This is a genomic window from Rhodococcus sp. LW-XY12, from assembly GCF_019317345.1.
GTDB lineage: Bacteria > Actinomycetota > Actinomycetes > Mycobacteriales > Mycobacteriaceae > Rhodococcus > Rhodococcus pyridinivorans.
The window spans coordinates 1,259,630-1,316,070 of record NZ_CP079225.1; the positions used below are offsets into that span (position 1 = coordinate 1,259,630).

At 68.2% G+C, this 56,441-nt stretch carries 53 protein-coding genes and 1 pseudogene (2 of these 54 running past the window's edge); 23 read left to right on the forward strand and 31 right to left on the reverse strand.

What is annotated here, in order from left to right; all coding sequences use genetic code 11:
* The 5 genes in view from KXC42_RS05960 to KXC42_RS05980 are tightly spaced (at most 51 nt apart) and all read right to left on the reverse strand, a layout consistent with a single transcriptional unit that may run on beyond the window.
* Nucleotides 1-941: the 5' portion of an ABC transporter ATP-binding protein gene (locus KXC42_RS05960; RefSeq protein WP_016693896.1), read on the reverse strand. Its footprint begins 139 nt before the window's first position; only the first 941 of its 1,080 coding nucleotides appear in the window; its start codon is at nt 939-941; its stop codon lies beyond the left edge, outside the window.
* A 33-nt stretch (nt 942-974) separates the two neighbouring features.
* A complete protein-coding gene (locus tag KXC42_RS05965) occupies nt 975-1,865 on the reverse strand; it encodes a carbohydrate ABC transporter permease (protein WP_006550641.1) in 891 nt (296 codons plus the stop codon).
* Complete coding sequence (locus KXC42_RS05970; protein WP_006550640.1) at nt 1,862-2,827, reverse strand: carbohydrate ABC transporter permease; 966 nt, start codon at nt 2,825-2,827, stop codon at nt 1,862-1,864. Before KXC42_RS05970 ends, KXC42_RS05965 begins: the two co-directional genes overlap by 4 nt.
* Nucleotides 2,824-4,134: a sugar ABC transporter substrate-binding protein gene (locus tag KXC42_RS05975; RefSeq protein WP_174556297.1), complete on the reverse strand. Its 1,311-nt coding sequence runs from the start codon at nt 4,132-4,134 to the stop codon at nt 2,824-2,826. The genes KXC42_RS05970 and KXC42_RS05975 overlap by 4 nt, the downstream gene beginning before the upstream one ends.
* Before the next feature lie 51 nt (nt 4,135-4,185).
* Entirely contained in the window at nt 4,186-5,253 is a 1,068-nt protein-coding gene (locus KXC42_RS05980; RefSeq protein ID WP_006550638.1) for a sugar-binding transcriptional regulator, read from the reverse strand.
* A gap of 128 nt (nt 5,254-5,381) precedes the next feature.
* On the opposite strand from KXC42_RS05980, the gene KXC42_RS05985 reads away from it, so the two are divergent.
* Genes KXC42_RS05985 through KXC42_RS06000 form a run of 4 tightly spaced genes read left to right on the forward strand, consistent with a single transcriptional unit; the run spans nt 5,382 to nt 10,200 of the window.
* Nucleotides 5,382-6,401: an NAD(P)-dependent alcohol dehydrogenase gene (locus KXC42_RS05985; protein ID WP_219130439.1), complete on the forward strand. Its 1,020-nt coding sequence runs from the start codon at nt 5,382-5,384 to the stop codon at nt 6,399-6,401.
* Nucleotides 6,402-6,407: 6 nt separating this feature from the next.
* The gene (locus KXC42_RS05990) at nt 6,408-7,880 is read left to right on the forward strand and encodes a mannitol dehydrogenase family protein (RefSeq protein WP_006550636.1); all 1,473 of its coding nucleotides are present in this window, start codon (nt 6,408-6,410) and stop codon (nt 7,878-7,880) included.
* Nucleotides 7,877-8,809 carry a carbohydrate kinase gene (locus KXC42_RS05995; protein WP_064060665.1) on the forward strand — a complete coding sequence of 311 codons (933 nt, stop codon included), beginning with the start codon at nt 7,877-7,879 and terminating at the stop codon, nt 8,807-8,809. Before KXC42_RS05990 ends, KXC42_RS05995 begins: the two co-directional genes overlap by 4 nt.
* The gene (locus tag KXC42_RS06000; RefSeq protein WP_024103316.1) at nt 8,806-10,200 is read left to right on the forward strand and encodes a xylulokinase; all 1,395 of its coding nucleotides are present in this window, start codon (nt 8,806-8,808) and stop codon (nt 10,198-10,200) included. The genes KXC42_RS05995 and KXC42_RS06000 overlap by 4 nt, the downstream gene beginning before the upstream one ends.
* 10 nt (nt 10,201-10,210) lie before the next feature.
* On the opposite strand, the gene KXC42_RS06005 is transcribed toward KXC42_RS06000, so the two are convergent.
* From KXC42_RS06005 to KXC42_RS06030, 6 genes are all read right to left on the reverse strand, one after another.
* Nucleotides 10,211-10,879 (reverse strand): pentapeptide repeat-containing protein, encoded by a 669-nt coding sequence (locus tag KXC42_RS06005; protein WP_039586358.1) that lies wholly within the window; start codon nt 10,877-10,879, stop codon nt 10,211-10,213.
* A 111-nt stretch (nt 10,880-10,990) separates the two neighbouring features.
* Nucleotides 10,991-11,542, reverse strand: a complete 552-nt coding sequence (locus KXC42_RS06010; RefSeq protein ID WP_219130024.1) for a CGNR zinc finger domain-containing protein — start codon at nt 11,540-11,542, stop codon at nt 10,991-10,993.
* A 275-nt stretch (nt 11,543-11,817) separates the two neighbouring features.
* Nucleotides 11,818-12,336 carry a polynucleotide kinase gene (locus KXC42_RS06015; RefSeq protein ID WP_219130025.1) on the reverse strand — a complete coding sequence of 173 codons (519 nt, stop codon included), beginning with the start codon at nt 12,334-12,336 and terminating at the stop codon, nt 11,818-11,820.
* Nucleotides 12,337-12,361: 25 nt separating this feature from the next.
* Nucleotides 12,362-13,804 carry an NAD(P)/FAD-dependent oxidoreductase gene (locus KXC42_RS06020; RefSeq protein ID WP_257606040.1) on the reverse strand — a complete coding sequence of 481 codons (1,443 nt, stop codon included), beginning with the start codon at nt 13,802-13,804 and terminating at the stop codon, nt 12,362-12,364.
* Between the two features lie 67 nt (nt 13,805-13,871).
* On the reverse strand, nt 13,872-15,941 hold the full coding sequence (locus tag KXC42_RS06025) for an ATP-binding protein (protein WP_219130027.1): 2,070 nt from the start codon (nt 15,939-15,941) through the stop codon (nt 13,872-13,874).
* 32 nt (nt 15,942-15,973) lie between these two features.
* On the reverse strand, nt 15,974-16,846 hold the full coding sequence (locus tag KXC42_RS06030; protein ID WP_219130028.1) for an SDR family NAD(P)-dependent oxidoreductase: 873 nt from the start codon (nt 16,844-16,846) through the stop codon (nt 15,974-15,976).
* Nucleotides 16,847-16,986: 140 nt separating this feature from the next.
* On the opposite strand from KXC42_RS06030, the gene KXC42_RS06035 reads away from it, so the two are divergent.
* Together KXC42_RS06035 and KXC42_RS06040 are read left to right on the forward strand one after the other, a co-directional pair.
* On the forward strand, nt 16,987-17,475 hold the full coding sequence (locus tag KXC42_RS06035; RefSeq protein WP_193903343.1) for a VOC family protein: 489 nt from the start codon (nt 16,987-16,989) through the stop codon (nt 17,473-17,475).
* Between the two features lie 33 nt (nt 17,476-17,508).
* Nucleotides 17,509-18,834, forward strand: coding sequence for an MFS transporter (locus KXC42_RS06040; RefSeq protein ID WP_064852914.1), 1,326 nt, complete (start codon nt 17,509-17,511; stop codon nt 18,832-18,834).
* A gap of 25 nt (nt 18,835-18,859) precedes the next feature.
* Here KXC42_RS06040 and KXC42_RS06045 read toward each other — a convergent pair whose 3' ends face one another.
* Nucleotides 18,860-20,386, reverse strand: coding sequence for an acyl--CoA ligase family protein (locus tag KXC42_RS06045; protein ID WP_006550623.1), 1,527 nt, complete (start codon nt 20,384-20,386; stop codon nt 18,860-18,862).
* Between the two features lie 684 nt (nt 20,387-21,070).
* Here KXC42_RS06045 and KXC42_RS06050 point away from each other — a divergent pair.
* The 3 genes from KXC42_RS06050 to KXC42_RS06060 all read left to right on the forward strand — a co-directional run bounded on the left by KXC42_RS06050 (nt 21,071) and on the right by KXC42_RS06060 (nt 22,700).
* Nucleotides 21,071-21,424 carry a hypothetical protein gene (locus tag KXC42_RS06050; protein WP_006550622.1) on the forward strand — a complete coding sequence of 118 codons (354 nt, stop codon included), beginning with the start codon at nt 21,071-21,073 and terminating at the stop codon, nt 21,422-21,424.
* Between the two features lie 77 nt (nt 21,425-21,501).
* Nucleotides 21,502-22,110 carry a ClpP family protease gene (locus KXC42_RS06055; protein WP_006550621.1) on the forward strand — a complete coding sequence of 203 codons (609 nt, stop codon included), beginning with the start codon at nt 21,502-21,504 and terminating at the stop codon, nt 22,108-22,110.
* Nucleotides 22,107-22,700 carry an ATP-dependent Clp protease proteolytic subunit gene (locus KXC42_RS06060; protein ID WP_006550620.1) on the forward strand — a complete coding sequence of 198 codons (594 nt, stop codon included), beginning with the start codon at nt 22,107-22,109 and terminating at the stop codon, nt 22,698-22,700. The genes KXC42_RS06055 and KXC42_RS06060 overlap by 4 nt, the downstream gene beginning before the upstream one ends.
* A gap of 44 nt (nt 22,701-22,744) precedes the next feature.
* Here KXC42_RS06060 and KXC42_RS06065 read toward each other — a convergent pair whose 3' ends face one another.
* Nucleotides 22,745-23,146, reverse strand: a complete 402-nt coding sequence (locus KXC42_RS06065) for a helix-turn-helix domain-containing protein (RefSeq protein ID WP_219130029.1) — start codon at nt 23,144-23,146, stop codon at nt 22,745-22,747.
* Between the two features lie 166 nt (nt 23,147-23,312).
* Here KXC42_RS06065 and KXC42_RS06070 point away from each other — a divergent pair, with 166 nt between their 5' ends.
* The 6 genes from KXC42_RS06070 (at nt 23,313) to KXC42_RS06095 (ending at nt 30,193) form a co-directional block, all read left to right on the forward strand.
* A complete protein-coding gene (locus tag KXC42_RS06070) occupies nt 23,313-24,587 on the forward strand; it encodes an aldolase (RefSeq protein ID WP_219130030.1) in 1,275 nt (424 codons plus the stop codon).
* Nucleotides 24,584-25,936, forward strand: a complete 1,353-nt coding sequence (allB, locus tag KXC42_RS06075) for an allantoinase AllB (protein ID WP_064852911.1) — start codon at nt 24,584-24,586, stop codon at nt 25,934-25,936. Before KXC42_RS06070 ends, allB begins: the two co-directional genes overlap by 4 nt.
* Nucleotides 25,933-26,901, forward strand: coding sequence for an allantoicase (alc, locus tag KXC42_RS06080; RefSeq protein WP_219130031.1), 969 nt, complete (start codon nt 25,933-25,935; stop codon nt 26,899-26,901). The genes allB and alc overlap by 4 nt, the downstream gene beginning before the upstream one ends.
* A gap of 127 nt (nt 26,902-27,028) precedes the next feature.
* Nucleotides 27,029-28,423 (forward strand): uracil-xanthine permease family protein, encoded by a 1,395-nt coding sequence (locus KXC42_RS06085; RefSeq protein ID WP_006550615.1) that lies wholly within the window; start codon nt 27,029-27,031, stop codon nt 28,421-28,423.
* On the forward strand, nt 28,404-29,459 hold the full coding sequence (locus KXC42_RS06090) for an isopenicillin N synthase family oxygenase (RefSeq protein ID WP_006550614.1): 1,056 nt from the start codon (nt 28,404-28,406) through the stop codon (nt 29,457-29,459). Before KXC42_RS06085 ends, KXC42_RS06090 begins: the two co-directional genes overlap by 20 nt.
* Entirely contained in the window at nt 29,456-30,193 is a 738-nt protein-coding gene (locus KXC42_RS06095; RefSeq protein WP_006550613.1) for an alpha/beta fold hydrolase, read from the forward strand. Before KXC42_RS06090 ends, KXC42_RS06095 begins: the two co-directional genes overlap by 4 nt.
* Nucleotides 30,194-30,306: 113 nt before the next feature.
* On the opposite strand, the gene KXC42_RS06100 is transcribed toward KXC42_RS06095, so the two are convergent.
* From KXC42_RS06100 to KXC42_RS06115, 4 genes are all read right to left on the reverse strand, one after another.
* Nucleotides 30,307-31,329 (reverse strand): BMP family protein, encoded by a 1,023-nt coding sequence (locus KXC42_RS06100; RefSeq protein ID WP_228044946.1) that lies wholly within the window; start codon nt 31,327-31,329, stop codon nt 30,307-30,309.
* 70 nt (nt 31,330-31,399) lie between these two features.
* Entirely contained in the window at nt 31,400-32,362 is a 963-nt protein-coding gene (locus KXC42_RS06105) for an ABC transporter permease (protein ID WP_219130032.1), read from the reverse strand.
* A complete protein-coding gene (locus KXC42_RS06110; RefSeq protein WP_006550610.1) occupies nt 32,359-33,432 on the reverse strand; it encodes an ABC transporter permease in 1,074 nt (357 codons plus the stop codon). The genes KXC42_RS06105 and KXC42_RS06110 overlap by 4 nt, the downstream gene beginning before the upstream one ends.
* Nucleotides 33,429-35,000 (reverse strand): ABC transporter ATP-binding protein, encoded by a 1,572-nt coding sequence (locus KXC42_RS06115; RefSeq protein WP_071934563.1) that lies wholly within the window; start codon nt 34,998-35,000, stop codon nt 33,429-33,431. The genes KXC42_RS06110 and KXC42_RS06115 overlap by 4 nt, the downstream gene beginning before the upstream one ends.
* A gap of 328 nt (nt 35,001-35,328) precedes the next feature.
* Between KXC42_RS06115 and KXC42_RS06120 the strand changes: the two genes are divergently transcribed.
* The gene (locus KXC42_RS06120) at nt 35,329-36,321 is read left to right on the forward strand and encodes an isopenicillin N synthase family oxygenase (protein ID WP_006550608.1); all 993 of its coding nucleotides are present in this window, start codon (nt 35,329-35,331) and stop codon (nt 36,319-36,321) included.
* A 94-nt stretch (nt 36,322-36,415) separates the two neighbouring features.
* On the opposite strand, the pseudogene KXC42_RS06125 reads toward KXC42_RS06120, so the two are convergent.
* The 4 genes and pseudogenes from KXC42_RS06125 to KXC42_RS06140 all read right to left on the reverse strand — a co-directional run.
* A pseudogene (locus KXC42_RS06125) lies at nt 36,416-36,547 on the reverse strand (GMC oxidoreductase); the annotation flags it as partial.
* A gap of 143 nt (nt 36,548-36,690) precedes the next feature.
* On the reverse strand, nt 36,691-39,387 hold the full coding sequence (locus KXC42_RS06130) for a molybdopterin-dependent oxidoreductase (RefSeq protein ID WP_219130033.1): 2,697 nt from the start codon (nt 39,385-39,387) through the stop codon (nt 36,691-36,693).
* Complete coding sequence (locus KXC42_RS06135; protein WP_050993395.1) at nt 39,384-40,226, reverse strand: xanthine dehydrogenase family protein subunit M; 843 nt, start codon at nt 40,224-40,226, stop codon at nt 39,384-39,386. Before KXC42_RS06135 ends, KXC42_RS06130 begins: the two co-directional genes overlap by 4 nt.
* Nucleotides 40,227-40,231: 5 nt before the next feature.
* Complete coding sequence (locus KXC42_RS06140) at nt 40,232-41,605, reverse strand: 8-oxoguanine deaminase (protein WP_033097281.1); 1,374 nt, start codon at nt 41,603-41,605, stop codon at nt 40,232-40,234.
* A 141-nt stretch (nt 41,606-41,746) separates the two neighbouring features.
* On the opposite strand from KXC42_RS06140, the gene KXC42_RS06145 reads away from it, so the two are divergent.
* The gene (locus KXC42_RS06145) at nt 41,747-43,210 is read left to right on the forward strand and encodes a PucR family transcriptional regulator (protein WP_257235724.1); all 1,464 of its coding nucleotides are present in this window, start codon (nt 41,747-41,749) and stop codon (nt 43,208-43,210) included.
* A gap of 30 nt (nt 43,211-43,240) precedes the next feature.
* Here the strand turns inward: KXC42_RS06145 and pucL are convergent, their stop codons facing one another.
* From pucL to uraD, 3 genes are read right to left on the reverse strand one after another with little or no spacing between them, the layout of a single operon-like run.
* On the reverse strand, nt 43,241-44,161 hold the full coding sequence (pucL, locus tag KXC42_RS06150; protein WP_219130034.1) for a factor-independent urate hydroxylase: 921 nt from the start codon (nt 44,159-44,161) through the stop codon (nt 43,241-43,243).
* Between the two features lie 5 nt (nt 44,162-44,166).
* Nucleotides 44,167-44,490, reverse strand: coding sequence for a hydroxyisourate hydrolase (uraH, locus tag KXC42_RS06155; RefSeq protein ID WP_219130035.1), 324 nt, complete (start codon nt 44,488-44,490; stop codon nt 44,167-44,169).
* Entirely contained in the window at nt 44,487-44,993 is a 507-nt protein-coding gene (uraD, locus tag KXC42_RS06160; protein WP_006550602.1) for a 2-oxo-4-hydroxy-4-carboxy-5-ureidoimidazoline decarboxylase, read from the reverse strand. Before uraD ends, uraH begins: the two co-directional genes overlap by 4 nt.
* Before the next feature lie 221 nt (nt 44,994-45,214).
* Between uraD and KXC42_RS06165 the strand changes: the two genes are divergently transcribed.
* Nucleotides 45,215-45,607 carry a hypothetical protein gene (locus KXC42_RS06165; protein ID WP_006550601.1) on the forward strand — a complete coding sequence of 131 codons (393 nt, stop codon included), beginning with the start codon at nt 45,215-45,217 and terminating at the stop codon, nt 45,605-45,607.
* A 147-nt stretch (nt 45,608-45,754) separates the two neighbouring features.
* On the opposite strand, the gene KXC42_RS06170 is transcribed toward KXC42_RS06165, so the two are convergent.
* Entirely contained in the window at nt 45,755-47,452 is a 1,698-nt protein-coding gene (locus tag KXC42_RS06170; RefSeq protein WP_019288028.1) for a fumarate hydratase, read from the reverse strand.
* Nucleotides 47,453-47,733: 281 nt separating this feature from the next.
* Here KXC42_RS06170 and KXC42_RS06175 point away from each other — a divergent pair, with 281 nt between their 5' ends.
* Together KXC42_RS06175 and KXC42_RS06180 are read left to right on the forward strand one after the other, a co-directional pair.
* Nucleotides 47,734-48,483, forward strand: a complete 750-nt coding sequence (locus KXC42_RS06175) for a CPBP family intramembrane glutamic endopeptidase (protein ID WP_228045102.1) — start codon at nt 47,734-47,736, stop codon at nt 48,481-48,483.
* Complete coding sequence (locus KXC42_RS06180) at nt 48,483-49,007, forward strand: 2'-5' RNA ligase family protein (protein WP_039586329.1); 525 nt, start codon at nt 48,483-48,485, stop codon at nt 49,005-49,007. Before KXC42_RS06175 ends, KXC42_RS06180 begins: the two co-directional genes overlap by 1 nt.
* A 7-nt stretch (nt 49,008-49,014) precedes the next feature.
* Here KXC42_RS06180 and KXC42_RS06185 read toward each other — a convergent pair whose 3' ends face one another.
* Both KXC42_RS06185 and KXC42_RS06190 read right to left on the reverse strand, forming a co-directional pair.
* Entirely contained in the window at nt 49,015-49,230 is a 216-nt protein-coding gene (locus tag KXC42_RS06185; protein ID WP_026061451.1) for a hypothetical protein, read from the reverse strand.
* A gap of 85 nt (nt 49,231-49,315) precedes the next feature.
* Nucleotides 49,316-50,095 (reverse strand): helix-turn-helix domain-containing protein, encoded by a 780-nt coding sequence (locus tag KXC42_RS06190; protein ID WP_219130036.1) that lies wholly within the window; start codon nt 50,093-50,095, stop codon nt 49,316-49,318.
* A gap of 87 nt (nt 50,096-50,182) precedes the next feature.
* Between KXC42_RS06190 and KXC42_RS06195 the strand changes: the two genes are divergently transcribed.
* Nucleotides 50,183-50,524, forward strand: a complete 342-nt coding sequence (locus KXC42_RS06195; RefSeq protein ID WP_006550595.1) for a DUF1330 domain-containing protein — start codon at nt 50,183-50,185, stop codon at nt 50,522-50,524.
* Between the two features lies 1 nt (nt 50,525).
* Here KXC42_RS06195 and mug read toward each other — a convergent pair whose 3' ends face one another.
* Together mug and KXC42_RS06205 are read right to left on the reverse strand one after the other, a co-directional pair.
* On the reverse strand, nt 50,526-51,092 hold the full coding sequence (gene mug, locus KXC42_RS06200) for a G/U mismatch-specific DNA glycosylase (protein ID WP_019288033.1): 567 nt from the start codon (nt 51,090-51,092) through the stop codon (nt 50,526-50,528).
* 25 nt (nt 51,093-51,117) lie between these two features.
* Entirely contained in the window at nt 51,118-52,503 is a 1,386-nt protein-coding gene (locus KXC42_RS06205; RefSeq protein WP_064060637.1) for a carotenoid oxygenase family protein, read from the reverse strand.
* Nucleotides 52,504-52,678: 175 nt separating this feature from the next.
* On the opposite strand from KXC42_RS06205, the gene KXC42_RS06210 reads away from it, so the two are divergent.
* Nucleotides 52,679-53,617, forward strand: a complete 939-nt coding sequence (locus tag KXC42_RS06210) for a winged helix-turn-helix domain-containing protein (protein ID WP_006550592.1) — start codon at nt 52,679-52,681, stop codon at nt 53,615-53,617.
* A gap of 126 nt (nt 53,618-53,743) precedes the next feature.
* Complete coding sequence (locus KXC42_RS06215) at nt 53,744-54,502, forward strand: DUF1906 domain-containing protein (RefSeq protein ID WP_219130037.1); 759 nt, start codon at nt 53,744-53,746, stop codon at nt 54,500-54,502.
* On the opposite strand, the gene KXC42_RS06220 is transcribed toward KXC42_RS06215, so the two are convergent.
* Together KXC42_RS06220 and KXC42_RS06225 are read right to left on the reverse strand one after the other, a co-directional pair.
* Entirely contained in the window at nt 54,499-55,941 is a 1,443-nt protein-coding gene (locus KXC42_RS06220; protein WP_219130038.1) for an MFS transporter, read from the reverse strand. The two genes, KXC42_RS06215 and KXC42_RS06220, sit on opposite strands and share 4 nt — an antisense overlap.
* 158 nt (nt 55,942-56,099) lie before the next feature.
* Nucleotides 56,100-56,441, reverse strand: partial view of a hypothetical protein gene (locus KXC42_RS06225; RefSeq protein ID WP_019288039.1) — the 3' portion only. Its footprint extends 42 nt past the window's final position; the window shows 342 of its 384 coding nt (coding positions 43-384); its start codon lies beyond the right edge, outside the window; its stop codon occupies nt 56,100-56,102.

Below are 56,441 nucleotides of genomic sequence, written 5' to 3' on the forward strand. Positions count from 1 at the left end.
ACCCGCGTGTACAGGTACGACTCGCTGCCGAGTTCCTCGACGAGTTCGACGACGGCTTCGACGCCCTCGTCGGCGATCTCGAAGTCCTCCGGCCGGATCCCGGCGGTGACCTCCTCGATGCCTGCGGAGTGCAGTCGCGCGATGCGGTCGCGTTCGACGGGGATGACGGTGCTGCCCACGACGACTCCGTCGTCGACGACCTTCGCGCGGAGCAGGTTCATCGACGGTGAGCCGATGAAACCGGCGACGAACGCGTTGGCGGGACGGTCGTAGAGTTCGGTGGGGCTGGAGAACTGCTGCAGCACTCCGTTCTTCAGGACGGCGACGCGATCGCCCATCGTCATCGCCTCGACCTGGTCGTGGGTGACGTAGACGGTGGTGGTGCCGAGACGGCGTTGCAGCGCCGCGATCTCGGTGCGAGTCTGCACGCGCAGCTTCGCATCGAGGTTCGACAACGGCTCGTCCATGCAGAACACCTGTGGCTCGCGCACGATCGCGCGTCCCATCGCGACGCGCTGGCGCTGACCACCGGACAGCTTGGCGGGCTTGCGGTCGAGGAACTGAGTCAGGTCCAGGATCTTCGCCGCTTCCTCGACCTTGCGGCGACGCTCGTCCGCGCTCACACCGCGCATCTTCAGAGCGAAGCCCATGTTCTCGGCGACCGTCTTGTTCGGGTACAGCGCGTAGTTCTGGAAGACCATCGCGATGTCGCGGTCCTTCGACGGCACACCGGTCATGTCCTTGCCGCCGATGGAGATCGACCCCTCGTCGATGTCCTCGAGCCCGGCGAGCATGCGCAGCGCGGTGCTCTTGCCGGATCCGGACGGTCCGACGAGGACCACGAACTCACCGTCCTCGATGTCGAGGTTCAGCGAATCGACCGCGAAGGTGTCGGAGTTCTCGTAGATGCACGAGGCGTTGCGGTAGGTGATGTCGGCCATGATGGAAGTCCTTGCTGGTAAAAGGAATCGGGTCTACTTGATGGCGCCGAACGACAGGCCGCGCACGAGCTTGTTCTGGGCGAGCCAGCCCGCGAGCACGACGGGCAGCGCCGCCATCGTCGCGGCGGCGGACAGCCGGGCCCAGTACAGGCCCTCACCGGTGATGAAGCCGACGAGGAAGACGGGAATTGTCTGCGCCTGAACAGCGGTCAGGTTGACGGCGAAGAAGAACTCGTTCCACGAGAAGATCACGCAGATCAGGGCGGTCGCAGCGATGCCGGGGGAGACGAGCGGCAGGATCAGCTCGCGCACCGCCGTCCACAGGCTCGCGCCGTCCATGCTCGCCGCCTCGAGCAGCTCGCCCGGGACCTCGAGGAAGAACGACCGCATCATCCACACCGCGATGGGCAGGTTCATCGCCGTGTACAGGATGATCAGGGCCCAGATGTTGTCGAGCAGGCCGACGTTCGCGACGATCACGTAGAGCGGGATGATCGCCGCGACGATGGGCAGCATCTTCGTGCTGATGAAGAAGAACAGCACGTCCTTGGTCTTCTTCACCGGCCGCAGCGACAGCGCGAAGGCCGCCGGCACGCCGAGCAGCAGGACCAGCACCGTCGAGACGATCGTGGCGAAGGCCGAGTTGAGCAGGGCCGTGCCCACTCCGGTCTCGAACACCGCCCGGAACTGGTCGAGGGTGGGGGTGAAGAAGAACTTCGGTGGGTCGGAGTAGGCGTCGGCCTCCTGCTTGAAGGCGGTGAGCACCATCCAGAAGACCGGGAAGAAGAATCCGATGGCGGCGATCCACGCGACCACACCCCAGGGATTGAACTTGCGGTTCTTGCGCTTCCGGGCCGTGCGCATGACACGGCCGGTGGGTGCCGTGGTGTCCGAAGCCTGCGGCTGCGTGGCCGTGGTGCTCATGCCGCTTCCTCCTTGCCGGTGAACGATGTGAAGATCAGGCGCAGCGCGAAGGTGGCGATGACGATCGTGCCGATGACGACCACGACACCCATTGCCGCGGCCTGGCCGATGTCGAAGCCGAGGAACGCGCGCTGGTAGATGTAGAACGGCAGGTTGGAGCTGGCCGTGCCGGGTCCGCCCTGGGTCATCATGTAGATCGCGTCGAACGTGTTCACCAGGTAGATCGCGCCGAGAACGGTGCCGAGTTCGATGAACCGGCGCAGATGCGGCAGCGTCAGTTCGCGGAACAGTGCGAAGGCTCCGGCGCCGTCGACGCGGCCGGCCTCGAGGATGTCGCGGGGCATCGACTGCAGGCCGGCGAGGATGAGCAGCATCATGAACGGCGTCCACTGCCACACCAGCGCGACCATCACGGCCGGGAGCGGGAACCGGCTGATCCAGTCCACCTCTCCCAATCCGAAGGGGGAGAGAACGAAGTTGACGATGCCGAAAACGGGATCGAACATCGACGTCTTCCAGATCAGTGCACTGGCGACCGGGGTGACGAGGAACGGCGTAATGAGCAGGGTCCGTGCGATACCGCGGCCGAGGAACGCCCGGTCGAGCAGGAGCGCAAGAAGCAGCCCGAGTATCACGGAGATCAGGACCGTGCCGACGATGAGGATCACCGTGTTCAGGGTGACCTGCCAGAACTGGCTGTCCTGGAAGACATCGACGTAGTTCTGGAGTCCGACGAACCGGCGGGAGCCGGGGCTGACGAGGTTCCAGGACTGGGTCGAGTAGTACAGCGTGAACAGGAACGGGATCTGTGTGACAACGATCGTGAAGATCAGGGCCGGGAGCAGGGGGCCGCGCCGGCGCCATCCCTCGGCGCGGGAGATCTGCTCCTCCTTCGCTTCCCGTACGGCGCGGATGCGCTCGTCGGCGTCCGGTGCGGGACGCTGCGCTGCAGGTGCGGTCATGACGTCTTCTCCCGGTAGGTCGCGCCGACGGCCTCGGCGTACTTCTGTGCCTGGTCGAGGGCGTCCTCGACGCTCTGCCGTCCGGCGATGGCGGCGCTGATCTGCTGGCTGACCCGGGTGCCGAGATCCTGGAACTCGGGGATGGCCACGAACTGGATGCCCGTGTACGGGACGGGGTCGACCGTGGGGTTCTGCTGGTCGGCTCCCTCGATGGATTCGAGGGTGATCGGGCCGTAGGCCGCGGCGGCCTCGGCGTATTCGGGGATCTCGTAGGTCGACAGTCGGCTGCCCGGCGGCACCCGCTCCCAGCCGAGTTGCTCGCCGACGGTGCGCAGGTACTGCTGGTCGGTCATCCACGAGATGAACTTCCAGGCGTCCTCGGTGTGTTCGCTGCTCGCGGGGATGCCGAGCGACCAGGTGTAGAGCCAGCCCGAGGGGTCCTTCTCCTGGACGGGCGCGGCCGCGTAGCCGATCTTCCCGACGACGTTGCTCGACGCGGGATCCTCGAGGGTCGAGACGGCGGAGGTGGAGTCGTACCACATGGCGACCCGGCCCTGCGCGAGTTGCGTGGCGCACTCGCTGAATCCGCTCGTCGCGGCACCGGGCTGACCGTACTCGCGGACGAGGTCGACATAGAACTGCACCGCTTCGCGTACCTCGGGACTGTTCAGCTGTGCGTTCCAGTTCTCGTCGAACCACCGTCCGCCGAAGGTGTTGATGACGGTGTCGAGCGGTGCGAGCAGCTCACCCCAGCCGGGCTTGCCGCGCAGGCAGATGCCGTTGATGTCGGGGCTGTCGAGTTGCGCTGCGGCCTCGGCGACCTCGGTCCAGGTCGGCGGGTCGGACAGCGTGATGCCGGCCTGTTCGAACAGGTCCTTGCGATACATGAGGAACGACGATTCGCCGTAGAAGGGCACCGAGTACAGATCGCCCTCGTACGAGAGTGCTTCGCGCAGCGAGGGAATGATGTCGTCGGCGTCGTAGCCGTCGGTCTGCTCGATGTACGGTGACAGATTCGTGAGCCAGCCGTACTCCGCCCACTGGGGAGTCTCGTAGTTGCTGATCATCACGACGTCGAACTCGCCACCGCCCATCGCCGTGGACGCGGTGATCTTGGCGCGGGCCTGGTTCTCGGAGAGGGTGACGAACTTCAGGTCGATCTCCGGGTTCTCGGCCTCGAACTGCGACGCGAGTTGCTGTGCGTCCTGCATCTGGGAGTTCGACACCATCGCGATGGTGACGGTGCGGCCGGACGTACCGATTGATCCTGCACCGGCACAACCGGTCAGTGCGACGCTCAGGGCCACGGCTCCTGCCGCGGCCGCGCGGATGGATCTTCTTGCTGTAGGCACGATGGTCTACCTCATTTCGGTGGTGCCTCGTCCTTCGGGGTGCCGTTCTCGAGGGCGTTGGTCGGGATGGTCGAGCAGGTACTGGGCGCACGCGATGTCGCAGACGAGCATGTTCGCGAGACCGCCTCGGAGAGCACCGAGTACAGCGCGGTGCTTGGACTGTCCGCCGGTGACGAGAATCGTGGCGGGGCAGTCGCGGACGTCGTCGAGAGGTACCGACATGGTGCGGCTTTCGAGTTCGCCGTGCACGGCGGTGCCGTCGGCACGGAAGAACCGGCCGCCGATCTCACCGACCGCACCGAGGCCGTCGAGTTCGTGGAGCATCGTGGTGTCGAGGAAGCTGCCCTCGAACAGGGTGGTCGAGGTCGACACGGCGCCCACACCGAAGATCATCGCCTCCGCGCGGCGCCCGACCTCGAGCGTGCGGGAGATCAACGAGTCGGCGCGCATCGACGCGACCGTGGACGGATCGGCGTACAGCGGTGTGGGAAGCCGGAGCGGTTGCGCCCGAAGCTGTTCGGCGCAGCGGCCGAGGACGAACTCGGTGCCGGTCTGGTAGGCGCTCGTGGAGAGGGAGCCGTCGAGTTGGACGATCGTGGCGCAACTGGCGACACCCGACGGGATGGCCTGTGCCACGGCGACGGTCTCCGGACCCCACGTGAATCCGAGGGTGTCGGAGGGGCGGAGACGGCGGGTGAGCAGGCCGGCGGCGGCGCGCCCGAGGGCGGTGAAGCTTGCGGAGTCCTCGATCGGACCCGCGTCGTCGACCCGGCGCCCGACCACCACGGCCTCGACGAGTCCGTAGCGCTCCTCGAGTGCCCGTTCGGTCTCGGCGTGCAGGTCGTCGCGCCAGGCGGGTGGCACGGTGACCTCGATGCGCACCAGGCCCTGGGCGCGAGCGCGCGCGACGAGCCGGCCGGCGGTGGGACGGGAGACGCCGAGACGCTGCGCCACCTCGGCCTGCGTGAGTCCGTCGAGGTAGTAGAGCGTCGCGGCCCGCACGGCGAGACGGAGATCATCGGTGGCTACCGGGCTCTCCGTGTCGGGGATGTTGGTGGGGCCGGGGGCGGTCACGAGCTCTCCTTGGTGTGAGCAGTATTCGGACGCTTCGTGAGCATCTGCTCAGGGGTGCGTGCATCTGCTCAGTACGTTAGCATCACAGTGTGACCCACACAACAGTTCGCCCGCCGCTCCCGGACACGATGCGTGCCGCCGTACTTCTCGAACCGGGCCGCATCGAGATGCAGGAAAGGCCACTACCTGCACCGGAGCCCGGCGACGTCCTCGTCCGGGTGACCACCGTAGGGGTGTGCGGTTCGGACGCGCACTACTACCGCGAAGGACGTATCGGCGAGTTCGTCGTGACCGATCCGATCGTGCTCGGCCACGAGGCGTCCGGGGTCGTGGTCGCGGTCGGGGACGGTGTTCCGCAGAGCCGGATCGGCGAGCGGGTCTCGATCGAACCGCAACGCCCCGACCCGCTCACCGAGGAGACGCGCCGCGGCGACTACAACCTGTGCCCGCACATGCGCTTCTACGCCACACCGCCCGTCGACGGCGCGCTGTGCGAGTACGTCACCATCGGGGCGGCCTTCGCGCATCCCGTTCCGGACACCGTGTCCGACGATGCCGCCGCCCTGTGCGAGCCGCTGTCGGTCGGTATCGCGGCCGTCCGGAAGGCCCGTGTCACCGCCGGCTCACGAGTCCTCGTCACCGGTGCCGGGCCCGTCGGCATCGTCGTCGCACAGGTCGCGCGCGCCTTCGGTGCGGTCGAGGTCGTCGTCACCGACCTCGACGAGCGACGACGCGAGACCGCACTGTCGTTCGGGGCGAGCGCTGCGCTCGATCCCCGCGTCGACGACCCGTCGGCCCTGCGTGTGGACGCCTACGTCGACGCGTCCGGCGCCCCCTCCGCCGTCGATTCGGGCATCCGCGCGGTCCGTCCCGGCGGCACCGTCGTCCTCGTCGGATCCGGCGCCGAGACGATGACCCTGCCGGTGCAGTGGGTCCAGAACCGCGAACTGGTCCTGACCGGCGTGTTCCGTTACGCGAACACGTGGCCGACCGCGCTCGCGCTCCTCGGGGCGGGACGGGTCGATCTCGACTCGATGGTCACCGCCCGGTTCCCCCTCGACAAGACCGCCGACGCACTCGAATCCGATCGGACACCCGGAAACATCAAGGCCGTCGTGGACGTGACCGATCCGGCGGGAAAGGACTGAAGATCCATGCACGTGAACGAGCAGACGCTTCCCGAGTTGGGTGTGCCCGTCCCGACCTACCGTCGGGACGACGTCTCCGTCGGCATCGTGCACTTCGGTGTGGGCGGATTCCACCGCGCGCACCAGGCGATGTACGTAGACCGGCTCCTCGAACAGGGGAAGGCGAAGGAATGGGGTATCTGCGGCGTCGGGGTGCTCCCCGGTGATCGCCGTATGCAGGAGGCGCTCGCCGTCCAGGACCACCTGTACACGCTGGTGCTCACCCACCCCGACGGCACCTGGGAGCCGCGGGTGATCGGCTCCATCGTCGACTATCGTTACGCCCCAGACGATCCCGAGGCGGTCATCGAGCTCCTCGCGGCCCCGACCACCCGGATCATCTCGCTGACCGTCACCGAGGGCGGTTACAACATCCGTCACGACACCGGTGAGTTCGACGTCGACGATCCGGCCGTGCAACACGATCTGCGGTCCGGCGAACCCCCGGCCACCGTCTTCGGTCTCGTCACCGAGGCTCTCGCCCGGCGCCGGGAGCGGGGGCTGCGCGCTCCGACGGTGATGTCGTGCGACAACATCGAGGGCAACGGAACCGTCGCGCGTCGCGTCTTCACCGAATACGCGCGCCTTCTGAATCCCGATCTCGCAGAATGGATCACCGAGCACGTCCGTTTCCCCAACTCGATGGTCGACCGGATCACCCCGGTGACCACCGACGAGGTGGTCTCGGCGCTCTCCGAACGCTTCGACGTGCAGGACCGCTGGCCGGTCGCCGCCGAACCCTTCACCTCCTGGGTGCTCGAGGAGGACTTCGCCGACGGACGACCGCCCTTCGAGGATGCGGGAGTCCAGATCGTCGACGACGTCGCTCCCTACGAGCTGATGAAGTTGCGTCTGCTCAACGCCGGTCACCAGGGACTCTGCTATTTCGCGTATCTCATGGGATACCGCCTCGTCCACGAGGCCGCGCAGGATCCGCTCCTCGCCGGATTCGTCCGTGCGTACATGGACACCGAAGCGACACCGACCCTGAAACCGGTGCCGGGCATCGATCTCGACGAGTACAAGACCACCCTGATCGAGAGGTTCGCGAACCCCGAGATCCGGGACACGATCGCACGCCTGTGCGCCGAGTCGTCCGATCGCATTCCGAAGTGGCTGGTGCCCGTGATCCGGGAGAACCTTGCCGCCAATGGGCACGTGCGGTTGTCCGCGGCGATCGTCGCTTCGTGGGCGCGCTACGCCGAAGGTATCGACGAACAGGGACAACCGATCGAGGTGGTCGACCGGCTCGCCGACACGCTCGTCCCGATCGCGCGAGGACAACTCACGCATCCCACCGCCTTCATCGAGAACGCCGAGGTCTTCGGCGATCTCGCGCAGAACCACCGTTTCGTCGACGCCTACACCTGGGCGCTCAACGCCCTGCACAGCGACGGCGCACGCGCCACCCTGAAGGAACTTCCGGGGGAGCCGGAATGAACGGCCACGCCCTCGTCGTCGGAGAAGCCCTCGTCGACATCGTCCACCGCGGCGGCGCCGAACCCGTCGAGCACGTGGGCGGGAGTCCGCTCAACGTCGCGCTCGGTCTGGGCCGGCTCGGCCGGCCCGTGCAGTTCACGACACGCGTCGGCACCGACGCCCGCGGACGGCGGATCGTCGATCACCTCGCGGCCTCCGGGGTGTCGCTGACGCCGGGGAGCGCAGCAGCCGAGCGCACGGCAACCGCGCAGGCGGAGATCGACGAGAAGGGTTCCGCGACATACGAATTCGACATCGTCTGGGATCCTGTCGAGCCGCCGCCGTCGGTGGACGCCGTGCTCGTGCACACCGGGTCCATCGCGACGGTGCTCGAACCCGGCTGCGATCTCGTCGCCGAACTCGTTGCGCAGCAGGCGGGAACATCCACGGTGAGCTTCGATCCGAACGTCCGACCGGCGCTGATCGACGACCCGGCGCGCGGACGGGAACGGATCGAACGTCTGGTCTCGCTCGCCGACGTGGTCAAGGCCAGCGACGAGGACCTGACGTGGTTCGCGCCCGATCGTAATCCCCTCGACACCGCGCGGGATTGGCTCTCGCGAGGGCCGGCGATCGTTGCGGTGACCCGTGGAGAACAAGGTGCGGTGGCGCTGTGCGCGGCCGGGACCGTCGAGGTACCCGCCGTGCGGGTCGAGGTGGTCGACACGGTCGGCGCCGGCGACGCCTTCACCACCGGTCTGCTCGACGGATTGTGGACCTGCGGTCTCCTCGGGGCCGACCGTCGGGAACGACTGCGTGGCATCGGGATCGACGATGTGCGCGATGTGTTCGACATCGCCGCGTGGACGTCCGGTCTGACGGTGGCCCGCGCCGGTGCCGACCTGCCCACGCTGGCCGACCGCACCGCGGCCCGGGAGGCGGCGCGATGACGCTCGTCGCCGGGATCGATTCGTCCACCCAGTCCTGCAAGGTCGTCGTGTGCGACGCCGACACCGGGGCCGTCGTGCGCGAGGGTCGCGCTCCCCATCCGTCCGGCACCGCGGTCGACCCGCTGGAGTGGCGTGCTGCCTTCGAGCGGGCGTGTTCGGAAGCGGGCGGACTCGACGACGTCTCGGCGATCTCGGTGGGAGCGCAGCAGCACGGCATGGTGTGCCTCGACGAGCGCGGCGACGTGGTCCGCGACGCGTTGTTGTGGAACGACACGAGATCCGCAGCGGCAGCGACCGATCTCGTCGACGAGGCCGGTGGCGCGGGCGCGTGGGCCGAGGCCGTGGGGGTGGTCCCGCTCGCCGCGATCACCGTCGCGAAGGCACGCTGGCTCGCCGACCACGAACCCGGCAATGCCGACCGCACGGCGGCGTTGTGCCTGCCGCACGACTGGCTGACGTGGACGATGCGCACCGACCGCGACCTCGACCGGCTCGCCACCGATCGCAGTGACGCGAGCGGCACCGGCTACTTCGACGCATCCACCGACACCTACCGACACGATCTGCTCGAACAGGCCCTGCGCCGGCCGAGCCCATTCCTCCCTCGGGTCGCCGGGCCGGCCGAGAGTGTCGGGGAGACGGTCGCCGGTGCCCTGCTCGGTCCGGGGGCCGGCGACAATGCGGCGAGCGCGCTGGCTCTCGACGTCCGCGAAGGCGATGTGGTCGTCTCGATCGGCACGTCGGGCGTGGTGTGCGCGGTGTCCACGACACCGGCCCGCGACGCAGACGGTTACGTCGCGGGATTCGCCGACGCGACCGGCCGGCATCTGCCACTGGTGTGCACGCTCAACGGGGCCCGGGTACTGGACGCCACCGCGACGATGCTCGGGGTCGACCACACCGAGCTCACGCGGCTCGCATTCTCGGCGCCGGCCGGCAGCGACGGACTCGTGCTGGTCCCGTATCTGGAAGGGGAGCGTACCCCGAACCGTCCCGGCGCGACGGGCGCCCTGCACGGGCTGCGGCTCGGAACGGCGACGCCCGCGCATGTCGCCCGCGCGGCGTTCGAGGGCCTGCTGTGTTCGCTGGCCGACGGCATCGACCACATCCGGGCGCAGGGCACCGAGGTCCGGCGGGTGCTGCTCGTCGGCGGTGGGGCGCGCTCGCAGGCGGTGTGCGAGATGGCGCCGGCGGTGCTGGGCATGCCCGTCGACGTTCCCGAACCAGGGGAGTACGTGGCGCGGGGCGCGGCCCGGCAGGCGGCGTGGGTGCTGCGCGGAGGCGACGAGCCTCCCACCTGGGAACCCGAACCGAGCCGCCACTACGAGGCCGACCCGGCCCCGCACGTGCGGGAGCGTTACGCGGAGGTGCGGGACCTGACCGACCGCTGAAGCGCAGTGCTCAGGGAAGGTCCTCGATGCGCAGGCCCAGGTGGGCGGCGAACTGCCCTGCCAGGGCTACGGCCTGGTGGGCGTCGATCGTCGCGCCCTTCATCCCGCCCATGTTGCGGATCGTGTCGATGCGCAGGCCACGCAGATCGACCTGGTCGAGGGTCGCGCGGTCGACGTCGAGAACGCCGACGGAGCAGTCCTCGAAGGCGACGCGGGTGAAGGTGCCCCCGCCCAGGTCCAGTTCGTCGACGATGCAGCCGCGGAAGAGCACGTCGCGTCCCGCGGCGGCCCGCAGATTGACCAGGCCGAGTTTCGAATCCGCGATCGTGACACTGCGCAGATCCGCGTCGAAGAGGTCCAGCGCACCGATCCGGCTGTCCCGGATGTGCACGCGGTGCAGGCTGCTGCGCGGCGCGAACAGATTCGGTGCCTGCATGCGCTCGACCAGGGTGTCGCGCAGGCGTGCGCTCGTGAGGTCGCTGTCGGCGACGATCGGTGTGACGAGCGAACATTCGGACAGGACGATCCCCGTCAGATCACGGCCCGTCAGGTCCGTGTCGGTGTAGCGCACGCTCTCGAAGATCCCGTGCGCGAGCAGCTCGTCGCCGTCCGCGTCGGTGAGGACACCGAGGTCCGGAGCGTCGATCCTCGGCGGGTGGGTGGTGGAACGAGCAGCCATGGTTCTCGGGGCCTCCGGATCGGTCGGGTGTCTGCCGTTCAGCTTCCCAACCCGTCGGGTTCGGGGGAACGTGGGGGACAAGCCCGTCCCCGAGTGCGATGTGCTACTCGGTTATGCGGGTCGACGCTGCTGGGCTGCCCGCGCTCGGTGCCTGCGCACAGCGGCGCGGTTCGCGCAGCGCATGGAGCAGTACTGCTGGCGACCGTTGCGGGTGATGTCGACGACCACGGCCGAGCACGGGTTGGTCGGGATGTCCGCTGCGGCGCACCGGTGGAGGCGGTGCATTCCACGAGTGGTGAGGTGCAGTGCCGTGCCGACGCTGATCACCGCGCGCAGTACGTCGGGGAGCGGTTGGACCTCGTCGCGGTAGTGCAGGTGCCACCCCTCGCCGTCGTGATCGGTCAGCCGGGGATAAGCCGCTGCGGCGGCCATCTGCTCGTTGAGCAGGCGCGCACGTTCCCTGGGGTCGGACGCGTCGACGACGGCGAGCCAGTCGTCTATGACCTCACGGGTGCGCTGATGGTCGTCGGGCGCGGTCGGGAAGTCCATGGTCATGCCCACTTCGCGCGTACGGGCCATGATGCCGGTCCGATCGTCGGGCCAGTCGCCGGCCAGCGACGCCGCGAGGAGGACTGCATACTCGCCGTAAGGGTTGAGATGCATAAGGGCATTACATCATGGTGGTGGGCATGACCGCCATCGAAGCTCGGAACCCACAGGAATGCCCGACCTCGACCCGTCCTCACGAACACGCATGGAGTGTGGAGTCGAGCCACGCCACGTCGATCGGACAGGTGCTGTACGTGCGCTGTGTCGGGTGCGGGACTCGGCGTGTCGATCTCGGCGCGGCCCCGTTCGTTCCGCCGTCCACGCTGAGTGCCGAAGTGTCCCAGCATGATTGAAACATCGTTCGAGAACCGGGTATGCGCCGGTGCTCGTCAGAAGTCGCCCTCGGCGACCTGGAAGCACACCAGTCCCATCCGTCGCCACATGCGCACCACCTGATCGCGATCGTCGAGCACCGCGATGATGCGATAGCGGTGCCGGATGTGACGGTCGAACAGCTCGGCCTTGACGATCGAATCCTTCCGGTTGTCGCCGGCCGGACGCATGTACAGCTCGTCGTAGGGGATGTCGTGCCGGGCGAGCCACTCCTCGGTTTCCGGTCGGCACACGCCGTCGCGTCCCGAGAGCAGCACGATCGCCGCCCTGTCGGGTGCGGCGGCGAACCCTCGCACCGCGGCCTCGACCGCCGGGGAGACGGTGTCCTCGCCCACCCTGTGCCAGTGGAAGGGACTCCGGTCGCTCATGTGCGCGAGCGTTCCGTCGATGTCGACGAGCCAGGCCGCCGGCAGCGTCGGATCCTCGACGTATCGCGCCGGTGGTGGGGGCGCGGTGCTCGGCGGCCGGTGCCGTTGCCGCCCCGGTTTCCTGCGATCGCGCGTCTTCTTCGTCACGGACGATGTATACCCACTCCGACGACTACGTGTGCATGCGCCCGGCCCGCGAGAGGGACGAAGATCGTGCCGCCGGACCAGCGGGTCCCGGAGACGACCGGCGAGGCGGCATCGCGGATCCGTCGGCTCGGCGCCACGGCCACGCGACCGAATGCGAAATGTTCTGTCGGACAACACGTGCCATGATTCCTGGGCGCATCAATGCCGATGGGGGATCCAGCAGTCCGGACACCCGGGCGAACGCTGTGCCCACCTTCGTGTCGTATGCGGCTGCCGCGTGCACCATCGGTACGTATGCATTGCCGATCCTCGTCTTCGGGTCCCGCCGGCCCTCGACACCGGGGAACGCGAGATCGCCACCGGTGGACATCGCCCAGGCATCGTCGACGACACGCGCGAGCTTCCGCTGCACGGCAGCGGACGGCCCGTGGTCGTCGAGGAGACGGCCCATCGCGGTGGCTTCGAGAGCGGCGACCGTCATCCCTTGGGCATAGATCGGATCGAAACTGCAGAATGCATCGCCGAGGACGAGGAATCCGTCGGGAAATCCGTCGAGAAGGTCGTAGCGATGCCACGTGCTCGCCCGGAAGCGATACCGGACGACATCCTCGACCCATTCGGCATCCGCGATCGCGTCGTACACGTCCGGGTACCTCAGGGACCGTGCGAATTCGAGATAGTCCCTCCGGGTCGCCGGCACGGTTTCGCCACGGACCCCGATCAGGGCCACCATGCACCGATCTGATTCGAGGGTGAGCAGGGCGGCACCGCGTGGATGTTCGGGCGTGGGCGCCATGACGATGCCCCGGTCGCTGCCGAGTGCAACCGAAGACGCACGGAACACCGCGGTGGCGTAGCCGACATCGAGTTCGACGGTGTCGACCCGGGGCTGCGGGCAGCCCTGTCTCCCGAGCCATTCGGAGGCGCGGGATCCGCGTCCGGTCGCATCGACGACGAGGTCGGCATCGAGCACCTGCTCGGCGCTTCCGTCGGCATGGCGGATGATCCGCGCACCGACCACCCGGCTGCGGTCCGCGGTCGCGACGAGACCCGCGGCATCACACCGTTCGACGATCTCGACGTTCGCCAACGCGGCCACACGGTCACGAATCCGGCGCTCCAGCAGCGAACGGCCGGCTGCCAGTACTCGAAGACCGCTCGGCCCCTGACGAATCCGGTGACCACTGAGAATCCACCGTACGTCGCCCAGGTGGTCGAGGGTGGGAACGCCTGCAGCGGTCAGCTCCTGTGACAACCCGGGGAACATCTCCTCGAGGAGTTGCTGTCCCCGTGAGATCAGCACGTGGATGTGCCGTCCCTGGGGCACCCCACGGCGTGGTTCGTTCGTGGACGGCAGCCGGTCACGATCGATCACCGTCACCTCGGCGAACCTGTCCGACAGGACACGGGCCGCCGACAATCCACTCATGCTCGCGCCGAGAACCACGGCGCGCTCTCCGATCGACATGATCACACCTCCTCCTCGGAATCGATCGTCGCTGCGGAAGGTGCTCGGTCGACAGGCCGGAACCTGCTCACATGTGCTCACGGCCGGACGGTGCCTCGCCGTACACCTCCAGATCCCACAGCCATCCGACGACGCGGGTGACGCCGCGGGTCAGATGTCGGCGGTACGTACTGAACGGCAGCCCGAGTCTGGCTGCCGCTGCTTCCTGTGTTGCTGCGCCGCGCACGTACGTGCGGTCCACCGCGCGGAAGAGCTTGTCGTCCCGAGGGTCGCTCGCCAAGGAATCGATCGCCTCACGAAGGAGCGCGCGCAGCACCACCGGATCGGGATCGTCGGGAGAGGACCGTTTGTGGAGGACCCTCGTGTGCAACAGGGGATTACGAGAGAGGAGATCGGGCCGACGGAGGTCGTGCAGCGCATTTCGGACCGCCTCCGCGAATTCTTTCTCCGACAGCGCGAGAGGCAGGGACATCGTGGGCTCGGGACCGCTGTGCCCCTGAGCCAGAGCACGATCGGTTACGACGGTGAGCCACTCGTCGACATCCCGACGGCGGAAGTCGTGAGCGAACAGTCCGTAGTGACGATCGCCGACCGTGAAATCCGCTCCTTCGGCACGGGGGAGATCTGCGACCGCGAAGTACTCGTTCCACCGGTCGGGCTCCGCCAGCGCCAGGAAGTCCCACGACAGATGCGGCAGGGTGAAATAGCGCTGGAAGGTGAGCACCGGAACCGAGTTCATTGTCGGAGAAGGATTCTGGTAGTCAGCGCGGTCGATGACGATGCGTGTGATCGCGACACACTCGCCGGGACGGGAAGGCGCTGTTCGCCGGGCGAAATCCCACGCGGCTCGCGTCGCCGGGTCGGCACGGACATCGTCGGGTGACGCTCGCGAGAGTTCCAACAGACCGAGCACACCACGTATCGATCCGTCGGTGTCGCGCAACACGAAGAAACCCTCGGGTTGTCGCTCGAGCCATCGTCGCGCGTGCACCGCGGATTCGTCTCCCTCCGACGTCCGCACGAGATCGACGATCGCGGAGTGATCGGCCTGCTCCGCACGTTCGGGTTGCGCGCTTCCCCACGACTGCCAATCCACCGGCGACAGCACACCGGGGAGATTGCGGAACACGAACTTCAAGTCCACGATGGCCTGCTGCTGTTCGCATTCTCCTGCAGAATCGAGACCGCGGCGAATGCCCTTCCACACGCGGTGGAAGGTGTACCGGTAGGCATCGGGATCGCGCCAGCGCAGATCGGCGTCGAGGACATCGCGTGCCAGATCGTGGGGAAACAATCCGTCCGGCCCTGCTTCGACGAACGACAGCTCACGGAGCCATTCGAACTCGGCGTGTGCATCGGTGAGCTCGAGGGCGTCACGCAGCAGGGCTTCGGTGGTCACCCGGGCGAGCGCACACACTTCCAGGGCGCGGCGATGTGCGATCCCCGGCTCGGTATCGAGAAACCGTCGGAGCAACATCCCGACGAGATCCGGAGGCCACGGCACACGTACATCGCCTCCTCGGGCGAAGACATCCGTGAGCAGACCGAGCCCGAGCGGATGTCCGTGCGTTGCCCCGATGATCTCGTCGTGCAGTTCCTCGGGAACCCGCGCAGCGGTGAGGTAGGCAGCGCTCGTAGCGGGGTCGAAATTCCTGAGAGACACGATCCGGAGCAGATCACCCCAACCCGGATCGGTGCGCCATCCTGCGGAGGGCGGCGACCTGTCGGCGATCACCGTCAGCGTCGTCGCAGGAAGACCGGGAAGAAAGTCGGTTCGGATCCAGTCGTCGAGCACACGTAGCCGCTCGTACGAGTCCAGGAGAAGCACCCTCGGCCGGTCGCCGATGCGACGATCGACCGACGCGAGGACCGAACCGGGCGACGCATCCGTGTTGCGCCCGTCGATCACCGTCACCGCGCGACGGCTCCGTTCCGCAAGATCGGAGATCGCGCCGAGCAAGCAGGTCTTGCCGATGCCTCCCGGACCGTACAGGTACAGCACGGCGATCGAGGGTTCGGGGGAGTCCAGTGCGGAGCGAACGATCTCGAGTTCGGCATCGCGACCGACGAACACACGTCGCGCCCGTGCGGCGAGACGATCGCTGAGAGGCCGTGAGGACCGCGAGGCGCTCCCCATGCCACCCGATACTACGCCCGGGGGACCTACACCTAACGGTCGGGCAGTCCGACGAGCCGTGCGCTCTCGCGCCACGACCGTTCGGCCTGCTCGTCGCTGCGAGCGAGCACCGACGGTTCGCCGCGGCGCAGTGCGAGATAACCCCGGCCGTCCGGAACGTCGATGTCACCGAGAACGAGGTCTGCGAGCGTGTTCCCGGCTTCGGTCTGCGTGTTGAAGGTGTCCTGCACGATGCGGAGGAACATGCCGGCCCGCGTCCCGAGGCCGCGCCACGCCAGTCGCATCGGAGTGGGGAGTGCTCGTGCCAGACCGGTTCCGAAGACCTGGCCGGGATCGAAGGCGACCGCGGTGATCCGTCCGGCTCGAACCGTGTCGTTCTTCGACAACCTCCGCATCGTGAGGACGGTGCACAGTTTCGAGGCGGTGTAGGCGTGCTGTCCGGCCTTGCGGGGATGCGTATCGAGGTCGGGATCCCGTTCAGGGTGGGCGAGCAACCCGGCGTCGCCATGTCGTGGCGGTACCAGTCCCGCACCGGTCGCGGGGTCGCGTGTGCCGCTGGTGGTCGCAACGACGACGGCTCGGTCCGCCAGAGCCGGAAGCAACTGGCGCAGCAGCAGGTAGTGGGCGAGATGGTTGACGACGAAGGTCGTCTCGAAACCGTCGACGGTCCGCGCGGCGACGTCGCTCCGGATCATCCCGGCGTTCAGCACGAGCCCGTCGATCCGGTCGCTCCGCTCGCGAACCGTCGCCGCGAAGGTACGAACGGAATCGAGGGAGGACAGATCGAGCGGTAGTGCCTCTCCGGTGGATGCGGCGTGCCGGGCACTGTGGACGAGGCGAATCCCGTCTGCGCCCGGGATCCGTTCGGCGGCGATCGCCCCGAAACCCGACGTGCCTCCGGTCATAACCGTTGGGGCATGCGTTCCCCCTACGAGCACGGGAGCCCTGCGGCTCGGCCTGCGAGTGCGCACGGCGATGAGAATCCGGGCCGGACAGGGTCTGCCTTCGTGACAGTGGAACACATTCGACGACACGAGGAGTCACGATGCCCAGGATCACTCCGTGGTTGTGGTTCGACATGAACGCCGAGGAGGCCGCGAACTTCTACATCGGCATCTTCCCCAACTCCGAGATCGGTGAGATCACCCGCTACACCGAAGAGTCCACCGGAGGCGACATCCCGGTCCCACCGGGAACTCCGATGACGGTCGAGTTCTTCCTCGACGGTCAGGTCTTCTACGGACTCAACGGGGGACCGCAGTTCCGGTTCTCCGAAGCGGTGTCCTTCCAGATCGACTGCGCCGATCAGGAGGAGGCCGACCACTACTGGTACGCGCTGACCGCCGACGGCGGCGAGGAATCCGCCTGCGGATGGTTGAAGGACAAGTACGGCCTGTCGTGGCAGGTGGTACCGAAACGGCTGAACGAACTGCTCGCCGACCCCGATCCGGAGGTCGCGAAGCGCGTGACCGCCGCGATGATGAAGATGCGCCGGATCGACGTGTCGGCGCTGGAGGCCGCCGCGCGCGGCTGATCGGCGCCCGAGCGCTGCGGTACGTTTCGGTGCATGACCACTCGCACCCAGCGGCTCGACGACCTGCCGTTCACCGGCAGACATCGCCGCCTGCTGACCGGCTCCGGCGTGGGCTGGGCCCTCGACGCCATGGACGTCGGGTTGATCTCGTTCGTCATGGCAGCCCTGGCCGTGCAGTGGGATCTGTCGTCGACGCAGCTCTCGTGGATCGGATCCATCGGCTTCGTCGGCATGGCGATCGGTGCGTCCCTCGGTGGTCTGCTCGCCGACCGCATCGGACGCCGGCAGGTCTTCGCCGCGACGCTGCTCGTCTACGGTCTCGCGACCGGCGCGGCGGCGTTGTCGACCTCGGTGGCGATGCTCATCGTCCTGCGGTTCGTCGTCGGACTCGGTCTCGGCGCCGAACTGCCGGTCGCGTCGACGCTGGTCAGTGAGTTCGCGCCCCGCAAGGTGCGAGGACGCGTGGTCGTGGCCCTCGAGGCGTTCTGGGCGGTCGGCTGGCTCCTGGCCGCTCTCATCGGTTATTTCGTCGTTCCCACCGGCGACGACGGGTGGCGGTGGGCGCTCGCCGTCGGGCTCGTCCCGGCTGCCTACGCCCTCGTCGTCCGGTTCGGCCTACCCGAATCGGTGCGCTATCTCGAGAGTCGCGGACGGCACGCGGAAGCCGAGGCGATCGTGCGCGACTACGAGCGCTCGGCCGGGGTCACCTCCGTGCCGGACGATGACGAACAACCCGGCCGACCTGTCGCCCAAGTCGAGCGTGTACCCCGGGGATCGGTATGGGCGCCGAACCTACGCCGCCGCACCGCGGCGCTGTGGATCGTGTGGTTCGGCATCAACTTCTCGTACTACGGCGCGTTCATCTGGCTGCCGAGCCTGCTCGTCGCGCAGGGCTTCGACCTGGTCACCTCGTTCGGCTACACGCTGCTCATCACGCTCGCCCAGCTACCGGGCTACGGGGTCGCGGCGTGGCTGATCGAGGTGTGGGGACGTCGCCTGACGCTGGGGGTATTCCTCGTAGGGTCGGCAGTCTCGGCGGGATTGTTCGGGCTCGCCGAGACTCCGGGAACGATCGTCGCGGCGGGTATGGCGCTGTCGTTCTTCAACCTGGGCGCATGGGGTGCCCTGTACGCGATCGGACCCGAGTTGTATCCCACGCCGGTGCGGGGCGCCGGCACCGGTTCGGCAGCGGCCTTCGGGCGGCTCGCGTCGATCATCGCACCGCTGCTGGTGCCGGTGCTGCTGGGCGCCGGTGGCAACGGTCTCGTCTTCGGTGCGTTCGCGGTGTCGTTCGTCGTTGCCGCGCTCGCGGCATTCACGCTGCCCGAGCGGGCCGGGACGGTTCTCGACGAGAGGTGACGTCGGGAACCGCCCAGGCCGGTGCTCAGAGACGCTCGCGCAGTTCGACCTTGCGGATCTTGCCCGAGGCGGTCTTCGGCAGGGCACCGAAGACGATGCTGTCGGGAACCTTGAAACCGGCGAGCTGCGAACGCACATGCGCGCGCAGTTCCGCTTCGTCGGCACTCGCGCCGCTGCGCAGTGCCACGTAGGCGACGGGACGTTCGCCCCACTTCTCGCTCGGCGCCGCGACGACGGCGGCCTCGAGAACGGCCGGATGGCTGATGAGCGCCGCTTCGACCTCGACGGACGAGATGTTCTCGCCACCGGAGATGATGACGTCCTTCGCGCGGTCGCGGATCTCGATGTAGCCGTCCGGATGCATGACGCCGATGTCGCCGGTGCGGAACCAGCCGTCCGGCACGGCGCGGGCGGTCGCGTCCGGGTTGTTGTAGTAACCGAGCATCACGTTGTTGCCGCGCAGCGCGATCTCACCGGTCGTCTCACCGTCGGCGGGAACGTCGGATCCCATCGGGTCGACGATGCGGAGTTCGCCGGCCACGACGTTGCCCACGCCCTGCCGCGAGCGCAGCCGTGCCTTCTCGTCCTCGGGGAGGACGTCCCATTCCGAACGCCACTCGCAGATCGCCGCCGGGCCGTACGTCTCGGTGAGCCCGTACAGGTGCGTGATGTCGAGTCCGAGCGCGGTGCACCGCTCGATGAGGGCGGGCGCCGGCGGTGCGCCACCGATCGCCGCGACGACACGATGGTCGATGCCGCCCGCATTCGGGGCGTCGACCAGCGACGCGAGAACGGTCGGCGCGCCGCACAGGTGCGTGACGTTCTCGGTGCGCACGAGATCCCAGATCCGCTCGGGGTCGACCTTGGGCAGGCACACGTGCGTGCCACCGGCTGCTGTGACGGCCCAGGTGAACGTCCAGCCGTTGCAGTGGAACATAGGCAGCGTCCACAGATAGGTGGATCCGCTGTCGAGCCCGAAGTGCGCGACCATCGCCAGGGCCTGCAGGTAGGCGCCGCGCGCGTGGTACATCACGCCCTTCGGATCACCCGTCGTGCCGGACGTGTAGTTCAGGGCGATCATGGTGCGCTCGTCGGCGAGCGGCACGCACCGATGACGGGCGGCGGCGAGCTTGTCCTCGTAGTCGTCGCCGACGACCGTGATCGACGGCAGATCGGCCGTGGCCTCGCGGGCCAGGTCGGCCAGCGACTCCTCGACGAGCAGGACCCGGCTGCCCGAGTGCTCGAGAATGAACCGCAGTTCCGGCGCGGTGAGGCGCGTGTTGAGCGAGACGAGCACGGCGCCCGCGTAGAGCACACCGTAGTGCGCCTCGAGCATCAGCGAGGTGTTCGGCGCGAGTACTGCGACACGGTCGCCGGGCTCGACACCGAGAGCGTGCAGCATGCCCGACTGTCGCAGGCACCGATCGCGCAATTCGGCATAGGTGCGACGGATGTCGCCGTCCACCACTGCGAGGTCGTCACGGAAGACCCGGGCGGAACGGTCGAGAAATGCCGTGGGCGTGAGTGTTTCGAAACTGAATTGCTCGGTCACGTCTGTCGGTGCTCCTTCGGATTACGTCGCGCACGCACTCCCCATCGCGAACGATGATGCGCACACCTCCCCGTGTGCTGTGAGGGCGATGACCATTCTTCCAAGAGCCGTTACCGATCTTGAACAGGGTCCACCCCTTTTCCGTACCGGCTGAACGCTCCGTCTGCCGTTGACCGGACCCGGAATCCGGCGTTCACTGAGAGGCACCGTGCTCGTCCACGAGAGAAGGCGAGTGGTATGAGTGCTCGGCAGAACGAAGCCCGCCGAACCTCCCGTCCGGCGCGGCGGCCGACCGCGACGCGCGCGAGGGCCACGGAGACGGAGACTCCCGTCGAGCCTGTGCGGACGCGCAGCCGTCGACCTCGCGAGCCCGAGCCCACCGCGCGGCGTCGCACCCGCGAACCCGAACCCGCTGCACGGCGTCGGGACCGCGACCCCGGAACCGGCTCGCGGCGCACCTCGACCCGAACCTCATCCCGATCGACCACTCGGACATCGACCCGTTCGGACGCCACGCCCCGCTCTCGTGTGAAGCCGGCGCCTCCGAAGGGGAGACGACGTCCGCGTCCGCCGGCGAACGACGCCCGGGCAGGGAAACCCACCCGCCCCGGACGTGAGCGGACACGATCCGAGCAGACCCGACCCGAGCAGGCACAGCCGGAACCCACATCGCTCCTCGAGAGGTTGAAGGATGCGCTGCGGGCCGGTGTCCGCAGCGCACTGGCCGAACTCCGGGGACTCGGGGCGAGACTGATCCGGAAGATCCGCGGATGGGTGGACTCGCTCCTCGGCGAGGTCACCAGCGGCGGCGTGGGATTGCAGGCGGTCCTCGCCGGCATCCGAGCCGCGCTGGAGGGTCGCAATCCGGCCCTCGCCGCGCTGGGCGGGCTGATTTCCGGACTCAGCACCAAGGCGAAGATCGGCCTGGCCGTCGTGATCACGCTGGTGCTGCTGCTCGGACCGGTCCTGCTCGTGCTCCTTCTGCTGGCCGTCCTCGTCGCGGTGGTGATCAGCGCCGTCCGGTCCGCGGGGGACTGATCTGCCGGAACGACCGGTCCGTCTGCCGTGAGCAGACGAACCGCCGGTTCGCACCCATCGGGGGTCAGGCTGGCTGCATGACGACCACCGAACCATTCTCGTACCGGGACCAACTGGCCGACAGGCTCTTCCGTCAGCGCATCCTGCGACTGACCGGAGAGGTGGACGACGAGATGGCCGAGCGCGTCTGCTCGGAACTCGTCCTGCTCGCCTCCGCCGACGACCGGCGCGACATCGTCCTGCACATCAACTCACCCGGCGGATCCGTCTTCGCCGGCCTCGCCATCTACGACACGATGCAACTCGTTCCCAACGACATCGTCACCGTGGCAGCGGGATTCGCCGCCAGTATGGGGCAGGTCCTGCTCGCGGCGGGCACCAAGGGCAAACGCGCGAGCCTTGCCCACAGCCGGATCATGATGCACCAACCGTCGGCCGGATTCTCGGGGACGGCCGTCGACATCGCGATCCAGGCCGAGAATCTCGAATACATGAAACTGCAGTCGCAGCAGATCCTCTCGGACGCCACCGGGCATTCACTCGAGGAGATCGAACGCGACAGCGACCGCGACCGGTGGTTCACCGCCGAACAGGCGCGCGAGTACGGCATCGTCGACACCGTCGTCGGGTCGCTCGCCGAACTGGCGCCGTTCGCCGCAGGACGGCAGATGGGACTGGGACGATGAGCACCTACACGATCCCCAACGTCATCGAACGCACACCGGCGGGGGAGCGGTCGTTCGACGTCTTCAGCCGGTTGCTCAACGAACGCATCGTCTTCCTCGGCACCGAGATCGACGACGGGGTCGCCAACGTCGTCATGGCTCAGATGTTGCACCTCGAGGCCGAATCCCCCGATCGGGAGATCGGGCTCTACATCAACTCGCCCGGCGGATCGTCCACCGCGATGCTCGCGATCTACGACACCATGCAGTTCCTGCGCCCGAAGGTCGCGACCTACTGCATGGGACAGGCCGCCTCGGCGGCCGCCGTGCTGCTCGCGGCCGGAGCGCCCGGCCGTCGGCACGTGCTCGCCCATTCGCGGGTGCTGCTGCACCAGCCGTCGGCGCAGGGGCAGGGCACCATCTCGGATCTGGCCCTGCAGGCAGCGGAGGTGATGAGGGTACGGGCCCAGACCGAGGAGATCCTCGCCGCGCACACCGGACGTGACATCGACCGACTGCGCCGCGACACCGACCGGGACCGGATCTTCTCACCGACGGAGGCGGTGGCCTACGGCCTGGCCGATCACGTCGTCGTCGATCGGGACGGATGACCCGTCACGCAGTCACGTGGTCACACTGTGACGCAGTCATACCGTCATGCCGCGCACAACTCGACGCCGGCGTGACCCGTGGTCCGAAGTGTGCGATGCGCGGTCATCCGGCGGATCCCGCGCGCGAGCAGTTGCTCCATCGGAAGTTCCAGCGCATCGCACACGGACCGCAGCATCTCGGAGGAGGCCTCCTTGCGCCCACGTTCGACCTCCGACAGATATTGCTTCGACATCCCGACCGTGCGGGCGACGTCCTCGAGGCTGCGGTCCTGATCGCGACGCTCGTCGCGCAGGATCTCGCCGTAGATCTGGCGGAGCAGCCGGGGCTCGGTGCTGTCGGCTCCCCGCACGGGAGTCCGTGCCGACTTCGCGGCGGTCACACGTGCCGCCTTCGCGGCAGTGGCGAAATCGATCACGCGACCCTGCTCCGGCTCCATGCCGACCATTGTGCCGTCGATCCGGCGGCATCGGGCCGGGTTCTGCCGAGGACGAACACCGCCCCGGCAGATGTGTAACGGGCCCGTAACCGCAGTTAACCGAACACATGACCTGGCGCCGATAACGTCGGCGCACCACGACGTATACAGCCGTGGATACAGGACAGGAGTTCGGGTGCCGACAGGATTGCACAGGCTTGCGGCTGCGCTCGACGCGCAACTCGCGGGCACCGACGCGGCATACACTGCGACCTATCCCGGGACCGACGGTGCCCGCCAACCAGTGCACACCGTCTACGTCCCGGCCGACCGCTACGACGCCGGGATCGCGGCACGATGGGGAGCCGACGCGCTCGACGTCCTCGACACCCACATCGACGGTCCCGCGGACCTCGCCGCGGTCACCGGCATCGAACCCGAACTGGCCGACGCCGTCCTCCCGCTCGTGGAGGCCAAACTGCACACCGAACCGATCGAGGATCTGCGCATCGACTTCGAGGACGGGTTCACCCGCCCCGGCATTCCCGAGCACGAACGCGACGCCGACGAGGACGCCCACGTCGTCCGCGCCGCCGCCGCGCTCGCGACCGATCCCACCGCGGCACCCTTCGTCGGCATCCGGTTCAAGTCCTTCGAAGCCGCCACCCGGCGCCGCGGCCTCCGTACGCTCGACACCTTCGTCGCAGAACTCACCGGAAAGTGTGCTCTCCCCGACGGATTCGTCGTGACGCTGCCCAAGGTCACCGCGCCCGAACAGGTGGCCGCCATGGTGACGGTCTGCGAACACCTCGAGGCCACCTACCCCCTCGCCGCACCCCTGCGGTTCGAGATCCAGATCGAGACGCCACAGGCGATCTGCGGACCCGACGGCACCGCGGCCGTCGCCACGATGATCCGAGCGGCCCGCGGACGCTGTTCGGGGTTGCACTACGGCACCTACGACTACTCGGCCGCGTGCGACATCGCCGCGGAGTACCAGGCGATGGACCACCCCGTCGCCGACCACGCCAAGGCCACGATGCAGGTCGCGGCAGCGGGCACGGGGGTGCGGTTGTCCGACGGCTCCACCAACCGCCTTCCCGTCGGCACCCGCGACGAGATCCGCGCGGCATGGGGGCTGCACGCCCACCTGATCGACCGGTCGCTGCGCCGCGGCTTCTACCAGGGATGGGACCTGCATCCGGCGCAACTGCCCACCCGCTACGCCGCGACCTTCGCGTTCTACCGCCGGTCGCTGTCCACCGCCGCGGGACGCGTCGCGGCCTACATCGACCCGGCCCTGTCGTCGGGATACCTCGACGAACCCGCCACCGCCCGTGCTCTCGCCGCCTTCCTCCTGCGGGGAACGAGCTGCGGAGCCCTCACCGAGAAGGAAGTATGCGATCGCACCGGCACGAATCTCGACCACCTGGCCCGGCTCGCGGGTCGACCGACGGCGGTGACGCGATGACCACCGTGATCCGCGCGCGACGCGCTGTGGTGGGGGACGAGGAACGCAGCTGCGCCGTCCATGTGCGCGACGGCCGCATCGTCGCGATCGAGGAATACGACGGTGCCGCTCCGGCCGGTGCGCGGGAGATCGTCCTCACCGACGGCGAGGTGCTGCTCCCCGGACTGGTGGACACGCACGTTCACGTCAACGAACCCGGCCGCACCGAATGGGAGGGCTTCGCGACGGCGACACGTGCCGCCGCGGCCGGGGGAGTGACGACGATCGTCGACATGCCCCTCAACTCCATCCCGTCCACCGTCGACGTGGCGGCCCTCGAGGTGAAGCAGAAGGTCGCGGCCGAGCAGGTCACCGTCGACGTCGGATTCTGGGGCGGTGCGATCCCCGGCAACCTCGCCGATCTCGAACCGCTCTGGGACGCAGGAGTGTACGGCTTCAAGTGCTTCCTCGCGTATTCGGGTCTCGACGAGTACCCACCGCTGGACCGGGAGCAGATGATCGAGGCGATGCGCGTGATCGCCGGCTTCGGCGGCCTGCTCATCGTGCACGCCGAGGACGAGCCGACCCTCGACGCTCAGGACCCGCCGGCCGGACGCCGGTACGACGACTTCCTGTACTCGCGACCACCGGTCGCCGAGTCCCGCGCTGTCGCCCAGGTGATCGACGGCGCGCGGCAGACCGGATGCCGCGTGCACATCCTGCACCTGTCGGATGCGGGAAGCCTTCCGCTCGTCGCCGCGGCGAAGGCCGAGGGGCTACACGTCACCGCGGAGACCTGCCCACACTATCTGTCGTTGTTCAGCGAGGAGATACTCGACGGCTCCACACATTTCAAGTGCTGCCCGCCGATCCGCGAGGCCCGTAACCGGGAAGCGCTGTGGCGCGGCCTGGCCGACGGCACACTCGACTGCATCGTCTCCGATCACTCGCCGTGCCTGCCGGAGTTGAAGAAGTTCGTCACCGGCGACTTCGGCGAGGCGTGGGGCGGAATCTCGTCGCTGCAACTCGGACTGCCCATCGTGTGGTCGGAGGCGCGCAAGCGCGGGCACACACTCGTCGACGTGGTGCGCTGGATGGCCGGTCGCACCGCCGACCTCGTGGGCCTGGCCGACCGCGGTGCCATCGCCGTGGGCAACAGTGCCGACCTGTGCGTCTTCGCGCCCGACGACGCCTTCGTGGTCTTCCCGGAGCGACTGCACCACCGCAACGCGGTGACGCCCTACGCCGAACGTGCACTGGCCGGGGTCGTGCGGCAGACCTGGCTCGCCGGTGAACCACTCACCGTCACCCTCGGCGCCACCGACCCCGCACCGCGTGGTGCGCTGCTCTCCCGAAAGGAAAACCGTTGACCGAAGCAGATTTCCTGCAACTGCCCGATCTCGCCGCGCGATCGCTGGGCGGAGCCGTCGTGTACGCGAACGACGAGTTCTTCGCGAGTCGCGAGAACCTGATCTCGCCGGGCGCACCCGATTTCGATCCTTCCGAGTTCGGGCACAAGGGAAAGGTCTACGACGGGTGGGAGACCCGGCGTCGCCGCGAACCCGGGCACGACTTCGCGGTGGTCCGGCTGGGCGTTCCCGGTGTCGTCGAGGGTGTCGTGATCGACACCGCCTGGTTCACGGGCAACTACCCGCCCTTCGCGTCCGTCGACGGGGTGAACCTCGACGGCTACCCGACCGATCAGGAGTTGCTGGACGCGCCGTGGGAACCGGTCCTCGAGCGCGTGGCCCTGAAGGGCGACACCGCGAACGCCTTCGCGGTGGAAGACGACCGGCGCTGGACGCACCTGCGCCTGAACATCTTTCCTGACGGCGGTGTTGCCCGCTTCCGGGTGCACGGACATGCACGCCCGGACCCGGCCTTCCTCACGGGCACGATCGATCTCGCGGCCCTCGAGAACGGTGGCGACGTCGTCGCGTGCTCGAACCGCTTCTACTCGTCGCCGCGCAACATCATCGGCCTCGGTCGCTCGCGGCACATGGGGGAGGGCTGGGAGAACGCCCGGCGCCGCGACGACGGCAACGACTACGTGGTGATCCGTCTCGCCGGGCAGGGATGCGTCGACCACGTCGAGGTCGACACCTCCTATTTCGTCGGCAACGCACCGGGAGCGGCGCGCCTGAGCGGAATCCCCAGCGGGGACGCGATGTCCGACGAATCGTCCTGGGTCGAACTCGTCCCGCGGACCGCACTGCTGCCGGACTGCCGGCACCGTTTCCGCGTCGATTCGCCGACGCCGGTGGAGTTCGTGCGGCTCGACGTCTATCCCGACGGTGGCATCGCCCGTCTGCGCGTGAACGGACGACTGACCTAGCTCCGATGCGGGTGCGGTGAGCGGTTTCTTACCCGCGCGAAACACGATGACTCGAGCCCGAAAACTTCGGCCCCCAAGCTGTATCCGGCACCGTATACAGCACTGCATCCGAAATGGGAGCGATCACATGACCTCACCGCACCCCGTCGACGCGCGACTACCGTTCCTCCGGCAGTTCGCGTTCGGCCTCCAGCATGTCCTGATCATGTACACCGGATGCATCACCGTCCCGTTGGTCTTCGGCGCGGCCGTCGGACTCGACCGCGACACCATCGCGATGCTCATCAGCGCCGACCTGCTGATCGCCGGCCTGATCACCATCGTCCAGAGCCTCGGCGTCGGCAAACTCGTCGGCGTCCGCCTGCCCATCGTCTGCGGTGCGACCTTCGCCGGCCTGACGCCGATGATCCTCATCGCGAAGGAATACGGCCTGCAGGCCGTCTACGGCTCCATGCTGATCGGCGGCATCGTCGGTCTCGCCCTGGCCTGGCCCTTCGCCAGGATCATCCGGTTCTTCCCGCCGCTCGTCACCGGTGCCGTCCTCACCGTCGTCGGGATCTCGCTCATCGGCGTGGCAGGCGGGCTGATCGTCGGCACCGACCCGTCGTCGCCCACCTTCGCCTCGCCCACCAACATCGCCCTGGCCGTGCTCGTGATCGTCGTCGCCGTCGCCTTCCTGTGCCTCGGTCGCGGCATCTGGGCGCAGCTCGGGGTGTTGATCGCCCTTGCCATCGGCACGGTCGTCGCGGTTCCGCTCGGCCTGATCGACCTCGGCGGCGTGGCCGGCTCGTCGTGGGTGGGTCTGCCCGCCCCCTTCCACTTCGGTGCACCGGAATTCCCCATCACCGCGGTCGTCGCCATGAGCATCGTCATGGCCGTGGTCTTCGCCGAATCCACCGCGAGCATGCTCGCCGTCGCCGAGATCACCGGTAAGCGCGTCAGCAAGGGCGACATCGCCCGCGGACTCGCCGGCGACGGAGCGTCCGCTGTGCTCGCGGGTGTCTTCAACGCCTTCGTCGACACCGTCTTCACCCAGAACGTCGGTGCGGTCGCCACCACCCGGGTCTACAGCCGCTACGTCACCGCCACGTCGGGTGCGATCCTCGTGGTCCTCGGGGCGTTGCCCAAGGTGAGCTCGGTGGTCGCGGCGCTGCCGAAGCCGGTGGTCGGCGGTGTCGGCCTGATCCTGTTCGCCACCGTCGCCCTCGTGGGCATCAACACGCTGCGCTCGGTGGACCTGTCCGACCGCATCAACTCGACGATCGCCGCCGTCGCGGTGGGTGTGGGTCTGCTGCCCGAACTCGCCGAGGGCATGTTCGAGCGCTTCCCGTCCGCTGCGCAGATCCTGCTCGGCAGCGGCATCACGCTCGCCGCGATCGCGGCGTTCTCGTTGAACCTGCTGTTGAACCACACTCGTCTCGGGACACTGGCTCGCGCGTCCCGGTCCGGCACGCCGGCCCCCGTCACCTCGGCCGGTACCATCTCTCCCAACGGAGTTGCCCATGAACCAGTCGCCGTCTGACGCCTTCGTCGTTCCCGCCGTCGACATCGGCCCGTACGTTCGGGCCGGCGACGAGGCCGAACGAGCTCGTGTCGCCCGTGAGATCGACGAAGCCTGCAGCCGTGTGGGATTCGTTCAGATTCTCGGACACGGCATTTCCGATCCGGTGGTCGACGGCCTCGCCGATGCCCTCGACGACTTCTTCGGTCTGCCGATGGACGACAAGCAGCAGTATCGGGTGGTGGGTGCGAACCGCGGGTACAGCCCGCCGAAGAGCGAGTCGCTGAGCCTGAGCCTCGGCGTCGAATCCGCCAGCCGCATGAACGATTTCTTCGAGGCGTACAACGTCGGCGTGGAGGCCCGGTCGTTCGCCCACCTGGACCTGTCGGAGGACGACTACGGAATCAACGTCTGGCCCGACGTCCCCGGCTTCGAGGACCGTGTGCAGACCTATTTCACCGAGGCTTCGCGGGTCGCGCGGACCCTCACCCGGATCTTCGCCGACGCCCTCGGGCAGGCCCCCGACTACTTCGAACGGCTCACCGACCACTCGATCGACGTGTTGCGGATGAACAACTACGCGCTGCCCGAGGGCACCGTCGACCTCGACGGCGATCTCACCGGCATGGGTGAGCACACCGACTTCGGGATCGTCACCGTGCTGTGGGCCGATCGGGTCGCGGGGCTGCAGGTGCTCGGCTCCGACGGTGTCTGGCACGACGTCGAACCGCTGCCCGGCGCCCTGCTGGTCAATCTCGGCGATCTCACCGCCCGCATCACCGACGACCGGTGGATGTCGACGCTGCACCGCGTCAAGCCGCCGATCGTCGACGGGAGGATCCGGCGCCGTCGTTCGGTGGCGTTCTTCCACGACGGCAACGTCGACGCGGTGGTCTCCACGTTGCCCGAATATGCGGGCCTGGAACCCTATGAACCCATCCTGATCCGCGATCACATCAAAGCGAAGCTCGCCGGGTCGCGGCACGGCAAGGCCAACACCGCTGCTGTGCGGGAAGCCGCCCGGGTGCTGGCGGCGACGGGGGAGAACCGCGAGTGAGTCATGTCGTGCTCGTGCACGGCGCGTGGGCCGGAAGTTGGGTGTGGGACACACTGCTCGAACCGCTCCGTCGGGCCGGGCACGTCCCACATCCGCTCGAGCTTCCCGGTGTCGGATCGTGGGGTGCCGACGACGTGACGCTCGACGACGTCGCCGCGGTCGTGGCCGACCACGTTGCCGGACTCGACGGTCCGGTGATCCTCGTCGGCCATTCCGGTGGCGGCATCGTCGTCACGCAGGTCGCGGAGATGCTACCCGAGCGTGTCACCGGGGTCGCCTATGTGGCGGGGATGATGCTTCCGTCCGGGGTCGACTTCGGGATGCTCTGCGACGGAATCGGTCTCGAATCGCCGGTGGGCATCTCGCGATGGCTCGAACCCACCGAGGACGGTCGCGGGACGATCGTGCCCCCGGAGGCCGGTGCGGCGGTGTTCTTCCACGAGGCGGATTCGGCCGACGCGATCGGTGCCGCGCGCCGACTCGTGCCGCAACTCGAGACCACCCGGCTCATGGCGCCCAGCTGGACACCGGAACGATTCGGGCGCCTGCCACGCCTGTACGTCGAAGCGACACTGGATCGTTCGGTTCCCCTCGTCACCCAACGGGGGATGCAACGCCTCACCCCGGGTGCGCAGGTCGTGTCGCTCGAGTCCGACCATGCGCCACAGCTGTCCGCCCGCGACGACCTCGCGGCGGCGCTGGTGGAGTGGTGCGCGGAGCGCGTCCGAACATAGGTCGGATCTTCACAAAGGTCGAAGCTACGGAACGAGACCGACGTTGTGTGCGAAATCCGGTGGGAGATCGCGCACAAGGTCGGTCTCGTTCGTTCTACAGGAGGTGCTCCGGGTCAGTCGCCGCCCTTGTACTCGACCTCGAACTCGCCGGCCATGATCCTCTCGCGGTACTCCTCGAACAGCGCCATCGCCTCGGGCGAGATCTTGTCGGCGAAGGCCGGATTGATGACGACGTCCAGGCCGCCTTCGGTGATGTCCACCTCGTAGTACTTCGCCGGGTCGACGTTGCCGGCCTCGACGTCGGCGATCATCGCGCGGAGGACCTCGTCGAGATTCCACACGACGGAGGAGACGACGTTCTGGGGTGCCAGCGGGGTCTGATCCATCGTGTAGCCGGCGACGCCGACACCGCGCTGCTTGGCGCCCTCGATGGTGGCCGCGTCGACACCGCACGTGGAGAACTGGTCGGCGCCCTGGTCGACGAGGGCGTTGACGGCCTCGATGGTCTGGGCCGCCGCGTCGGACCATCCGCCGATGTAGGACGGACGCAACTGGATCTCACCGGGGCCCTTGTAGGTCAGGCGCGCGCCGTCGGCGAACGCCTCGATCTGGGCCTTGCACACCGGGATCTCGAAACCGGCGGTGCCGGCGAGGATGCCGGTCTCCGTCAGGTCGCCGGCGAGGATGCCGGTGAGGAACGAACCCTGATAGAACGGCTGGCTGTAGTCGGCGAGGTTGGCGGTGATGTCGCCGAAGCCGCCGGGATAGGCGAACAGCACGTCGGGGTAGTCGGCGATGATGCCCTTGATGGGTTCGCCGTAATTGAACGAGTGGCCGACGATGAGCTGGTTGCCGTCCTCCGCGAGGTCGGTGACGATCTGGGCGATCTGCTCCGAGGTCGCGCCCGAATCCTGCTGCACCACGGTCAGGTCGATAAGACCTTCCGCTTCGAGTTTCTCGGCGCCCTCGACCATGCCCTGGTTCCAGCCGACGTCGTTGACCGGACCCGAGGTGATGATCGCGGCCTTGACGACCCCGTCGGCCGAGCCGCTCCCACCGGGGTCGGAACTCGAACACCCGGTCACGGCGGCTCCGACGACGGCGGCGGCCGCCACAGCGGTACCCAATTTCTTCACGTGGTTCTCCTCGGGGAAGGGAGGGCTCGCGACTGCGAACCCCAGGACTGACGGGAAAGCTGACGGAAAGCTATTTCGCGGGCACGAACGGGATGCCGAGCGCCTTCGGGGAATTGCTGCGCGAGAACCACACGGTTGTGGCGATGACCGCGAGCAACGTCACCGCGTACGGCATGGCCTGGAACAGCTCGTACGGTACCGACGTGGCCTGTCCACCGGACGCGGCCTGTACGCGCAGCTGGAAGGCGTCGACGAGACCGAACATGAAGCCACCGACGATGGCGCCGAGCGGATTCCACCGGGCGAGGATGACGACACCGAGCGCGATCCAGCCGCGACCACCGGTGATGCCGTCCTGGAAGAAGCCCAGGCTGTCGATGACGAGCGCGCCGGCCATACCTGCTGCGGCGCCGGAGATCAGCAGCGTGCTCCATCGGGTGCGGGGGACGGAGACGCCCACCGAGTCGGCGGCCTCGGGGCTTTCCCCGGCCGCGCGGATCGACAGGCCGAAGGCCGTGCGGGTGAGCACCCACCACAGGGCGACGACGAGTGCGAGCGCGAGGTAGACGAGCGGGGACTGCGAGAACACGATCGGGCCGAGCACCGGCAGGTCGGACAGCACCGGAAGGTCGAGGGGAATGGTGCCCTGGATGCGCGGCGGTGTACCGGTCATGCCGAACACCTGCAGGTACAGGAAGGACGCGAGTCCGGTCCCGAGGATCACCACCGAGATCCCCGTGATGATCTGGTCGACGGCCATCGTGATCGTCAGGTAGCCGACGATCGCGGCGAGCACGAGGCCCGCGGCGGCGCCGGTGGCGGCGCCGAGCATCGGTTGCCCGGTGTAGTACACCGTCACGAACGCGATGATCGCGCCGACCATCATCTGTCCCTCGATACCGAGGTTCATCAGCCCCGAGCGCTCGGCGAGGCACGCGCCGGCGGCGGCGAGGATGATCGGCACCGCCAGCCGCAGCGCAGCGGTGAACAGCGGGACGAGCGCACCGGCGCCCAGGACATCGGACCAGTTCATCGAGCACGCTCCACGATTCGGTTGGCGAGCAGCACCGTCAGGATCATCACTGCCTGGACGACGGTGCCGATGGACGCGGGGATCTCCTGGGTACGCTGTACCGCCTGACTGCCGAGGGTCAGCCCGGAGACCAATGCTGCTGCGAGCACGATGCCGAACGGATTGCGACGCCCGAGCAGTGCTACCACGATCGCGGTGAACCCGATCCCGGAGGAGATCGCCAGCGACAGTCGGAACTCGCTGCCCAGCAACATGATCGCGCCGGCGATACCGCCGAGTGCGCCGCTGATCAGAGCGGAGGTGACCACGGTGCGGGCGACGGAGATGCCATTGGCCTCGGCGACGCTCGGGCTCCCACCGACGATCTGCGACGCGAAACCGAACCGGGTCGAACGCATGAGCCACCACACCAGCGGCACCGCCGCGATCGCGACGAACACACCGATGTGGATGCGGGTGCCGGGAATCGTCGCGAGTGCGGCCCAGTCGGGAATGCGCTCGGACTCGGGGGTGAAACCGTTGGGATTGGCGAGGGGTTTGCGCACCGCCCACGCCAATGTGTAGAAGACGAGGTAGTTGAGCATGAGCGACGAGATGATCTCGTTGACCCCGAGCCGCGCCTTCAGCACGCCTGCGATGCCGCCGATGCACGCACCTGCGGCCGCGGCGGTGACGGCGACGATCGGGATCGCGATCCAGCTCGTCCCCAACGGCATGCTCAGCACCACGGCCGTCGCGGTGATCGCGCCGACGTCGTAATGGCCCTGCGCGCCGATGGTGATGAAGCCGGTGCGGTACGCGATCGCGTAGCCGAGACCCATGAGGACGAGCGGCGTCATACCCGTGAGCAGGCGGCCGAGCTGCGTATCGCCGCCGAGAGCGGCGTCGAGCATCGTCGCGTAGGCCTGCCCCGGATCACCGCCCGCGAGGACGATGAGGATCCCGCCCGCCGCGAGACCGACGGCGACGGCGAGTAGCGGCACCCCGATAGTGGTCGTGAGACTCCGGATCCGCGACGCGGTGGGCGGCTCGGGTGGCGTCGTCACCGGTGGGCTGAGCGTGGCGGTCATGCTGCGGCCTCCTGGAATCCGCCCATGGCCGAGCCGAGGGCTTCGCGGTCGAACGGGCCTTCGTCGAACTCGGCGACGATCCGTCCGCGGTAGAGCACGACGATCCTGTCGGCGAGGCTGCAGATCTCGTCGAGATCGGACGAGATGAGCAGGATCGCGGCGCCCCGGGAGCGATGGTCGACGAGCGTGTCCCAGACGAACTCGGTGGCGCCGATGTCGAGACCGCGGGTGGGCTGGGCGACGACGAGGACGTCCGGCTCACCGTCGAGGACCCGGCCGAGCACCACGCGCTGGGCGTGCCCACCGGACAGGGTGCCGGCGAGCGTGCGCGGGCTCTGGGCCTTGACCGACAGGGCGGCGATGATGCGCTCGGCGCGTTCGCGGACGGCTGCCCGCGACAGGCGGCCCCAGCGACGGGCGAGCGGGGGATCGGTGTAGCTGTCGATCGCGAGATTGGTGTCGATTCCCAACGACTTGATCAGTCCCCGGGTGTAGCGGTCGGCGGGGACGATGCCGACACCGGCCTCGCGCATCGCGCGGGGGGACGAGGAGTCGATCTCCCGTTCGGCGACGACCACCGCACCGGTGGAGTCGGGGGAGAGCCCGGACAGGACGTCCTCGAGGGCGGACTGGCCGTTGCCCTCGACTCCGGCGACGGCGACGAGCTGCCCGGATGCGACCCGCAGGGTCACGTCGTGCAACTGACCGGGGACGGACACACCGACCAGTTCGAGCATCCGGTTCCCGGCCGGTTCGGTGGCCGCACGGCGGATACCGAGCCCGACCTCACGGCCGACCATGTCGCGGGCGAGTTCGGCGGTGGTGACCCTCTCGGCGCCGTTCCCGCGGATGGGGCGTTCGGCGACGAGCCGTCCTCCCCGCAGCACACCGACCCGATCGGCGGCCTCGAGGACCTCTTCCAGATGGTGAGTGATGAGCACGATCCCGACGCCGCGTTCGGCGGCGAGTCGGCGGACCTGTGCGAGCAGTGAGTGCACCTCGGCCGGAGCCAGATTCGCGGTCGGTTCGTCGAGCAGCAGGTAACGGGCGCCCAGGTGCAGGGCTCGGAGGATCTCGACGCGCTGCTGCTCGCCGACCGACAGGTTCTCCACGCGTGCGGTGGGGTCGCAGGCGAGACCGGTGTCCTTCGCGAGGGCGGCGATCTCGGCCTCGTTGCGCCGCAAGCGCTTCCGGCCGATCACTCCGCGGGACCGGCCGAGCAGGAAGTTCTCCGCAACCGTCATGCTCGGCACGAGCATGAAGTGCTGGTGGACCATCGCGATCCGTTCCCGGCCTCCGTCGATGATCGACTTTCCGTCCATCGCAATGGAACCGGAGTCGGGCGGGAGAAGCCCGGTGAGGATGCGCATCAGGGTCGACTTGCCGGCGCCGTTCTCGCCGAGCAGTGCGTAGACCTCGCCGGGGCGCACATGCAACGACACGTCGCGCAGGACGGTGTTCTCACCGAAGGACCGGTGGATACCGCGCATCACGACGCCCTCGGCGGGAACCGATTCTGTCACTCCCGCAGTGGTGGTGACGCTCGCGGTCGAAGTTGCTGTCACCATACGGTGGGGCCTTCCGAGTAATCGCTATGTGTCGAGTCGAGACGATCCAGGTTGGTAGTTGAGCGGTCGTGTCCGATTCATGACGATTGTGTTTCGGGCGGCGGAAGGGAATGAAATTCGTGATGCCGACGGAGAATGCAGTGCCGGAACAGGATCGCGTCGCTCGGACGGTCGCCGTCGGACTTCCTCGATCCGGCTCGCCCGGTGCTCTGCGTCGGGGCGCGGTCCGGGAACCCGTAACACGGTCCTCACCTCAGCGAGACGGATCCGCAGTATCGCAGGAATTGACTCGGAGCGATCACCCGTCCGCTCTGTCCAGGAGTCACCCATGGAAGCCCTGCCTCTCATCGATCTGCGTCCGCTGCGCGACGGGAGCGACCCGCACGCCGTCGTCGGCGCGCTCGACGCCGCGTGTACCGACCTCGGGTTCTTCGTCGTCACCGGTCACGGACTCGACCCCGACCTCCGCGCGGCGACGATGGAGCAGGCGCGGCGCTTCTTCGCGCTGCCTTTCGAGGAGAAGATGGAGATCGCCATCGCGAGATCCACCTGTCACAGCGGATATGTGCCGCCGAAGACCGAGGCACTCGACCCCACCGTCGGAGCCGACGGCAAGGAGGCCCTCGACATCACCACCGACCGTGCGGCCGATCATCCGGAGGTGATGGCGGGTACGCCGCTGCACGGTCCGGCACAATGGCCCGCCTCGCTGATGCCCGACTTCAAGAGTGTCGCCGACGAGTACGCGAAGGCGTGTCTGGACATCAACGCCCACCTCATGCGCGGTCTCGCACTCGCTCTCGGCCTCGACGCCGACGCCTTCGTGCCGATGTTCACCGACCCGCTCGGGTCGCTCCGTATGCTGCACTACGCACCCGTTCCTGTCGGCGATACCACACTCGGCGTCGCGCCCCACACCGACTACGGCTCGTTGACACTGCTCGCCCAGAACGACATCGGTGGGCTGCAGGTCGCCGCGCGAGGCGGCGGATGGATCGACGTCGTGACCCCGCCCGACGCGCTGATCGTCAACCTCGGCGACATGATCGCCCGGTGGACCAACCACCGCTACGTCTCCACCCGCCATCGTGTGCTGAATCCCACACACGGACACCGTTATTCGCTGCCCTATTTCGTCACCCCGGACTACCACGCCGTGATCGAGGCGATCCCGACCTGTGTCGAACCGGGCGCGGAGCCGATCCATCCACCGATCGGGGCCGGCGAGTACCTTCAATCGCGGTTCGAAGCGACGCACGCATACCTCGGGGCCCCGACCGACGGTCAGATCGACAAGCACACCGTCTTCGTCTCCAAGTAGTTCTCCGGCCCGGCGGCGCCGTTCTCGTAATCCCAGACGACAGTCTCCTCTCGGTTCCGGTGATCAGCGAGGCCGCGCGCTCGGCGAGGGCGATCACGGGGGCGTTGGTGTTGCACGACGGGAGCACCGGGATGACGGAGGCGTCGACGACGCGCAGTCCGTCCACGCCGTGGACCCGCAGGTCCGGGTCGACGACGGCGTCGGATCCCACGCCCATCGCGCACACAGCGTGATGAGTCGAATCGACCCCGCTGCATCAACTTCGTGTTACGGCTGCGTTGCGTGTCCGGCCGTACAACGAACGAGACCGATGTCGTGTGCGAAATCCGGCCGGAAATCGCACACAACATCGGTCTCGACGGGTCGGGCTCACTGCATGAGGCGCCAGATGCGGTCGCGGGACAGCGGCAGCTCGTGCGGCCGCACCCCGATGGCGTTGCGCACGGCGTTCGCCAACGCCGGGGCCACCGGGTTGAACGGGGCCTCGCTCATCGACTTCGCGCCCATCGGCCCGAGTTCGTCGTAGGTGTCGGCGAAGTAGACCTCGGTGCGCGGGACGTCCGCGAATTGCGGAATATGGTAGTTGCGTAACACATCTGTCGTCACGCGGCCGGCGTCGTCTGTGATGATCTCCTCGTACATCGACGCACCGAGCGCCTGCGCAGTGCCGCCTTCGATCTGCCCGCGGCACTGCTCGGGGTTGAGGACGGTGCCGGCATCGGCGGCCTGGACCGAGCGGAGGATCTGCACCTCACCGGTACGGGTGTCGACGGCGACGCGGAAGGCCTGCACGTTGAACGACAGCGAGCGCGGCAGACCGCCGTGCCGGCCCTCGGCGCGCAACCGGCCACCCGCGACCTCCAGCAGCTCACCAGGCGTGACGAGACGATCGCCGCACCGCACGCCGTCGGCCTGCAGCTCGGCCTGCTCCGGGTCGAGGCCGGTCAGCTCCGCGGCGGTCTTGGCCATCCGCCGTCGCAACTCGTGGGAGGCCGCCAGCAGGGCCTTCGACGCGACGACCGTGCCCGACGACCCGAAGGCGCCGGTGTCGTGGGTGGTGACGTCGGTGTCGGACTGCTGGACCACGATGCGGTCGGGAGTGGTGCCGAGCGCGGTGGCCGCGATCTGGGTGTGGACGGTGGTGGTGCCGTTGCCGAACTCCGCGGTGCCCACCCGGGCAAGATACCGGCCGTCGGGCAGAAGTTCGATCGACGCTTCAGAGATGTGCCCGTTGGGCGGGTTGGTCGCGATCATCGCGAGCGCCATCCCCTCGCCGATCCGCCAGTGATCACCGGTCGGCGTGGGCCGGCCGCCGGTGCGCGCCATCGCCCGTTCGGCAAGATCGAGACACTGGTCGAGTCCGTAGCTGCCGTACGTCAGGTCGACGCCCTCGGGATGCGCCGCGACCAGTGGCTCTCCCGGCGCGATGATGTTGCGGCGCCGGAACTCGTACGGGTCGATGCCGAGCTTGATGGCGAGTTCGTCCATGGCCGACTCCACGGCGAAGATCACCTGGCCGAGGCCGTAGCCGCGGAAGGCGCCCGACGGCCGGTTGTTCGTGTACACGGATTCGGCGTCGACCCGCTTGTTCGGGCATCGGTACACCGCGATCGACTCCGTGCAGCCGTGGAACATCACCCCGGGGCTGTGGTTGCCGTAGGCGCCCGCGTCGGCCAGCACGTCGATCGCGAGGGCGGTGAGGACACCGTCGGCGTCGGCGGCGAGGGTGACGTCGACCCGCATGGGATGCCGGCACGGAGCGACGGTGAGCTGATCGGAACGGGTGAACTCCCACTGCACCGGGCGCCCCGTCTTCAAGACCGCCGCCGCGACGACATCTTCGACCAGCATCTCCTGCTTGGCGCCGAAACCCCCGCCCACCCGGGCCGTGTGCACGCGCACCCGGTCCCGGTCGAGTCCGAAGATATGGCACAGCTCGTCGCGCACCAGGAACGGAACCTGCGTGGAACTGCGGATGACGAGCCGTCCGGCCTCGTCGAGATGACCGATGGCTCCGTGTGTTTCGAGATGGGTGTGTTGGACGCGGTGGGTCTGCCAGCGTCCCTGCACCACCGCCGCAGCGGACGCGACCGCCGCGTCGACGTCCCCGCTGCTGCCGTGGATCGCGGCGACGACGTTGCGTCCGGGATCGGCGATGCGCGCGTCGGCGGACTTGTCGGCGTGCAGGAGGGGAGCCCCAGGCTTCCGGGCCTCGTCGGGATCGAGGACGAAGGGCAGTTCCTCGTACTCGACGTGGACCGACGCGAGCGCCCGGTGTGCGATTGCCGGACTCTCGGCGACCACCGCGGCGACCCGCTGTCCGCGGAAGCGCACGACCCGGTCGAACAGGTATGTGTCGTCGGGATCGTCGTTGCGGTTCTCGTGGCGAGCGGTCGAATAGGCGGTGGCCGGGGCGTCGCGGTGGTACAACACAGCGTGGACACCGGGGAACGCCTCGGCGGCCGAGACGTCGACGGAGAGGATCCGCGCATGGGTGTGCGGGCTGCCGAGGACGGCGATGTGCAGCAGGCCCTCGACGGTGGTGTCGAGGGTGTACGGCTCGGTGCCGGTGACGACCCGCGTCGCGGCCGGTGCGCGCTGCGAGCGGCCGCACGACGGGCCATCGACCTGCTCGACGTTGGTGCGCGACCGCAGGGCATCCTCGATCGATCGGTAGCCGGTGCACCGGCACAGGTTGCCCTTCAAGCGTTTCGGCAGGTCGTCGAGATCTTCGTCGGTGAAGGTGGACGCGGTGACGATCATGCCTGCGGTACAGAAGCCGCACTGGAAACCGGCGGCGTCGGCGAACTGTTGTTGGACGGGATGCAGGTCGTCGGGGGTTCCCAGTCCCGCGACCGTGGTGACCTCGCGACCCTCGACCCGCACGGCCGGGACCACGCAGGAGTGGACGGGTTCGCCGTCGAGCAGGACCGAGCACGCGCCGCAGTCGCCGGCGTCGCAGCCCTTCTTGACCTCGAAGTGCTCGGTCTCGCGCAGCAGGGTACGCAGGCACTGGCCGGGCCGGGGGTCGACGTCGCGTTCGCGGCCGTTGACGGTGAGTTTCACGGCTGAACCTCCGTTTTCGGCAGTGCAGTGTTCGACAGTTCGGTGCGGATCTCTTCGGCGAGCACCGCGGTAACGGCACGTCGCCAGTCGGCGGAGCCATGCGCATCGGTGTAGTAGCTCGTCGTCGGGACGAGACGGGCCAGTGCGTCGGACAACGCCTGTGCCGACGGGACTTCCGTGAACCGCAGGAGACAGGGACGCACCGTCGACGCGGTGATCGACAGCGTGACACTGCCGTCGTCGTCGCGGCGTCCGATCACGACGGCCCCCGAACGTCCCAGCGGAGAGAGGGCGATCTTGCGGAAGACCGTGCGGGAACTCAGGACCCGCAGAGGAATCCGGATGCTCCGCAGGATCTCTCCGGGTGCGAGGGCGTTGGAGGCGACTCCGAGGACGAAGTCGGCCACCGGGATCCGCCGTTCGCCGCCGTCGATCGTCCAGATCACCGCGTCCGCGTCGAGTGCGGTCGCCAGCGAGATCATGGCACCGGCGGGGAAGGACAGGCAGATGTTGCCGCCGACCGTGGCGCGCTTCCAGATCTTCCACGACGCCAACAGTGCCTCGGCGCACTGCCGGAACAGCGGTGCCGCAGTATGTTCCGCCTCGTCCGAGAGTGCGGCCATCTGTTCGACCGTGCAGGTCGCGGCGATCTCGAGAGCGTCGGGGTGCCGGGTCACGGCAGGCCAGCCGAGACCGGACAGATCCACGAGTCGGTGGAGGTGCGGTTGCGGTTCGGAGAACAACCAGGTGCCACCGCCGAGCGGGGCCGCGCCCTCCTCGAAGGTCAGATCGGTGCGGTCGCGGGCGATGTCGTAGGCGGTGATGTTGTGCAGATCCATCGCCTTCACCCCGCCTTGGCGACCAGCGCGGCGTGTTCCGCCGCGACCTGCCGTGCCACGACGTCCTCGTCGACGGTCCGGACCTCGTCGCGGACGACCACCTCACGGCCGTTGATCAACAGCAGTTCGAGAGGCGGTGTGCTGCCGAGGACGAGGGCCGCGACCGGGTCGGCGATGCCGGAGTGGGCGAGGCCGTCGATCCGCCACAACGCCAGATCGGCGAGCTTGCCGGGCTCGATCGATCCGATCTCGTCCTCGCGTCCGAGGACCCGGGCGCCGCCGATGGTGGCGAGTTCGAGGCTCTGCCGCACCGTCATGGCGCGGGGGCCGCTGCGGGCACGGGCGAACAGTGCGGCGTGGTGGGCCTCTTCGAGCATGCAGCACGACTCGTTGCTCGCGGCACCGTCGACGCCGAGGCCGAGCGGCACGCCCGCGGCGTAGAGGTCGGCGGCGCGGGCGATGCCGGCACCGAGCCGGGCGTTCGAGGTGGGGCAGTGGGCCGCACCTGTACCCGACGCGGCGAGCACACCGATGTCACGGTCGTCGAGGTGCACGGCGTGCGCGTACCAGACGTCGGGTCCGGTCCAGCCCAGCGACTCCATGTACTGGACGGGCTTGCATCCGAACTTCTCGAGGCAGAAGTCCTCCTCGTCGAGGGTCTCGGCGAGATGGGTGTGCAGCCGCACCCCGAGATCGCGGGCGAGCAACGCGGACTGCTTCAGCAGCTCACCGGTCACCGAGAAGGGCGAGCACGGCGCGAGCGCGACCCGCAACATCGAATCGAACGACGGATCGTGCCAGCGGTCGACGGCCTCGCGGCTGCCCTCGAGGATCGCGTCGATGTCCTCGACGATGTGATCGGGCGGCAGACCCCCGGCGCTCGCACCGAGGTCCATCGACCCGCGGCAGGGATGGAAGCGGATACCGACCTCGGCCGCTGCGGCGATCTCCGCGCCGAAGACGTCACCGCCCTCGCGGGGCACGACGTAGTGGTGGTCGGTGCTGGTCGTGCATCCGGTGCGCACCAGATGCGCGAGTGCGCCCTTGGCCGCGACGTGCACGGCGTCGGCGTCGATGCCACCCCAGACTGGATAGAGGGTGGTGAGCCATTCGAACAGGGTGTGGTCGGCGGCGAGCCCACGCGTGATCCATTGGTACAGGTGGTGGTGGGTATTGATCAGGCCGGGGGTGAGCACGCAACCGGTGCCGTCGACGATCTGCGCATCGTCGTAGCCGGTCGGTTCGCCCGACCCGACCGCGACGATCCGGTTGCCGGAGACGACGACATAACCGTCGCGGTGTTCGGCGCGGGCGGCGTCCATGCTCACCACGTGTGCGCCGCGGATGACGAGCGGCCGGGTGGTGGGATGCGCGTGCATAGTCGACTCCTCGGATCGTCGGGAGTCTTCAGTCAACTGCGCCGAACAGATGTACCTCTGCGGCAGCACGCACGAAACACCTCGGAAATCCGCGGCTCGTACTGTGCGATCGTCCAAGACAGTCACCAGGAGGTGAACATCGTGCTTCTTCGAGATGTGGTGGAGGCGCCGGGGCTGGGAATCGGTGTACTGCACGGCGACGCGGAGGCCCTGAGCCGTCCCGTGCTGCGCGCGTGCACCACCGACATGCCCGACCCCACGCGCTACGTCAGCGCAGGCTCGCTCGTGTTCACCGGCCTGGTGTGGCGACGCTCCGTCGAGGACTCCGACCTGTTCGTCAAACGGCTCGTCCGAGCGGGGGTGACGGCGATGGCCGCCGGCGAGGCCCTGCACGGCCGGGTACCCGACGACGTGATCGAGGCGTGTGCACGACATCGCATGCCGCTCCTGGTCGTGCCCGACGAGGTGCCGTTCAGCCGGGTCATCGAATACATGACCGGGCATATGGCCGGAGCCCGGATGGATCGTCTGCAGACGGGACTGGCACGGCAGCGGCAATGGCTCGCCGCCGTCGCCGACGGTCGGAGTGTGGGGGAGCTGCTCGACGGACTCGCGCAGCAGCTCGGGGTGGAATCGGCGCTGATCACCTCCACAGGCGTGACGGTCGCAGGAGGTGCTGAGCTCGACGACGCCGAACTCGACCGGATCACCGCAGCAGCGTTGACCGCCGACCGCTTTCCACTGCGGCTCGACGGTGACTTCACCGTCCTGCCGGTGGGACGCGGACTGACGGACCGGATCGACGCGTGGTTCCTGGTGATCCGGCACGACGAGAGCGGACCGGAGTGCGTCGAGGCGTTCTCCGAACTCGCCGCGGTGGTCGCTCTCGATCGGATCCGGCGCGACGAACGGCGCCGGGTGGCATGGGAGATCACCGACCGGACCCCGACCGTGCGCGCTGCGGACTCGCGGGTCGCGGTGGTGGCCGAAGCCGAGGGCCGGATCTCGCCGGACGTCCTACGCGGTCTCGTCGAGGACGTCCTGGACGGAGCGGTCACGTCGATCGACGCGGCGAACAGGGTGGTCGCCCCGGCGATCGGCAGCGACGTCGACGTGGCACGGCTGTTGAGCCGACGCCTCGGGCGTCTCGCGCCGGCGTTGCGCGGCGACCGGATGTTCGTCGGTGTCGGCGGGCAGAGTTCCGACGACGACCCGGCCGGCGCGGTCCGCGCGGCGGCATCGGCATGCGCTGCAGCACACAACGATCCGGGTCCGGTGTCGGTGCGACGTGCCGAACTCGATTCGGCGCTCGACCTGTTGTCGACCCTGCCCGACGAACTGCGTCGCGCCTACGCCGACCGGCTGCTCGGGGACGTCGTCGAACACGACCGACGCACCGACGCGGGTCTGCTCGCGACCCTCGAGGCATTCCTCGATTGCGACGGATCGTGGCGGCGCACGGCCGATCGACTGCACGTGCACCTGAACACGGTCCGCTACCGCATCGGGCGAGTCGAAGCGCTCACCGGGCGTTCCCTCGCGCGCACCGGTGACCGCTTCGATCTGTATCTCGCGCTGCGTTCGTTGGAACCCGCTCTCGCGTGAGCGGTATCCGTTGTCGTGCCGCGTGAGTGGTCACATGGCGCCGGTGTAGGGCTCCCAGGCGATGCCGGCATCGGGGGCGTCCTCGCGCAGCACGCTCGCCTGGATCAGTCCGTAGGGCCGGTCGTCGGCGTGGAAGACCTCACCGGCGTTCTCGACTCCGAAACGTGCCAGGTCGTAGAGGAAGTGGTGCTTGTTCGGTGCGGACAGGCGGATCTCGGCGATCGATGGGTACCGCTCGAGCACGGCGCGGCCCATCTCGTACAGGCTCTGTTGCAGGGCCTTCGAATGCAGGTTCGCGAACACCTCGAGAAGGGTGGCGCGCACGCCCGCGTAGACGGTGTCCCAGTCGACGTCGGTCGATGCGAACCGCCAGCGCGCCTGGAGGCTCGTCGCCATGATGCGATCCTCCGCCGGTTCGAGAACGGTGTACGGGTCGGTGAGGAAGCCCTGGAACTCCGAGCCGGTGGACTTGAGGACGACGAGATCCTTCAGGCCGCAGACCACCCATTCGCGTCGGTCGGTCCCGGTGCCCTCGACGGTGATCGCGGCGGTGCGGACCTCGGATCCCTTGCGCGTCCAGGTGTGGTCGTGCTCGGCGCCGTCGACGACGACCCGCTCCCAGGCGTACTCCTCGATCTCGATGCGCGCCGAGCGGACGGGTTCGACGTCGTCGACGAAATGCCGCGCGAGCGCGAGGCCGTACTCCTCGACGAACTCGACGCCCTTCTCCTTGGCGTAGGAGTAGATGGTCTGCTTCTGGCTGTCGGTGGGCAGCACCGTGCCCTGATCTCCCTCGAGATGTGCGGCGTCGAAATCGCCGTGCAGGCAGGACGAGACGTTCAGGTCGCGGATCTCGTGCCGGTCGGTGTCGCGCACGATGCGCACCACCCGATTCTCGGCCTTGCCGTAGCGGTGCGGTCCGAGGACGATCTTGCCGGTCAGTTCGGTCATGGTGGTCAGCTCCCGCGGTAGGTGGAATACGAATAGGGCGACAGGAGGAGCGGCACGTGGAAGTGGCTGCTGCCCTCCGGGATACGGAAGGTGACGGTCACCTCCGGATAGAAGGACGCGACTCCGCGGCGCGAGAACCAGTCACCGGTGGCGAAGGTCAGGTGGTAGGTGCCCTCGGGCAATGGATCGGTGAAACCGGTGAGACGACCGTCGTCGTCGGTGACACCGGCGCCCAACGAGGTTCCGTGCATATCGGTGAGGGCGACGCGCAACCCCACCGCGGGGGCACCGGCCGTCGCGTCGAGCACGTGGGTACTCAGGGTGTTCATGCGCGGCTCCCTGCGGTCTCGATGACGATCCGCTCGAGGCGGAGTCGGGTGATCTCGGCGAGCGCCGCACGCATCTCGGCTTTCTCGCTCTCCGGGTCGTTGTCGAGGCGACGCTCGAGGATCTCCAGCAGTTCCGGGGCCGTGCGGCCGGCGGCGCGGACGAGGTAGACGTGCCCGAACCGTTCCTCGTATTCGCGGTTGCCGGCGGCGAGCCGGTCGAGGATGTCGGCGTCGGCCGTGGCGACGGCGGACTGCTCGCGACGGGAAGCAGCGTGTTCGCTGCGTTCGCCGATGCGCGGGTGGCCGGCGAGGGCGTCGGTGAGGTCGTCACCGTCGAGGTTCTCGGCCGCGGCAGCGGCGGCGGTGAGCAGCACGGTGCGCGAACCGAACGGGCGCGCTGCGACGACGGAGTGTGCCCATGTCCGGCTCGAACAGCAGTCGAGCAACAGAGCGACGGCCTCGTCCTCGGGCATCGCATCGAACCGGGCCGTTGTGAGCTGCACGGACCCTCCTTTCGTCGGTGCATTCGATACTGTCCGGTGGGCGTGCGGCGGGGGAGGTGCAAGCGCTACAGAGTTCGGTTCGCCGCGGGTGCGCCGGTTGGATGATCGGCCAACGAGGTGGTTGCGTCTTGAACGTTTTCCTGGAATAGTTCCAGTTATTGGATTTATTCCAGAAGAAGTGGGCGACCCGGGTGGGGTCGCAGGGTTGAAGGAGTGATCACATGTTCACCGCCGACCGTCCTCGAGCAGTGACGCTTCCGCCGGTCGTGCTCGGCGGACTGCGACCTCTCTACCGGCAGATGGTCCGCAACAACGTTCCGGCCGCATCGTTCGAGCACACCGCCGGACGGGCCGTCTTCGACGTCTGCCTGATCGCGGGGGAGCACGGTCCGCAGCTGCAGGTCCGCGCCCGCGACTTCGGGATCGACTTCACGCTCGCGATGACCACGCATTTCCGTATCGCGCCCGTGATGAGCGACGACCAGTACCGCGCACTGTGCGCGGTGCTCACACCCGGCGCCGAACCGGCACCAGGCATCGTCCTCGACTTCCTGCAGCAGGTGGTCGTGCAGTCGCCCGCGGTGCTCGCGCGGACGCACACTTGCGCTGCTTGAGTCCGAATTTGCTCGTCCTGTGGACATGAGCACACGCTCCGGCAGCGTGTTTCTGTCCGCACGGTGCGCACATCCACCCGAACGCGAACGGCCCGGCAGAAAATCCTGCCGGGCCGTTCGGGATAGTGCGTCTACAGCGAGTCGGGTCTACAGACCGGGTCGCTTGCCGACCGTGAGCGTGACCTCGCCGGTGTGCGCGAAGAAGTCGTTGCCCTTGTCGTCGACGACGATGAATGCGGGGAAGTCCTCGACCTCGATCTTCCAGACCGCTTCCATGCCGAGCTCTTCGTACTCGACGACCTCGACGTTCTTGATGCAGTCGAGCGCCAGACGCGCGGCCGGACCGCCGATCGAACCTAGGTAGAAGCCGCCGTACGTGTGGCATGCGTCGGTGACCTGCTTGGAGCGATTGCCCTTCGCGAGCATCACCATCGAGCCACCGGCGGCCTGGAACTGGTCGACGTAGGAGTCCATACGACCGGCCGTCGTCGGGCCGAACGAACCCGACGCCAGACCCTCGGGGGTCTTCGCCGGACCGGCGTAGTAGACCGGGTGATCCTTCAGGTACTGCGGCATCTCCTCACCACGGTCGAGGCGCTCCTTGATCTTCGCGTGCGCGATGTCGCGCGCGACGACCAGCGGACCGGTGAGCGACAGGCGCGTCTTGACCGGGTGCTTGGACAGCTCGGCGAGGATCTCCGGCATCGGCCGGGTGAGGTCGATCTTGACCGCGGCACCCTTGCCGGTGCCCGAGACGCCCGACGTCTCGGAGTCGAGCTGGCTGTCGGTGACCTCGGGCAGGAACTGACCGGGGTTGAACTCGAGCTGCTCGAGGAAGACACCCTCGGGCGTGATCTTGGCCTTGGCCTGGCGGTCGGCCGAGCAGGAGACGGCGATCGCGACGGGCAGCGACGCGCCGTGGCGCGGCAGGCGGACGACGCGGACGTCGTGGCAGAAGTACTTGCCACCGAACTGCGCGCCGATGCCGATCTTCTGGGTGAGCTCGAAGACCTTCTTCTCGAGTTCGAGATCGCGGAAGCCGCGGCCGGTGATGGCACCCTCGGTGGGCAGCTCGTCGAGGTAGTGCGCCGAGGCGTACTTGGCCGTCTTGAGCGCGAACTCGGCGGAGGTGCCGCCGACAACGATCGCGAGGTGGTAGGGCGGGCACGCCGCGGTGCCGAGCGACCGGATCTTGGCCTCGAGGAACTGCATCATCGAGTCCGGGTTCAGAATGGCCTTCGTCTCCTGGTACAGGTACGACTTGTTGGCCGATCCGCCGCCCTTGGCCATGAACAGGAACTTGTAGGCGTTCTCGTGGCCCTTCGCGGTGTCCGCGTACAGCTCGATCTGCGCCGGCAGGTTGTTGCCCGTGTTCTTCTCGTCCCACATCGTCAGCGGGGCGTTCTGCGAGTACCGCAGGTTCAACTTCGTGTACGCGTCGTACACACCGCGCGCGATGGACTCCTCGTCGTCACCCGGGGTGAGCACCTGCTGGCCGCGCTTGCCCATGACGATGGCGGTGCCGGTGTCCTGGCACATGGGCAGCACGCCGCCGGCGGCAATGTTTGCGTTCTTCAGGAGGTCGAGCGCAACGAACTTGTCGTTGTTCGACGCCTCGGGGTCCTCGAGGATGCTCGCCAGCTGCTTCAGGTGATCCGTGCGCAGGTAATGGGAGATGTCGTGCAGCGCGGTCTCGGTGAGCAGGCGCAGGGCCTCGGGTTCCACCTTCAGGAAGGTGCGGCCGTCGGGTCCTTCGACGGTGGACACCCCCTCGGTGGTCAGCAACCGATACTCGGTGGGGTCTTCCCCGATCGGCAGCAGGTCCTCGTAGAGGAAGTCGGCCATTGTTTCTCCTGGAAGAGGGCTGGTGATCGCCGTACACGTTAGCGGCGCCGGCGCAAGGCCTTGACAACGGGGCATGTGACGGACTCGACCTGCAAACTCGATGTGACCTGCGTCTCGCGACTTTCGGCGGCGTGTTTATGTCGCCGACGACCGGAAATCCCGGAAGGAAGTCGAGGCCGGAGTGTTCGCCGTCACGGCGGCCGGCAGGCCCCGATCCGTACACTTGACCGGATGTTCGAGAGTTTCCGGAGGGATCGCACGTGACCGTAGAAATCGAACGGTTGCCCTCGCCCGAGACCGGACGCCTGCCGTCGCTGGCCTGGCTTTCCCGTTTCCACGCCTGGATCGATCTCGCCGTCGTGATCGCGGTGCTCGTCACCACCAACCTGATCGCCCACTTCACCACGGCGTGGGCGTCGATCGCGACCGTGCCGATCGCAGCATGCGTGCTGGTCGCGATGATGCGTCGACGCGGCATGCGCTGGTCGGAACTCGGCCTCTCACCCCGGCACTGGAAGAAGGGGACGCTCTACTCGGTAGCAGCCGTGGCCCTCGTCCTGGCGGTGGTGGCGATCGGCATCGCCCTGCCGTTCACCAGGCAGTTCTTCCTCTCCGAGCGCTACGCCACGATCTCCGGTGCCCTCGTCGCCTCGATGATCATCATCCCGCTCCAGACCGTCATCCCCGAGGAACTCGCCTTCCGCGGGGTGCTCCACGGAACCCTCGAGCGAGTGTGGGGCGCACGCGGGGTCTTCGCCGCGGGATCCCTGCTGTTCGGGCTGTGGCACGTCGCCTCGTCGTTCGGTCTCACGGCGGGTAACGCCGGCCTCAGCGCCTTCCTCGGTGCCGGGCTGCTCGCGCAGATCGCCGGCATCGTCGGCGCGGTGATCGCGACCGCCGCCGCGGGCTTCGTCTTCACGTGGCTGCGTCGTCGCAGCGGCAGCATCCTCGCGCCCATCGCCCTGCACTGGTCGCTCAACGGCGCCGGTGCCCTCGCCGCCGCGCTCGTCTGGCACGCCACACTCAACTGATGGCGCTGGCGGTCTGTCTCCTGTTCGACACCGAGACCGACCGCGCGATCCGGCGCCTGTGGGGCCGGCTCGAGGAGAGCGGCATCCCGACCCTGCTCACCCACACGCACCGCAAGCACGTGCCGCACCTGTCGTACGCGGTACTGCGGACCTACGACCGGGCCGCCGTCGTCTCGGCCCTCGAGGGCGTGCCCGACGGGGGACCGGTCCCGGTCTACATCGACACGCTCGGACTGTTCCGGCGCGGCCGGGCGTCGCTCGTGCCCGCCCCCTCGTCCGAACTCGTGCAGCGACAGGACCGCGTCGTGCGGGTCGTGGAGACGACGGGAGCGGACCTGCACCGCTACTACGTCCCGGGACGCTGGACCCCGCACTGTTCGCTGAGTCCCCGAACCCGGCGTGAGGAACTCGATCGTCTGGGCGCGGTCGTCTACGACGTGCTGCCCATCGAAGCGACACTCGATCGCGCGGTGCTGATCGACACCGCCACCGGCGAGCACACGCCGCTACGGATGATCCCGTGAGGGAAACTCACTCCTCGGGGTTCTCCACCCACGGTCCGTACGGGGGTGGGCCCTCGCTCTGGATCTGCAGGCCGAAGTGCGGACAGTGCTTCCACACGTAGCCGTGCAGGACGTGTTCTTCCGACGTCGCGGTGTTCATCAGTACGAGGTCGCCGCTGGGGCGGTGTTCGAGGGCGAAGCCGGACTCCCGCTGATCGAGAACCCACCATTTCGCAGTGCTCATGTCGGTGTCCTCCGCATGATCCGCTCGGCAGACGCGCACCTCCCACGTTAGCGCGGAAACCGTTCGTGATCGGCCGATTCGGCGATCACGATCCGTTCAGGACCCGGGCCGTCGCCTCGTCGGCGGGATAGAACGCCTCGATCGCCAGTTCCGACACCGTCACGTCGAGCGGGGTCCCGAAGAGGGTGGTCGTGCTGAAGAACGACAACTCGCCGGCCTCGGTCCGCAACCGCATCGGCACGACCAGCGAATGCGGTTCGATCTCCTCCACCGGATCGTCGCAGGGATAACCGGCGAGTTCGTCGTACAGGCGCAGCAGGACAGGGTCGGCGGTCGCACCGATCTGGTGTTGCAGCCGGGCGAGCAGATGACCGCGCCACTGCCCGAGATCGACGATGCGCGGCGCCAGTCCCCGCGGGTGCAGAGTCAGTCGCAGCACGTTGATCGGCGGTTCCAGCAGTTCCGGAGCGCACCCCTCGACGAACACCCCGACGGCGTCGTTGGAATCGACCATCGTCCAATGCCGGTCGACGACGAGTGCGGGAAAGGGGTGGTGCGACGACAGGATTCGCGTGATCGCGTCGGAGATCGCCGCCATCGGCATATCGCCGAGGTGATGCTCGGGGTAGACAGGCGCATGTCCCGCCGCGACCAGAATGGTGTTGCGTTCGCGCAGCAGGATGTCCAGCCGGTCGCTCAGCTTCAGCACGGTCGCGCGTGACGGGCGGGACCGGCCGGTCTCGACGAAGCTGAGATGCCGCGACGAGATGCCGGCGGTATGGGCCAGGGTGAGCTGGCTCAGGCCGCGGCGCTCGCGCCATGCCCGCAGCAGGGCGCCGGCGTGGGGAGTGTCGACCGTGGTCATGCACCCGACAGTAGAGCCGGCGGGGAACGGCCACCATTACTTCCGGGGTAATCGATTCCGTGCACGACGCGACGCAGGGTGGTCCCCATGAACGCATACGCAGTGGCTCATCTCCGCAACGTCGACCTCAACGACGACATCGTCCGGTACATCGAGACCATCGACGACACCCTCGCCCCGTACGACGGACGCTTCCTCGTCCACGGCGTCGACCCCGAAGGGATGGAAGGACCCTTCGAGGGGAACCTCGTGATCATCGAATTCCCCGACGTCGACCGTGCCCGGTCCTGGTACGAATCCCCGGAGTACCAGGCGATCCTCCCGCTGCGCACCGAGAACTCCGAGGGATGGGCGGTCGTCGTGCAGGGCACACCGCCCGGCTACCGCGCCACCCACTTCCTCGACAAGGTGTTCGGCGCTCAGCGGTAGTTCAGGACAGGATGCCGGCCGCCCGGGCCGGTTCGGCGTAGGCCCGCGCCAGCGACTCCACCGTCTCGTGGGCGTTCAACCCGCTCGGATTGGGCACCACCCACAACGGGACGTCACCGATCGTGTCGTCCTGCCGCCCGGCCTTCGCCTTGCGCCGGCCGAAGGCCGCGCGGTAGGCGGTGATGCCCGCGACCGCCACGGCGCGAGGGCGGAACTCCGCCACCACGTGCGCCAGATGGCGTCCGCCCTCACGCAGTTCCTCGTCGGTGAGCTCGTCGGCGCGGGCCGTCGCACGCGGCGCCAGGTTCGTGATGCCGACACCCCGCTCGAGCAGGTGATCGCGGTCGGCGTCGCTCATACCGGACGACGCGTCGATCGGCCGGTCGACGATGCCGGCACGGAACAGGGCGGGGTAGAAGCGATTTCCGGGCCGCGCGAAGTGGGCTCCCGTCGCCGCGGTCCACAATCCCGGATTGATGCCGACGAACAACAGGCGGCAACCGGGCGCGACGAGATCGGGGATCACCGCATCGCGGAAGGACTCGAGTTCGGCTCGTGTGAAACCCATCCACCCAAACTAGCCGGAGCGACGCTCAGTCCGGCGGGAGCCAGGCTCCGTGCAGGCCGGCCGGGACACGGATCGGCAGACGGACCCGCGCGATCGGCCCCGAGGCCGGGTCGGTCTCGGGGAAGACGAGGAACCAACTCGTCATGTCCGCCCGATCGGTCGCGATCGCGCCCCAGTAGCCGCCCGAATCACCCGAGAGATAGGCGGGTTCGCCGGGGGAGAGGGTCTCGTGTGCCCAGACTGCTTCGGTCCCGGACGCCACATCGAACCAGAACAACGAATCAGCTGCTCCCGCAGGGAGTTTCTGCGACCTGCTGCGCCCGATGGTCGCGACGACAGAGTGGCCGAGGGTCATCGACCGGTCGTCGATGCGGGGGAACTCGATGTCTCGTTCGTGCAGGGTCGTGCGGGTCACCCCGTCGCGACCGATCACGGCGCGTCGCAGGACGGACCGGTTCGGACCTGCCTTCTCGGTCAACGCGCCCGGATACGCCCACTCCACGTAGTCGAGCGCGACGTCGCCGTCGGGCAGGTCGAAGGCGTTGGCGGTGTGCCACATCCAGAAGGTGTCGGTCGAGAACCACCGCACCGCGCCGCCGTCGCGGGGGACGAGCGCGACACGCGTTCCGAGATCCGGCTTCCAGTCGAGCGGCGACCCGCCGGAGAAGATCTGCGAGAGATCGAACACGAGCGGGGCCAGGACCAGAACGACATAGGTCGGCGTCAGTGCCATGTCGTGGATCATCAACGGCCGGTCCATGCCGTCGATCGGGGTGGGCGCGCGCGTCACCGTCCCGTCCGGTGCGACCACCGACCAGGTCAGATACGGCGGGTCGAGCATGTAGCAGAAGGCGACCATCTCGCCGGTGTGCGGATCGATCTTCGGGTGCGCCGTCAGCCCGACCGGCAGGGTTCCGTCGAAAGTCTCGCGTCCGAGCGTCTCGAGGTCGGAACCCAGGGTGTACGGTGGCGCCGCTTCGGCCATCGCCATGAGCCGCCCGCCGTGCCGGACGATGTTGATGTCCGGCAGCTCGCGCATGGTGTTCGCCAGGTCGGGCCCGACCTCCTCCTCGGGAGGGAAGTACGGATCGGTGATGCCGGCCCACAGAGCGCGACCGGCCTTCTCCTCCGCGACGACCTGCGGGGTCCGCACGAACCTGTTCGTGTAGCGCGCGGTGCCCCCGGCGATCTGCACGCGGTGGACCATGCCGTCGCCGTCGATCGGGTAGACGTAGTGACCGATCGGGTCGAAGCGCGGATTGGGTCCGTTGCGGAGATAGCTTCCGTGCAGATCTGCGGGCAGTTCCCCGTGGACCTCCAGCTCGCGGACGTCCACTTCCTCGCGTTGAGGCGCGAACAGGCCACTGAGGTGCGGATGGTGTGCCAGGTCGACAGGCGCCGGACGTTGCATGACGACTCGCTTCGGTGGAGGCGATTCTTCTGTGGGGCAATCGTAGGACCAGGAAGGGCGATCGGTTCGTGATTCGGCGCGCCCGATCCCACACCCACGGACGGGGACCGTGCATCGGATAGGGTTGTTGCCTACGTGCAGGACTGATAGTGCGGCCGCGACGTTAGGGGAAGGTGTGCAGCGCCGGAACGCGATCGGAAACTCCGTCCGGAACACCGGAGGTGACGAGGCCACGTTGCCGCCGTACACGGATCTTCTCTGGCCGACCGTGCAGGCGGTGATCGAACTCGGCGGATCCGGTGTCATCGAGGAGATCGATTCCGCCGTGATCTCCCGGACGGGACTGTCCGAGGCCGCACAGGCGGTACTCCACGGTGACGGCCCCGGAACGGAGATCGAATACCGGCTGGCCTGGGCCCGGACTTACCTCAAGGGCATGGGTCTGCTGTCGAATACCCGCCGCGGTGTGTGGAGCGTGACCGACCGTGGCCGCGCCGTGCGCGAGTCGGAGATCAAGCCCATGCAGGTCGCGTACACGGCCGAGAAGCGTCGCAAGCGCATGGTGCGGAACGTCTCGCAGGGTGCCCAGGTCGTGCCGCTCGCAGCCGCCCCCGAGGATCCCGAACTGTGGCGCGAACCCGTCCTCGGTGCCGTCGCCGACCTGTCGGAGGACGGTTTCGAACGGCTCGCCACCGCGGTACTGCGCGCGGCCGGATTCACCACCCTGACGATTCCGGCCCCGGGCGGATCCCACGCCCCCGAGGGCGCCGGTCACGTCGAGGGCACCGGTGTCCTGCGCGTATCGCTGCTGAGCTTCTCGGTGTTCTTCCGTTTCCTGCGGGCACCGGAGAAGGCGGGTGCCGACGTGGTCCGCGAGTTCCGTGCCGCGATGGTCGGGCGGGGCGAGAAGGGTCTGCTCGTCGCCACCGGATCGTTCACCGAGGACGCGCGCGCCGAAGCCCACCGGCACGGCGCCCCGCCGATCGATCTCGTTGACGGCGACGGGTTGTGCGATCTGCTCAAGGAGCACGGTCTCGGTGTCCGTTCCACGGTGCGGACGGTCGAGGACGTTTCCCTGGTGCCGGCCTTCTTCGCCGAACTGTCCGGCCGCTGACCTCGTAGCGCCGTTGCGGATATCGCCTGCCGCGACCTGTCGAATTCTCGGTGTGGCCGGTGGGACGGCTGTGATTGTGATGCAATACGGCGGACGTACAGACGGCAATACGAAGGACAGGTTGCGATGAGCCTTTCGCGGCGGGACATGTTGCGGTACGCGACGCTCGGATCGGGCGTCGCGTTGATCTCTGCGCTCGGCGCACCGGGTCTGGCTCAGGGACGCCCGGTGCTCGGGACCATCATCGACTACTCGGCCGCCGTACCGTCGCCGTCGTCGATCCGCGCCGCCGGCCATATCGGCGCCATCCGGTACGTGTCCGATGCGCGACCCGATGCCGCCTGGATGCGCGCCAAGCCGCTCACCGGACGGGAAGCGGATGCGCTGCTCGACAGCGGACTCGAAGTGGTCTCGTGCTACCAGTACGGCAAGGCCGCGACCGCCGACTGGCTGGGTGGTTACGAGGCGGGGCTGAAGCACGCCCGGCGCGGCCTCGACCTCCACTACGCGGCCGGTGGCCCGGAGAACCGGCCGATCTACGCCTCGATCGACGACAACCCGACCTTCGAGCAGTTCACGCTCCATGTCGTGCCGTATCTGCTGGGCTGGCAGGAAGTGGTCGGCGCCGGAAATCTCGGTGTGTACGCCAACTCGCCGACGATCGACTGGGCGTCGGCGGTCTCCCTCGGGTCCTTCTACTGGCAGCACGATTGGGGCACGCCCAAGGGCTACGTGCATCCGCGGGCGAACCTGCACCAGATTCCGGGCGAGGTCCGGATCGAGGGCATCGGCGTCGACATCAACCACGTGCTCACGCCCGACTACGGCCAGTGGTCGCTCGCCGGCAGCGCACCGAGTTCCGACCCAGGACTGCCGGGCAGTTAGCGATCCGGTCGGGTGTCGTCGACGGGTCGCACGGAACGGCCCGGCGGCGGGATGAGGATCGTGAAGACCAGTCCCACCACCGCCGCCCCCGTCGCCACCAGGAAGGTGGCGCGGAACCCTTCGAGTGCGGGCACCACGGAGTCGCCGATGCGCTGGGTCATCACTGCCAGCATCACGCCCACCACCGCTGCGGCACTCGTCGTGCCGATGGACCGCATCAGGGTGTTGAGGCTGTTGGCCGCGGCGGACTCGCGTAGCGGCACGGCACCCATGATGAGTGCGGGCATCGCGGCGTAGGCGAGGCCTATGCCGGCGCCGATGAGCATCGACGCGCCGACGATGTGCCAGACCTCCTGGTACAGCACGTACGCCATCAGATAGCCGAGGCCTACGAGCACTGCGCCGCAGCCGAGGGTCACGCGGGCGCCGAACCGCGTCGTGATGCGCGCCGAGACGGGGGACAGCGCCATCATGACGAGTCCGGCGGGGGCGAGCGCGATCCCGGCGGTGACCATCGTCTGCCCGAATCCGTAACCGGTCTCCGTCGGTGCCATCAGCAGCTGCGGGAACGCCAGGATGTTCGAGTACATCGAGAAGCCGATCGCGACCGACGCGAGATTCGTCATGAGGATCGGTCGGCGGGCCGACAATCGAAGGTCCACGAGCGGACGCGATATCCGCAGTTCGTACAGGCCCCAGCCGACGAACACCACGAGTGCCCCGGCGAGCATCCCGAGGGTGGCCGGGGCGGTCCAACCCCAGTCGTTGCCCTTGGTGACCGGCAGCAGCAACAACACGAGGGCGACGGAGAGCAGCAGCGCCCCGGCGATGTCGAAACGTCCCGGATTGCGGTGCGACGACTCGGGCACGACGAACAGGATCGCGGTGATACCGACGAGGCCGAGGACCAGCGACGCGACGAACAGCATGTGCCAGTCGGTCGCCTGGGCGACGAAGGCCGCGGCCGGTAACCCGATCGCACCGCCCACACCCATCGTGGCGCTGATGGTGGCCATGGCGCCCGGGAGTCGTCGGGAGGGCAGCTCGTCGCGCAGGATCGCGATCCCGAGCGGAATGGCGCCCATCGCGGCGCCCTGCAGCGCCCGCCCGACCACGAGCGGGACGAGGGTCGCCGCGAGCGCGCAGACCGCCGAACCGAGCACCATCAGCGAGAGCGAGGTCAGCAGCATCCGGCGTTTGCCGAACATGTCGCCGAGGCGACCGCTGATCGGGGTGACCACCGCGCCGGCGAGCAGAGTCGCCGTCACGGCCCAGGACGTGTCCTCGGGAGTCGCGCCGACGAGCACCGGCAGTCGGGGGAGGATCGGGACGATCAGGGTCTGCATGAGCGCGACGCTGATACCGACGGTCGCGAGGACCGGCACGATGCCGCGCGGGGCAGGAACCTCCCTGGTGGAGAGCGGTGTCTCTACGGCCATGCGGCTCCTCGGTCCGGGGCCGGGGTGACGCGGCCTACGACGACAATTTGTGCGCAATACGAACGACGCTGCCATCGTTGTCTAACACGGCAGGGCCGTCGATCCCTAGTACCCTCACCCCGTCCGGTCCTGCGTGGCCGTTCGACCGGCGTCCGGTGTCAGGACTGACAATGCTTGTCGGGCTCGGATTCGTCGACGGTGATCGAGAGCGGCGGATGCTCGTCGGGGGCGGCATGATCGCCGCGCCACGCCAGCAGCGACCAGCGCGACAGCCCGGACAACGCCGAACCGAGACTCGCGAACGACAGTGAGGACAACGCCGAACCGAACGACCCGACGGAGCCGATGGACAGGACCGACCCGCAGCTACCGATCGACAGGATCGAGTACGAGGAACCGATCGACAGGATCGACCGCTCCGAGGCGATCGACAGGATCGAGCGGTGAGAGAGGAGCGAGCGCCGGGAGTTCACGGACGCGGCGCCGGCCAGGTGCCGCAG

Bases quoted from the DNA above. Each gene is read 5' to 3' on its own strand.
- KXC42_RS05990 (WP_006550636.1), top strand. From the start codon at position 6,408: ATGCACGTGAACGAGCAGACGCTTCCCGAGTTGGGTGTGCCCGTCCCG.
- KXC42_RS05970 (WP_006550640.1), bottom strand. From the start codon at position 2,827: ATGACCGCACCTGCAGCGCAGCGTCCCGCACCGGACGCCGACGAGCGC.
- KXC42_RS05965 (WP_006550641.1), bottom strand. From the start codon at position 1,865: ATGAGCACCACGGCCACGCAGCCGCAGGCTTCGGACACCACGGCACCC.
- mug (WP_019288033.1), bottom strand. From the start codon at position 51,092: ATGGGTTTCACACGAGCCGAACTCGAGTCCTTCCGCGATGCGGTGATC.
- allB (WP_064852911.1), top strand. From the start codon at position 24,584: ATGACCACCGTGATCCGCGCGCGACGCGCTGTGGTGGGGGACGAGGAA.
- KXC42_RS06010 (WP_219130024.1), bottom strand. From the start codon at position 11,542: ATGCATCTCAACCCTTACGGCGAGTATGCAGTCCTCCTCGCGGCGTCG.
- KXC42_RS06055 (WP_006550621.1), top strand. From the start codon at position 21,502: ATGACGACCACCGAACCATTCTCGTACCGGGACCAACTGGCCGACAGG.
- KXC42_RS06215 (WP_219130037.1), top strand. From the start codon at position 53,744: ATGAGCCTTTCGCGGCGGGACATGTTGCGGTACGCGACGCTCGGATCG.
- KXC42_RS06035 (WP_193903343.1), top strand. From the start codon at position 16,987: ATGCCCAGGATCACTCCGTGGTTGTGGTTCGACATGAACGCCGAGGAG.
- uraH (WP_219130035.1), bottom strand. From the start codon at position 44,490: ATGAACACCCTGAGTACCCACGTGCTCGACGCGACGGCCGGTGCCCCC.
- KXC42_RS06025 (WP_219130027.1), bottom strand. From the start codon at position 15,941: ATGGGGAGCGCCTCGCGGTCCTCACGGCCTCTCAGCGATCGTCTCGCC.
- KXC42_RS06115 (WP_071934563.1), bottom strand. From the start codon at position 35,000: ATGGTGACAGCAACTTCGACCGCGAGCGTCACCACCACTGCGGGAGTG.
- KXC42_RS06060 (WP_006550620.1), top strand. From the start codon at position 22,107: ATGAGCACCTACACGATCCCCAACGTCATCGAACGCACACCGGCGGGG.
- pucL (WP_219130034.1), bottom strand. From the start codon at position 44,161: ATGACCGAACTGACCGGCAAGATCGTCCTCGGACCGCACCGCTACGGC.
- KXC42_RS06190 (WP_219130036.1), bottom strand. From the start codon at position 50,095: ATGACCACGGTCGACACTCCCCACGCCGGCGCCCTGCTGCGGGCATGG.
- KXC42_RS06220 (WP_219130038.1), bottom strand. From the start codon at position 55,941: ATGGCCGTAGAGACACCGCTCTCCACCAGGGAGGTTCCTGCCCCGCGC.
- KXC42_RS06205 (WP_064060637.1), bottom strand. From the start codon at position 52,503: ATGCAACGTCCGGCGCCTGTCGACCTGGCACACCATCCGCACCTCAGT.
- KXC42_RS06110 (WP_006550610.1), bottom strand. From the start codon at position 33,432: ATGACCGCCACGCTCAGCCCACCGGTGACGACGCCACCCGAGCCGCCC.
- KXC42_RS06040 (WP_064852914.1), top strand. From the start codon at position 17,509: ATGACCACTCGCACCCAGCGGCTCGACGACCTGCCGTTCACCGGCAGA.
- KXC42_RS06085 (WP_006550615.1), top strand. From the start codon at position 27,029: ATGACCTCACCGCACCCCGTCGACGCGCGACTACCGTTCCTCCGGCAG.
- KXC42_RS06030 (WP_219130028.1), bottom strand. From the start codon at position 16,846: ATGACCGGAGGCACGTCGGGTTTCGGGGCGATCGCCGCCGAACGGATC.
- KXC42_RS06090 (WP_006550614.1), top strand. From the start codon at position 28,404: ATGAACCAGTCGCCGTCTGACGCCTTCGTCGTTCCCGCCGTCGACATC.
- KXC42_RS06005 (WP_039586358.1), bottom strand. From the start codon at position 10,879: ATGGCTGCTCGTTCCACCACCCACCCGCCGAGGATCGACGCTCCGGAC.
- KXC42_RS06185 (WP_026061451.1), bottom strand. From the start codon at position 49,230: ATGAGCACTGCGAAATGGTGGGTTCTCGATCAGCGGGAGTCCGGCTTC.
- KXC42_RS06000 (WP_024103316.1), top strand. From the start codon at position 8,806: ATGACGCTCGTCGCCGGGATCGATTCGTCCACCCAGTCCTGCAAGGTC.
- KXC42_RS06180 (WP_039586329.1), top strand. From the start codon at position 48,483: ATGGCGCTGGCGGTCTGTCTCCTGTTCGACACCGAGACCGACCGCGCG.
- KXC42_RS06165 (WP_006550601.1), top strand. From the start codon at position 45,215: ATGTTCACCGCCGACCGTCCTCGAGCAGTGACGCTTCCGCCGGTCGTG.
- KXC42_RS06135 (WP_050993395.1), bottom strand. From the start codon at position 40,226: ATGGATCTGCACAACATCACCGCCTACGACATCGCCCGCGACCGCACC.
- KXC42_RS06065 (WP_219130029.1), bottom strand. From the start codon at position 23,146: ATGGTCGGCATGGAGCCGGAGCAGGGTCGCGTGATCGATTTCGCCACT.
- KXC42_RS06195 (WP_006550595.1), top strand. From the start codon at position 50,183: ATGAACGCATACGCAGTGGCTCATCTCCGCAACGTCGACCTCAACGAC.
- KXC42_RS06170 (WP_019288028.1), bottom strand. From the start codon at position 47,452: ATGGCCGACTTCCTCTACGAGGACCTGCTGCCGATCGGGGAAGACCCC.
- KXC42_RS06105 (WP_219130032.1), bottom strand. From the start codon at position 32,362: ATGAACTGGTCCGATGTCCTGGGCGCCGGTGCGCTCGTCCCGCTGTTC.
- KXC42_RS05995 (WP_064060665.1), top strand. From the start codon at position 7,877: ATGAACGGCCACGCCCTCGTCGTCGGAGAAGCCCTCGTCGACATCGTC.
- KXC42_RS06020 (WP_257606040.1), bottom strand. From the start codon at position 13,804: ATGTCGATCGGAGAGCGCGCCGTGGTTCTCGGCGCGAGCATGAGTGGA.
- KXC42_RS05985 (WP_219130439.1), top strand. From the start codon at position 5,382: ATGCGTGCCGCCGTACTTCTCGAACCGGGCCGCATCGAGATGCAGGAA.
- KXC42_RS06120 (WP_006550608.1), top strand. From the start codon at position 35,329: ATGGAAGCCCTGCCTCTCATCGATCTGCGTCCGCTGCGCGACGGGAGC.
- KXC42_RS06140 (WP_033097281.1), bottom strand. From the start codon at position 41,605: ATGCACGCGCATCCCACCACCCGGCCGCTCGTCATCCGCGGCGCACAC.